This is a genomic window from Streptomyces sp. RLA123, from assembly GCF_056270165.1.
On sequence record NZ_JBWDOR010000003.1, the window covers coordinates 1 to 57671 of the forward strand.

Sequence of the window (57671 nt, forward strand, 5' to 3'; positions counted from 1 at the left end):
CGGGCACCAGCAACAGCGACGGCAGGGTCATTCGAACCTCATAGAGCAGGGTGTGTGTCGTGCACGGCGTGCGGACTCATCATGTAAGCCCGCGTATCGCACCGTCCACATGATAGCTATCACCCGTGATCTATACGGCTCGGCCACAACCGCCCGGCCGTGAGAGAAAGTTCTCCATGGCTCGCGAATGGCGCGGGTGATCCCTCGGCAAGAGTTTCCGCCGGGCGCGTGCCGCCAGCCAGATCCCGGCCAGGCCTGCCCCGGCGGCGACTCCCGGGCATCGACAGCCTCGATGGGTGCGCCTTGGAGGTTGCCGCCTCGCACGCCGAGCTGCACGGTGAGCACGAGGAACTCCACGAGCAGCGTCAGCATTATCGGCCTGGGGAACGTGGCCCGCGCCCTGGCCGCCCGAAGGCAGCCGGTCGGGGTGGCTGCCGCCACGACGCTCATCGCGGCGGCAGCGTCGGGCTACCGGCCCACCCCGGTCGACCCCTACCGCGGCCGCCTGCGCCGGAGCCGGTCCGACGCTCCGGCCGTCCCTGTCACGCACCTCCTGCACGAGGTCGGGGAGTTGGGCTGCACCGGCAGCGGCCCCGTATCCGCCACCGCGCTTGTCAGAGGCAGCGCCCCCGACGGGCTTCCCGAGGCCTTGTCCGGTCTTCACATCACCCCCGGTCCCGGCTGGCTCATACCGCTCTTCCCCCGGGCCGCATGAGCCGGCTGACGGCACCGAGAACGAGGGGCACGATTCCCGGACCGCTCGCGGACGCGGCCGTGGACGGTCAGCTGACCCGAAGACCGACCGCCAGCGTCAGTTCAAGGACCCGGTGTGGCGATGCGAGATCCGGAAACAGCTCCCGCAGCTGCGACATCCGGTACCGGACTGTCTGGGGATGGACGAACAACGCCGCCGCCACCTCGTCCCGCCTGCCCTGGTGCAGCAGCCAGGCCCGCAACGTCTCCTCCAGCCGCCGTGCAGTCGCGACAGGCAAGGTCCGCAACGGTGCGAGGGCTCGGGTACGCAGGTCTGCGAACGCGTCCACGTCAGCGCTCAGCACCAGCTCGGGCAGGTGGTCCTCGGTGTCGCGAATATCAAAGGAGAGGGAGCGCGCGCGGACGGCTCGTGCATACGAGGCGGACGCACGGGTCCATGGCCGGACCGGGCCGACCACGGCGGTGCGGTCGGTCAGCTGCCGCAAGAGATGTGACCGGTCGGCATCGGGGACGAGCAACACACCGGTGGCATCCGGCAGATCGTCGAGGACCAGGGTGCTCGGGTCGAGCGCGCGGTAGGTAGAAGCCGGGCCTGGGCGGCGGGCAGCAGGACCGCGGTCAGCGAAACCGGAGGCTGCCACCCGGCCCGTTGAACAGAGGCCAGCAGCACGTCCGGGCTCGCGCCGGCGAGGAGGTCGCGGGCCAGGTGTTCCAGCTGGCGCTCGTGGGCCCTTCCCCGGGCAGCCAGTTCGTCGGCGTGGCCCGCGGCGCTCGCGGCGGAGAGCTCGTCGATGTAGGCGAAGGTCAGCTCGGCGAACTTGGCGACCTCGGCGGCGGGCAGACCCGCGGGTACGGCACCGGCTGCCAGGCATCGCCAGGCCACGCGGGCGCCGACGCGGTAGGCGCTGAGCAGGGCGTCCATCGAACGGCCGTCGCGCACCTCGCCGCGGCCCAGCTCGTAGGCTGCGTCACCGGCGTCGCCGCCTGTGGCGTTCCCGCTCGCGAGGTCCAGGTAGTGCCCCAGGGCGGTACGGACGGCTCGGCGGATGGTGGCGCCCATGTGGCCCGAAAGGGCGTTGGCGTAGGAAGGGACCTCGTCGATGATCGCCTGGACGACCTCGTCGGCGGTGGTCTTCAGCGCGGCCCGAAGCGCGGTGACCGTCGTCTCATTGAGGGCCAGTTCGCTGGCCCTCCGGATTGCATGGCTCACGTTTTGTTCCCTGCGAACAATTCAGCCGACCAGATTCACGTCCTGCGGTCAGGACTTTACGCCTTGAGGCGCAGCAAGCTGGAGTCATGACGAGTGCAGCCCTCCGCAGCAGGGCGTGGAAACTGCTGGAGACGGTCACGACGCCGCTGCTGCCGTCGGACTACCTCGACCTGGTCAGCCCGCTGCGTGCGGGCGCTGACCTGCGTGGGCGCATCGAGGCCGTGCACCCCGAGACGGGTGACGCCGCGACTATCGTGATCAGGCCGGGACGGGGCTGGCGCGGCCACACAGCCGGTCAGTACGTGCGGATCGGGGTCGACGTCGACGGGGTGCGCCTGTGGCGTGCCTACTCCATCACCTCGCCGACACACCGCCAGGACGGCCGCGTCACGATCACCGTGAAGGCGATCCCGGACGGCAAGGTCAGCAACCACCTGGTCCGCAGGGCGAAACCGGGCACGCTGATCCAGCTCGACCAGCCGACCGGTGACTTCGTGCTGCCGCAGGCCAAGCCCGCCAAGGTGCTCTACCTGACGGCCGGCAGCGGCATCACGCCCGTGATGGGCATGCTGCGCGACATCGAGTTCGACGACGTCGTCATGGTCCACTGCGCGCCACAGCCGCAAGACGTGATCTTCCGCAACGAACTGCACGACCTGGTCGCGGACAAGAAGCTGCGGCTCACCGAGGTCCACACCGACACCGACGGCATGCTCGACATCGCCCGTCTCGACGAACTCGTGCCCGACTGGGCCGAGCGCGAGACCTGGGCTTGCGGGCCCGCGGGCCTGCTCGACGCCGCCGAACAGCACTGGAGCCAGCACGGCGTGCAAGAGCGCCTGCACACCGAACGCTTCCGCCCCAGCATCGTCGTCGCCGCCGACGGCGGCGAGGTCACGTTCAGCGCCACCGGCAAGACCGTCGACGCGGACGGCGCCACGCCGTTGCTGGACGTCGGTGAGGAGGCCGGCGTGCTCATGCCCTCCGGGTGCCGCATGGGCATCTGCTTCGGCTGCATCACGCCGCTCAAGGCGGGCGCCGTCCGCGACCTGCGCACCGGCGAGATCACCGAGGCCGAGCCGGGCGTCCTCATCCAGACCTGCGTGTCCGCCGCGGCGGGCCCCTGCGACATCGAACGGTAGGAGCACCTTGACCACCATCGACCCCACCGCCCACCTGACCGCGGAGCAGATCGAGGAGCTCGGCCGCGAGCTGGACGCGATCCGCGACGAGGTGATCGCCGGCCGCGGCGAGAAAGACGCCGCCTACATCCGCAAGGTCATCTCGGCGCAGCGCAAGCTCGAGCTGGTCAGCAGAGGCGTGCTGCTGTTCTCGATCTTCCCGCCCGCGTGGCTGCTCGGCACCGCCGGTCTGTCCGTGGCGAAGATCATGGACAACATGGAGATCGGCCACAACGTCCTGCACGGCCAGTGGGACTGGATGCGAGACCCGAAGATTCACTCCACCACCTGGGAGTGGGATCACGTCTCGCCGTCCGAGCAGTGGAAGCACTCGCACAACGAGCTGCACCACACGTACACCAACGTGATCGGCAAGGACAACGACCTCGGCTACGGCATCATGCGCGTCGACGAGGACCAGAAGTGGCACCCGTTCCACCTCGGCCAGCCGCTGTGGAACTTCATCAACGCCTGCTTCTTCGAGTACGGCATCGCAGCGTACGACCTGGAGCTCGGCAAGAATCTGCACAAGCGCCGCCGCAGGAACCCGGAGTTCCGCGCGCGGGCCAAGGCCGTGGGCCGCAAGATCCGCAAGCAGGTGCTCAAGGACTACGTGATCCACCCTCTGCTGTCGGGCCCGTCGTTCCTCACCACACTCGCCGCCACGTTCACCGCGAACGTGGTCCGCAACATCTGGTCCCACTCGGTGATCATGTGCGGGCACTTCCCCGAGGGCGTGCAGGTCTTCGAGCGCCGGTCGATCAAGGGCGAGACGCGCGGCCAGTGGTACCTGCGCCAGATGATGGGCTCGGCGAACATCAGCGGCAGCAGGGCCATGCACTTCATGACCGGCAACCTGTCGCACCAGATCGAGCACCACCTGTTCCCGGACCTGCCGAGCAACCGCTACGCCGAGGTCGCGGTGAAGGTGCGCGCACTGTTCGAGAAGTACGAGCTGGAGTACGTCACCGGGCCGCTGCCCAAGCAGGTGTTCTCCGCGTGGCACAAGGTCTTCCGGCTCTCGCTGCCGAACAAGAAGCCCAAGGTCACGACGCCGGACCGCGAGCAGGAGCTCGTCGCGGCCTGAATTCCCGGTATCGGTTCAGATCTTCCGGCCCTACCGGCGGCACCGCCGGGTTCGGTGAGATCCGCTGCGGACGGTGGGCGACCGCGACATCAGACCGTACAACACGGGATCCGGGCAGCCCGGTGTCCGGCTGCGCTGCCTGGACGTGCGCCAGGAGCTCAGCACCCAGCCCCCGGCGAGGAGTTGCAGTACGCTGACCCGCCGTGGTCGGGCCGGTAGTCGGGTGGCGTACGCGCACTCGGTTTGCCGACGGGCGGGCCGGGTGGAAGGCATGGGCTGTGACGTGGACACTGCCGGAACCGATGCTCGCCGCCCCGGTGTCCGACCCCGCGCCGCTGCCGGGGTGGGCGGGTGAGCCGAAATGGGACCGAAACCGGCTCAGCTCGCCGTGTACGCGGGCGGGCGGGTGCTGCTGCGCTCACGGCGCGGCACGGACATGACGACCGCGTTCCCCGAGATCCGGGCGGCGGCCCTGGCGCAGCTGCCGGCGGACAGCGGGATCGACTGCGAGCCGGCCGCCCGGGACGCCGCGGGCCGCCTCGCCTTCGAGCAGCTGCAGAACCGGCTTCAGCGGCGCGGCGCCGGGGCTGCCCGGGCGGCCGGCGAGCGGCCGGCCCACTTCGTCGCGTTCGATCTTTTGCGGCTGTCGGGGACGGAGACCATCGGGTGGCCGTATCGACGGCGCAGGACCGCGCTCGAGTCCATGTCCGCCGCGCGCCGGCTGTCGGCGCCGTGGGTGCTGTGCCCGTCGACCACCGACCCAAAACACCGTGCGCGAGTGGCTGACGTGGACGGCGCCCGGGATGGAGGGCGTGCTGTTCAAGCGGCTGGACAGTGCGTACGAGCCTTCGGTGCGCGGGGGGCGGAAGTACAAGGTGCGCGAGACCACCGAGGCGAACGTCGGCGCGGTCACCGGCTCTCCGGCCGCCCCCGGCAGTCTGCTGCTCGGCAGATACGACAACGACGGCCGCCTCAAGTCACCGGCCGCACCACCACCCTCACCCAGACAATGTGCAGCACCGGTCGCCGGGCTGCTCGCCCCGGCCCGGTGCGGTCCTCCATGGAGGGGCTGGTCGTTCAGCGCCGGATGGGGCAGCCGGGAGACGCTGAACGTCGCGCCGGTGGAACCCGAGTTGGTGGCGGAAGTCGGCGTCGATGTCGCGCGTGACGCCTCCGGCCGGTGGCGCCACCCCGCACGCCTGCACCGTGCCCGCCCCGACCTTTCCCCTGCCGACGTCCCCCACTGGACGTCGCCGCCGCGCTGACGGCGGCCGGGCGCGGCGGCCCGCCGACGCGCAACACCGGTGAGCGCGCCCGACCCCCCCGGCTGCGTCCGCGCCACCCACCCCGCCCTCCCCCATCCTCAACTCCAGCCAGGGCACCGGCGAAGAGGGCGCAACGGGGATGTCAGCGGACCGACCAGCCGTACACCTGTGGTGACCTGGGCGGACTCCACAGCGCTGCGGAGGCCCGCGCACTCAGCGCACCACTTCGCGCAACATCTACCGCAACACCTGGTAGCACTGATGGCCCTGCCCTCGCCTGCCGCACCCCCGGGAACGCCCCGGCACCGTACGGTGCCGGGACGCAGGTTCCGGCCGCTCATGCAGCGGCGAACCGGTGGCCTGGCTGCCTCAGCATCACATGGGGACCGTCGCCACAGGGACGAGTCCCGTTGGCCATGGTGCAGTCGGCGGATCGTCTCCGGCACGAGGGACCCGCGCCAGGTCGTGTGGCAGCCGCGCCCTTGAGACGGCGCGCTGCTGGATCTACGGACAGGACGTGGACGACTGGTACGTGATCTTGGCATACCCCCAGTTCTCGACCTTGACGTACGCCGCCGAGGTACCGCGCCGGTCGTACACCACGTCCCACGTCTTGCCCGGCGCCATCAGATGCAGCTTGTAGCACCAGCCCGCATCGATGCGCACCACATCCCAGTCCTGTCCGTCCGGTGTGTGCGTCGCATAGCCGGACAGCCCGTACGGATCACCCCCGACACAGCCGGTGCTCCACGAGCCGGTCGTCCCCCAGTCGCACGTCCAGCTCTTGAACGCGGTCGCATAGGTGGAGGTGTAGTTCCAGGACTGCGAACACCCCACGATGGTGCAGCCCCCCGCACTCGCCTGCGGAGCCGGTCCCAGCACCAGCAACCCCAGCACGGCCGCCAGCATTGCCACTGCCCGAGCCCACCACTGTCTCCTGCGCATCAAGCCCCCCACTCCAAGAAACGCCAACCGGAACTCCCCGGCCGCAGAAGTATCACCACCGCACAACAACCGCACAAGACACCGGACTCGGCCGGCCCTCCCCGGGACAGGCACCCACCAGGTCACCCGAGACCCGACCGCTCAGCGCGCACCCATCGGAGTAGCGCCGGTCCCCGCTACGCCACGCCGCGCCGCACCTCTGCCCACGGTCGGCTTCAGTGGGCAGGCGCACACCGGTGTCATCGTCGCTGCCGGGTGCACGCCACAGGGCCCCGCCAGGCCGTCACAATCCAGGCGGGGCCCACACACTCTCCGCACCCCGAAACCCGTGCGGGCGGTCAGTGCGGCCAGCGGGCGGTCAGGACGGCATCCCATCACCGCCACGAGCGGCGAAGCCGCCCTGGGCCGCTGACCCGCAGTCCGGGGCGACGTACCGGGCCGCATTCCTCCGCCGATTCCACGATCGGCGGCATCGTCCTGAATCGCCGTGTCGCACCCGGCTGCGACAGCCGCGGCCGGCCTGCCGACCGGTACCAGCGCGGTCTGGGTCGTGTCCCACGACGTGGTGTAGGGGATCAAGCGCTACGCGTTCCGGTACGAGGCCCATGGCGATCTCCGTCGAGGCGGCAGCCCACGAAGCCTGCCGGTGACGCGGGTTGGGCATCCGGCAGGGCGGAGCCTCCGTACCTGACCTGCGGATTCCGGCACCTTGATCCCCTACACCACCTGGCGGGACGCCATCGCGGTCTGACACCGCGGGCACCGGGGTCCGCGCGGGAACGCGGTGTCCTGCGGCGGCTGGACCCCGCGAACATCTCCCTGACCACCGCTGGCCCGTGCACCGCCGTCGGCGGTACTGCTGCTCCAGACCGCATCCGGATGGCCGCCGCCGGGGCGGGGCACATCGAAGGCATCAGGGCCTCGAGGACCTGGAACAAATCCATCTGCAGGTCACGTGTCGGCCGCGCGTCGCGATGCGGCGTGGCGGTGTTCGGCGTTGATGCGCTGGGCTTCTTCGAGCTGGTCTTCGAGGATGACGATGCGGCAGGCGGCCTCGATGGGCATCCCCTGGTCGACGAGCTCGCGGGCGCGGGCAGCGATCCGCAACTGGTAGCGGGAGTAGCGACGATGTCCGCCCTCGGAGCGGAGCGGGGTGATCAAGCGGGCTTCGCCGACCGCACGCAGAAAACCCTGCGTGGTCCCGAGCATCTCGGCAGCCCGACCCATCGTGTAGGCGGGGTAGTCGTCGTCATCGAGACGACCGAACGAGTCGTCAGCTGTCATCTGCACCTCTCTACGAAAACGCGTGGAGGGGCCCTGGTGCCGTACGGCACCAGGACCCCGAAGGAACAGCTACACCATCTGCCGACCCTGCTACTACGCCGGCCTACTGTTACCGCCCACCCGACCGGAAAACTGCCGGGGGCGCGGGGATCGCGGATGCGTGACCGGAGACCACCTCACTAACGATGTCCTGCGGTACCCGGGCTCACAACGCCCGCCCGGGCGATCCTGATGGCGCGTCGCTCCTCCGTTCTTCCCTCTGGGGATCCATCACTCACCTACTGCCGGTACTGCTCTCCTGCGTACCACTGGTGATGCCAACCGCTCAGCGGCCTACCACAGCACCACTGTCCGACAGCCAGCCCCATCGCCCGCCCAGCATCTACTCCGGCTTAGAACCCCACTACCGAACCTCCCGGCACGCGCGCCCGCAGCCGACACCTTCACCGAGGTACCGCACACCGACCTCACTGCTGGGAGTGCCGCAGCCGGTCCATGTCGTCGATGCTGTCCGCGCCCGCGGCCATGCCCGCGATCAGTGTCATCGCCTTCGCCGCCGGGAAGGCCCCCGTGCCGTTGACCGAGGCCGGCAGACTCACCCGCGACTCCAGCAAGCCGGGCAGCCCGCACCGCTCGGCCAGCCGCACCAGCGGAACCAGCCCGCCGTACGCGACCAGATTCGGATCATCGAACCGTGCGGACACCCGTCCGGCGGCATGGGGAGATTGCATCTCGGAAGTGCCCTCGTAATCGTGCGTGCTGGAAGCCTCAAGAACTCCCATCATCGCAGGTCACAGGGCACTTCTTCGATTTCCAGCCCAACCTGGGCGGTCACCGACCGGTGGATCCGGGCTGAACCAGCCATGGTTTGGGACCGCGGCGTGCAGTTGGAGCTGCTTCCAGTCGGCGGCGATCCGGCGGAGCACGGCGGCCGGGTCGTGGCCTCGCGGTAGGCCGCCGCCTTTTGGCCCCATTAGACCCGGCACTCCGTGCTCATGAGATGGGTACCTTCCAACACGCATCTGTGCAGTCCGCCTCGTCGTGCGGGAACCCGATGCTGGACCGGTCCCCCTTATCCAAATCGGTCCAGTCGGTGATCGTGCGGAGTGCCGCGAGGTACCACTCGCCCTTCGGCGTCAGCCACGATCCGCTGATGTCTACCCCGTGCTGGATCAGCTCGGCGTCCGTCAATTGCGACAGGACTAGCTGGTAGGCGCCTTCGGTGCCAATCAGATCGGCAACGTCGGCGCGGCTCCGCTCGTGAAACGGGGCGAGCGCGAGCAGGCTCCGGATCAGGTCGTAGGCCGACTCGGGGTTGCCGCAGCTGCAGATGGCGAGGTCGGCGAACAGTTTGTAGACGTGGTCGATCACACTCTCACGGGTCGTTTTCTCGTCGAACCGCGCCTGCGGAGACTCCCTCAGATCATCCATGGCCCCATCCTCCCCCGAGCTGCTCTCCCACTCACGCCACTTCCTCCACGGTCCAGGAGAGGACGTGGCGGACGGCTGCCGCTGGCGCTCCGCGCGGGGGGGGTGTCTCAGGATTGCCATATCGGGCAATGCGGGACCTTTTTGACCTGGTGAACTGCCGCCATGATCAGGCCGAACCCCGACAGCGGGACACGAACCGCGCAGTTGTGAAGCTTCCCCTTGATGTTGGACACCTGGAGACTGGGACGTGAGGTTCCAGAGGTAGTGGCCAGGTGGGAAGTAAGAGCAACCGCAGCAGGCGGTATACGGAGGAGTTCAAGCGCGACGCGGTCGCGCCGGTCCGGTCCTCCGGGAAGACCGTCACCGAGGTGGCCCGGGAGATCGGGGTCAGCGCCGAGGGACTGCGGAACTGGGTCAAGCAGGACACGATCGACCGCGGGCAAGGGGCACCGGGCGCGCTAACGAGCGCGGAGCGGGAAGAGCTGCGTCGGCTGCGACGGCAGAACCGTGAGCAGGCCGAGACGATCGAGGTGCTGCGAAAAGCGGCGGTCTTCTTCGCGAAAGAGAGCGATCGATGAGCGAGGTGTACGCGTTCATCGAGGCGGAGAAAACCACCCATAACGTTGCTCTGTTGTGCCGGCTGCTGAAAGTGGCCCGGTCCTCCTTCTACGCCTGGTTGGCCGGCGAGCAGGACCGTGCCGCCCGTCGTGCCGCCGACGATGCCCTGGCCCACGAGATCACCGTGTTGCACATCGCCTCCCGGTGTACCTACGGGGTGCCGCGAATCCATGCCGAGTTACGCAGGCTGGACCGGCGGGTCAACCGCAAGCGAGTGGAGCGGATCATGCGTGAGCGCGACATCGCCGGGGTCACCCGGCGCAAGCGCCGGTCGCTGACCCGCCCGGCGAAGAAGGCGGTGCCCGCCGCGGACCTGATCGGCCGCGACTTCACGGCCGACGCCCCGGGCCGGAAACTGGTCGGTGACATCACCTACATCCCCACCGACGAGGGCTGGCTGTATCTGTCGACCTGGCTGGACCTGGCCACCCGCGAGATCGTCGGCTACTCGATGGCCGACCACCACCGCGCCTCCCTGGTCGTCGACGCGCTGACGATGGCCGCGGGACGCGGCCGGCTCCAGCCCGGATGCATCGCGCATTCCGATCGCGGATCGGAGTACACCTCTGACGAACTCCGATGTGAAATTGGCCGGTTGGGACTGCGGTAAAGCATGGGCCGCACCGGCTCGTGCTACGACAATGCCGCCGCCGAGAGCTTCTTCGCACTGCTCAAAGAGGAGATCGGCACCCGCCGCTGGCCCGACCGGGCCACCGCTCGGTCGGAGATCTTCGCCTTCATCGAGACCTTCTACAACCGCAGACGACTACGGAAGCATCCGGCCTGGGGATACCTCACCCCGCTGGAGATCCGACAGCGACACGAGCAAGAACACACCCTCGCAGCGTAAGCAACGAGTGTCCGAGATCACGGGGAAACTTCACTTTCAACGTCCACCAGTGGGGAGATCAACTGTCCGCGAGCGGGGAACTCCTACTGTCCCCTGACACGCGAGCATCTTCAGCTGTTCGACAGCTTCGTCCTTGGTCACCCTGTACCCCCTGTCGCCCACGCCGGACCGGCATCGTGTCACGTCAGTGGCTGTCGACCACAAGCGTTTACAGGGCGCTCGAAACGGCGAGTGGAGCGATCGCATCCGGAGGCGGCAGACCAGCGGATGGCCGTCATCGAACGCGGCCGTTGATGTCAGAAGTGGATGTCAAAGGCCCCGGACCTTGATCGGTCCGGGGCCTTTTCCCTTGTGCCCCAGGCAGGATTCGAACCTGCGACACCCGCTTCAGCCTCGATGTTTCATGATCAGCCGTCGGTGCAAGCCTGCGGCTGATCATGAAACATCGAGGCTAGTTTCTGGAAATTCAAGCTCACCGGGCCTATCTGCGGATGCAGCAAATGAGCGTTGCCGCTGGTCCGCGCTCGCACATCGTGCCGCGCCCACAGGCGACGAAAGTCCTCACTCTTGATCGACAGGTCACCCACCAATTCGGCGAGCTGCGGGTCATCCAGGTCAGGGCTGGCCAATGCCCGCACCGAAGCCACCAGGCTGTGAGCAGTACGCTCCCAGTCCTCGTACAGCTCACGCACCTCCGGATTGAGAAACGTCGTGCGCAGCACATTGGTCCCGCCGCGATAGCAAGGAGAAAGCGCTTCGGCCAAGGGATTCGCAGAAATAACGTTCATGTACCGGTCGTGAACGAAGGAAGGCATATCCAGGTGCAGCCGGACGAGCTGGTCGATGCCCACGGGCACGCGGTCAGGACGTCTACGCGCCCGTTTCCGCCGCGGCGGGGACACCGCCAGAGCACGCAGATACGCCGCTGCTTCGTCATCGAGCATCAGCGCACCGGACAGAGCATCGATGATCTGAGCCGACGGGTTGGCGGTCGCGTCCCTGCTCCAAGCGCAGGTAGTAGTCCGTGCTGACACCGGCGAGCATCGCGAGCTCCTCCCGACACAGGCCCGGCACCCGCCGGCGCCCTCCGGTGGCGATCCCCACGTCCTCCGGCTTGATCAGTTCACGGCGGGCACGCAGAAAGCTGCCGAGGACATTCTCAGAAGTCATACCGGGAAGCTAGGGATGTACGCCCAATGGTTGGCCCTGTTACTACCAGGCTTCGCAGGACCCCGTCCGCGCGCTTCCCGAGAAGCGGTACACGAGGCCGGGCATAGCCCTGCCAGTCCCAGGGTTCGCAGGGTTCTGGCTCCACACCGAGCCCTCACCCAGTATTGCTGTGTCGGCCTGAGCAGCCACGCCCCGGACTGTTCACATCAATGCACTCACCCGGGAATGCCTGACAGGCCGGGCACCCAAAACTCGCAACGGCGCTCACTCGCCGTAAAGAACCCCACGACAGGCAGGGCTTTAGCACCATGACTCGCATCACTACTTCCTTCGGATTTTCTTCCACGGCAGCGGAAGTCGCGGAAGGCATCGACCTGACCGGCCGCCGCGCGGTTGTCACCGGCGCGTCCTCGGGTATCGGCATCGAGACGGCACGCGTCCTGGCCTCCATCGGCGCCGAGGTCACCCTGGCCGTACGCAACACCGACACGGGCGAGAAGATCGCTGCCGAGATCACCGCATCGACCGGCAACAAGAACGTGCACGTCAGCCGCCTCGACGTGTCCGACCGGGAGTCGGTCGCGGCCTTCGTCAGGTCCTGGAGCGGCCCGCTGCACCTGCTGGTCAACAACGCCGGTGTCATGGCCATCCCGGAACTCCAGCGCACGCCCGAGGGCTGGGAGATGCAGTTCGCCACCAACCACCTCGGCCACTTCGCCCTGACCAACGGCCTGCACGACGCGCTGGCCGCCGACGGCGAAGCCCGCGTGGTCGTCGTCAGCTCCCAGGGACACCTCATCTCCCCGGTGGTCTTCGACGACATCAACTACCGCTACCGCGCTTACGACGCCATCGGCGCCTACGGCCAGTCCAAGACCGCGACCGTGCTGTTCGCCGTCGCGGCGAACCAGCGCTGGGCCGCCGACGGCATCACCGCCAACGCCCTGATGCCGGGCGCCATCGCCACCAACCTGCAGAAGCACACCGGAGGCCTGCGGACCCCCGTGGAGTTGCGCAAGACCGTCGAGCAGGGCGCGGCCACCACCCTCCTGGTCGCCACGTCTCCGCAGCTCGCCGGTGTCGGCGGCCGCTACTTCGAGGATTGCAACGAGGCCATCCAGGTGCCCGACGGCAACGGCTGGACCAGCGGCGTCGCCCCCTACGCCCTCGACCCCGACAACGCCGACCGCATCTGGGAGATCTCCCACCGCTTCCTGCGCGAGGCGGGCCGCGCCTGACGCCACCCCGGGCCAACGCGGGCATGACCTCCACCTCGCCGCTGGAAGCCCCCCGCAGGCGGACAACCCCACGAACCTGCCCGCCAGGCGCGAACGAGTAACGCACACACGAAGAACAGGCCGCGGTCCTCAGCCCCACCGGGTGGCTGAGGCCGGCCCCACCCCAGGCTCCACCCGCTCCACAGGAGCGACACCCGGAGCCGCCCCCTCCCGCACGCCCGGTGTCGGACACCACCCCCGTCACCGGCACCGCTGAGCCCGAACACCATCACCCAAGAGAGACCTACGTGACGAACAACCACACGATTCAGAACATCGGATGGATCGGCCTGGGCGACCAGGGCGCGCCCATGGCCCGCGCAATCGCCGACTCCGGCTATCCGCTCCAGGTCTGGGCCCGTCGCAGCAGCTCGCTCGACGCCCTCGACGGCCTGCCCTACACCGTCCACAACACCGTCGCCGAGCTCGGTGCAGCCAGCGACATCGTCGGACTGTGCCTGCGTGAGGACTCCGACATCCGGGAGGTCCTCACCGACGGCGGGCTGCTCGCCAGCATGAAGCCCGGCTCCGTCATCGTCAACCACGGCACCGGCCTGCCCCAGTTCGCCCACGAGATGACCGACATGGCGGCAGCCAAGGGCATCCACGTCCTGGAAGCGCCGGTCAGCGGCGGCAACGCCGGAGCAGTCGCCCGACAGCTGACGACCATGGTCGGCGGCGACGCACAGATCGTCGAACAGTGCCGTCCGGTCTTCGAGACCTTCTCCAAGAAGGTCACCCACATGGGCCCGGGGGGAGCCGGCCAGCTGGGCAAGCTGATGAACAACGCCCTGCTGATGATGAACCAGCGCAACGTCCAGGAGATCCTCGGACTGGCCCAGGACCTCGGCCTGGACATCGCCGCCCTGGTCGATCTCCTGCGCTCCGGCACCGGCTCGAGCTTTGCCCTGCAGGCCCTCGGCGGCGCTGTCACCACCGCCAACGCCGAGCACCTGACGACGCTGCAGCTCATCGACATGGACATCTTCGACGACGCTGTCCGGGCCCTGGGACACAGCGTCCCCGATATCACCGCCCGGGCGGTGGAGGGAGCACGCGGCCTGCCCGGAGCGGCCCGCATCATCGCCGGCGTGCCCAGCCCGGCGCCGGCCGCCTGACCCTGGCCGCGATTTGCACGCGAGGCGGCGCCGCGGCCAGCATGCGCAAGGCGACCGCTGTGAGAACGACGCCACCTGGCACCCTCCGCCACCCGCCTCCCCGGCGCCGCGCCCGGGAGGCGGGCCGGACGACCGCGTCCGTGCGCCCGCACCCACTGCAGATGCAGAACGCGTACCGTTCACCAACGGTCAAGTCCCACTGACAGCCCCCTCCTGTTCCTCCCGTACGCAGACCACGACGTACCGTGGAAGCCATGGGTGGCAAGCAACTGGGCGTCTACCTGCGCGCACGCCGTGAAATCGTCCGGCCCGAAGACGTCGGTCTCCCTCCGGGCGGCCGCCGCCGGGTACCGGGCCTGCGCCGAGAAGAACTCGCACTACTCGCCGGCATCAGTACCGACTACTACCTGCGACTGGAACAGGGACGAGACCAGAACCCCTCACCTCAGGTCCTCGACGCGCTGGCACGTGTCCTGCAGCTCGACGAACCCGCCACCGCGCATCTCCACGCCCTGGCCAGTCCGCCGCGGCGAAACCACAAGCTCACCGAACCGGACCACGTCAGCCCCGGGATTCGACAACTGATCTCGACGTGGTGGTCGCAAACACCCGTGATCGTCCTCAACCGGTACATGGATGTCCTCGCCTCCAACGCACTGGCCACCGCCATGTCCCCGATCTTCCACCCGGGCGTGAACGTCATCCGTGCCGCGTTCCTCGACAAAGACCTGCGCAGCCTCTACCTCAACTGGGACGAGATGAGCATCCGCGCCGTGGCCGGCCTCCGCGCCCTGGTAGGAACAAAGCTCGAAGACGGACGGGTGGTGGAACTTGTCGGCGAACTGACCACCGCCAGCCCGGAGTTCCAGCGCCTGTGGGTCCGCCACGACGTCAGCCCACGCGGCGCAGGCGTAGCGCAGCTCAACCACCCACGCGTCGGCGAGGTGACCCTGCAATACGAGCGGCTCGCCGTCGCAGGCACCCACGGCCAGCTCATCGTCGTCTTCCATGCCGAACCCGGCAGCCCCTCCGCGGAGAGGCTAGCTCAGCTTCAGGCCGAGACGACCAGCTCGAGGCTTCACCCTTGAACTACCGACGGCACCACGGTCGCCGACCTGCTGCTGGATGTCCTCGCTCAGCAGTAACCGGGCCGCGTGTGAGTCTCGAGCCCGGATGGCGAAACATAATCCCCGAAGGGCGATCGCAACCTCCAGATCGGCCGCACCTATCCGTCCATGCCGACGAACGAGGCGGCTTCTCCGCCTGCCCACCCCCATGGCGCAGTCAGCCGAGGCATACAACGAGCAGGCACAGGTGCTTCGGCGGCGCCGCTTGCGTTGAGGTGGGGGTTGCCGGCGCCGGGCTCGGGTGCGAGGTAGCCGCGTCAGCGCTCTCGGTGGTAGCGGGCGCTGGCGTGGCCGTGGCGGCCGTTTGCGTCAGCGTGGCTGTGGTGTCGGTCTGGTGAACCTTCGTCCCGGTGCTCGCCACGGGTGCGGTGTCAGGCGGCGTGGACATCGTCGCAGGATGCGGCACCGCGAGAGTTGTGTTCCGCTGGTGCGGGCCGGTTGCGGCCGCCGGCGCTGTAGGTCTCCGAGGCCGGCCCGTTGGCGTAGACCTGGTAGTTGCCGGACATTTCGCGGTTCCAGGTGCCGTCCGCGGCGACGGCCTGCGTTCCGGTGAGGCCGATCAGGGACAGCGAGACTGTGGCCGCGGCACCCATCAGGGCAAATGCTTTTTTGCTGAGGCGCATGACGAGTCATGCGCCTTTCATGATCTCGTGCGATCTTTCCGAGGAACGAATGCGGCTGCGGGCCGCAGCGTGCGGCGCCGCTCTTGGAGATCGATCGCTGTGTGGGCTGTTCTACGGTGGTGATACAGCCAAGCGGGGGCGTTGCAGCGACGCTGGCTTCTCGTTCTATAGCCAAACATACCCTTGACGTGTCAAGCATCATCCACATGAGTAGCCCGGGACGTAACGGGACGCAGTGCTACGGAGTCCGGAGTGCTTATGGCAGGGCCCCGGGGAGAATCCTGTTCGCCCGTTTTGATCATGGGATGCCGTGCAGGTTGAGGGCTCCGTCGGGGGGGCCTCTATGTTCTTCGGCAAGCCTGAGGTGGCCATGCGACGGTTGTTTCGAGGAGGCGTGGAAAGGTATGACCCCTGCCCCTGCTCGGCAGGCCAAGGCACGCCTGGTGACGTGGGTGCCGTGTGGGCCCGTGATACTTCGAGGGATGGGTCCCGGTCCCACCCTGAGGAGACGAGGGTGGGGCCGGGCGTTTGAACTACCAGGCGCTGGCGCCGCCGTCGACGGCGTAGTTGGCGCCGGTGATGTAGGCGGCGCGGTCGGAGGCGAGGAAGGCGGCGAGTTCGACGATCTCCTCGGGCAGGGCGAAGCGCTTGAGGAGGGTCTTGCTGGTGATCGCGTCCCGCATCGCCTGGTTATCGCCCAGGTCGCGGTCGCTGGCGGGGGTCAGGACGGGGCCGGGACTGATCGCCACCGCGCGGATCCCGTGGGTGGCGCCTTCGAGGGCGAGTTGCCGTGTCATGCCGATGACCCCGGCGTTCGCCGCGGTGTGCCCGACCATCGGGGGGTTGTGGCCTGCGATCATGCCGGCCATGGAAGCGACGTTGATGATGACGCCGCCACCGCGCCGCATCAGGTGGGGCCAGGCGAACTTCGAGACGTAGAAGGGGATGTCGAGTTCGCCGGTGATGGTCGCGCGTCAGTCCTCCACGGTGAAGTCGGGCATGGGGCCGAAGCGCAGGGAGGCGGCGTTGTTGTAGATGACGTCGAGTCCGCCGTAGGCCGCCGCGGCGTCCTCGACCAGGTGCCGCACCTGGTCGGGGTCGGTGAGGTCGACCGGTGCGATGCCGGTCATCTCACCGCCCGCGCGGCGCACGAGCCCGACGGTCTCCTCGTTGGCGTCGGCGCGGATGTCGCCTCCGACGACCCTCGCGCCTTCTCTGGCGAATACCTGCGCCGCGACGCGGCCCATACCTACGCCGGTGCCGGTGATCAGTACGACCTTGCCCTCAAGAAGGGATGCCATGGAACGTTCTCCTGCCGAATGAATTGTGCGAATGGCCCTGCGCCACCGCGCCCGCGGCCGGTCCCCTGGCGCACCGCATGCGTGGCGCGCCCGGGTGGGTTGGTCTCCGGGCCTTGGCGGAGTCGTCCGTCAAGGCGCGGTCGCCGACGCTGGGTTACTTGGTGCTGGGGTGAACGGTGCCGGGAGGCGTCTCGCCGCGGAGCTCGTCCAGGAACACGCCGAAGTTCCCCTCCGACCAGTGCTCCACGGACTGGCCGTGTATCACGCGGTCGATGGAGATCCCGCTGAGCTGGACCTCGCGGCCGGAGGCCGGGATACCGAAGATCGTCCCGGTGTGGCGGCCCGCGAAGCTCCAGCGTGTGACGACCTTGTCGCCCTCGACGATCTGGTCCAGGACGGTCATCTTGAAGCCGGTCAGCCCCGCCTTGATGTTCAGATCGCCCTTGATCCAGTCCTCGCGGTTCTCCGGGCCGTTGAACCCGTGGAGGACCAGGTCCTTGGAGATGTAGCGGTCGAATCCGGCGGCCAGGTCGCCGTTGTAGCTGGCGTAGTAGGCCGAGGTGACCTGCAGCGGCGACAGGTAGTGGTGCTGGGGGGACGAGTGCCCGGACGGGGCGGCGCCCGGTCCCTGGCCCTGCGCCGCGGCCGGTACGGCCACGGCGGCCAGAGTGGCGGCGACGGCGAGGCCGGTCATGGCGCCGATGGCCTTCCTGCGCCGGGGCGCGGAGGTGCCGGCGGCGGATGCGGCCTCAGGGGTCTTACTGAAGAACACGGAGCACTCCTGAAAGACGAAGCAGTCGGTGCCCGATGACACCGATGTACTTGACGTGTCAATCATGCGGCCGTGCTTGACAAGCGTCAAGCTTCGGGGTGTGGGGTCACCGACCCGCGAGGCGAGATCGTGTGGATCTCCCGAGCGCTGCCCGGCCGCACCCACGACCTGACCGCGGCCCGCACCCACCGCATCGTTGCCACCTGCGTCCGCCTCGGCATCCCCGCCCTGGCGGATCTGGCCTACCTCGGCGCCGGCGGCACCTTCGCCACGCAGACCAGACGCCCGCCCCGCAAGGAGCTCACCACCCGGCAAAGATCGCTGAACCGGGCGCACGCCCGGCTCCGTTATCCCGTCGAACGCGGTATGGCCACCCTCAAACGCTGGCGCATTTTCCGTCACGCCCGCTGCAGCCCCAACCGCCTGTCGTCAGCAGCCAAAGCCATCCTCACCCTGGAGAAGCAACGCTGAAAAGGCTCAGTGAACGGAGCGAGCCGGAGTGGCGCACGGAACACCGGCAGGGGAGCCGAAAGAGGCAGCGCGCGGGAAGTACGCACCCGTCCGCATGGACGAAAACGATAGCCTCCGGCGAGGACTGGACACCTTCGCCGAACACGGCTACGCCGCAACTACGGTGAGGGAACTGGCAAAGCGCCTCGACGTCAGCCACAACTTCATCACCGTCCGTTACGGATCGAAGTGGAACTTTTGGCGTACCTCCAAGCCCTGCTCCCGCGCTCACGCGATGAGCACAGCAAGCGCCGGGCCGAGTAGACGTGGTGGCTGAGGCGCGCTGTCGGCCTGGCCGGCGTCGCTCCCGCCGCACTTTGCCAGTACCGAGGCGTCGGCGATCCTCGACCCGCATCTGCCGTGGTCCGGCATGAACCGCCCGCAAGGAACTGCACCGGCGTGAGCTGGATCGCGAGCCCGAGTCGAAGGTGCGCCCGAAGGCGGACCTCGGCGCCGGCCCCGCGTTCTGCAGCTTCTCGGACACCGCGAAGGCGGCGGTGGAAGTGGTGAATGACGGCATCTTTTGCGGGGGGCGGCCATGGGCGTGCTCCGTCAGCGCGAAGTGCTTGGGACTCTAGGCAGAGCCGACCCGACAGGTTGACGCTAGCCGACCGGTCGCCTATTTTGGTAGATCTTACCGCGGGCCTTGAGCAGACACGGTGCGCCGCGATCCGCGGTCGCCCGGAACGGGCCCCACTGCCTGCATCGGCAGCACCCCACACAGCACCACCCCCATACACAGGAGCAGTCATGTCCACGTACCGGGCCTTCGAGGCCACCGGCGTACACAACCTGCGGCTAGTCGAGCGTGACCTGGCCGATCCCGCACCGGGACACGTTCGGTTGCGAGTCGAAGCCTGCGGGGTCTGCCACACCGACGTGCTGGCCGTGGAAGGCCTGCGCCCGGATCCTTCGCAGCCCGTAGTCCCTGGCCACGAGGTCGTCGGCGTCATCGACGCCGTCGGGTCCGGCGTCACCGCCTGGCAGCCCGGCGACCGCGTCGGCATCGGTTTCCTGAACGGTCAGTGCGGGGAATGCGAGCCGTGCCGCCGAGGCGATTTCGTGAACTGCCGCTACCAGCAGCAGACAGGTACCACGATCGACGGCGGCTACGCAGAGGTGACGTACGCCCGCGCCAGCGGGCTAGTGCGAATCCCCGACGGCATCTCGGCGATCGACGCCGCGCCGCTGCTGTGCGCGGGTCTGACCACCTTCACAGCGCTCCAGCAGGGGCCGACGCGGGCCGGCGCCCTGGTCGCCGTACAGGGCATCGGAGGTCTGGGGCACCTGGCCCTTCAGTACGCCCGGAGCCTCGGCTACCGGGTCGCCGCCGTGGCTCGGGGCAAGGAGAAGGAGGCGTCTGCCCGGCAGTTGGGCGCCCACGAGTACATCGACAGCAACAACACTGATCCCGGTGCCGCCCTGAGTGCCCTGGGTGGCGCCTCCCTCATCATCGCCACAGCGTCCAACGGCGCCTCCATGAACGCGCTGGTCCGCGGTCTCGCGCCCAACGGCAAGCTCGTCGTAGTGGGAGCCGCACCCGACCCCCTGACGATCTCGACCCCCGACCTGATCTTCGGTACTCGTTCCGTCGTCGGCAGCCTGACCGGTTCGTCCATCGAGAACGAGGACAACCTTGCCTTCACCCTCGCCCACGACATCCGCCCCAGCGTCGAGGTCATGCCCTTCTCCCAGGCACCCGAGGCCTACGAGCGCATGCTGTCGGGCGCGGCCCGCTTCCGCGTGGTGCTCGACATGACGTCCTGAGGCAGCAGCGGTGCCGGGCAGACTTAGACCTCCCGGCACCGAGGGGACGGACCGACGTCAGGTCCGTCCCTCCGCCCCTCGCGGGACGACGGGAGAAATGACCGGCATCAACATGCGATGCCGGCCGTCCCTCTCCATTCGCACAGCGTGGGGGCCGTCGGCGGCATGGCGGCCGGAACGGGAGCTATTCCTCCGCGCGCGAGACGGTGACGACGGCACCCCCGGGACCGAACGGTGATCATGGGCTCGCAGATCGAGGCGTAGGTGCTCCTACCCTCGACGGCTCCCGGCTGCCGTGGCCGAGGCGAGCCCCCGGCCCAGGTCGCCAGGCGTTCGATGCGAACGATCGCGCGGGCGATCGGGAGGACACCGGGCCGAGACAGGGCTGAGCCCGCGATCACCTGCTGGTCAGCCGCCACGACAAGGGACGCCATCGCCGACAAACTCACCGAGAAACGGAGAGCCGAACTCGACGCCCTCGGCATGCGCTGGTAACCACCACAGCACACGCGAAAGGCCGGGCCGGAACTCCGCACAGGGAGTCCCAGCCCAGCCCCTGCATGGGTCCGTGAGCAGTCTTGTGGCTCCGGAGAGTCGGGACCGCGAGAGGTGCGGAAGATCCCTGGGCCGATCAGGCCGTGGGGAGCTTGGTCGGGCATCGGAAAAATCCCTGATGCATCAGAGCCGCGGTCACAGGTAGCGTCCGCGCGTGACCCGTCGAACCCCGCCACGCCCCTTGAACGTCGAAGAGCTGTTTCCTGAGGTTATCCCTTTCCGCAGGGAGGCTGTACGGCTGCATCCGCGTTCAGGCGAGCCGACATGCCGCGACAGCTCGGTGGGCGGCCCGCTGCTCTGGCCGGCGAGGGAGCCCTGGCCGGAGTGCTCGGAGCATCCGGGGTCGCCGATGGTCGCGGTCATCCAGATCTACCGCTTTGAAGTACCGGATATCGTGCCCTTCCCGGACGGGTGCGATCTGCTCCAGGTCCTGTGGTGCCCGCGACGACATGAGGACCAGTGGGTCGTTCCGACGGTCTGCTGGCGGGCTGCGGAAGCGGTAGGAGAGGTCCGGCAAGCCCCGCCGCTGCCGCCGGAGACCGAATACAGGCAGGTCCCGCGGCCGTGTGTCGTGCATCCGGAGCTGGTAACGGAGTACCCGAGCTGGGACCTGCCGTACGAGCTCTGGGATGCCCTGGAAGTCCGCTTCGAACAGGTGGAGAAGGAAACAGGCTGGGAGTACCAGTACCACCTGTCCACCGCGCCGGGCATCAAGTTGGGCGGCTACCCGGGCTGGTGCCAGGATCCGCAATGGCCGAACTGCCCCGGCTGCAGGACACCGATGGATCATCTGCTGACAGTGGAGAGCACCGAAGAGGCCGATTCCCGGCGGGCGTGGACTCCGCTCGAGGACCGCGACATCCGGCCGGAAGGGCCCGGCCTGGTGCTCGGCGACCTGGGCGGCGTTTACCTCTTCGAGTGCCGCACCTGCCCCGGGCGCCCGTTCACCCATCGCTTCGACGCCTAGAATACGAGAAAGGCCAGCCCCTGCCCATGGCCCCAGACGAGGTCACCGGGCGAGGGAAGTTGACCGAGGAACGGCGGGCTGACCGCGACTCGCTCGGCATGCACTGCTGGCAGCCCGAGCGCGACGGCCGGGTGCGTCAGCGAGGACGCGGGCGCGGCCCTCGCGACGTTGGGTGTCCAAGGGGGCGTGACACCGGCCGCAGCCGGTCGTTGAGCCCCGCAACTGTAGTGCACAGCGAGACCCCCGGAACTTCCCCCTGTGGTTCCGGGGGTCTCGTGCTGCCCGGCCCGTCGCGCGGCCCGCTTGCCGGGCCGCCTCCCGCCCTCCCGGCCAGCGCCCAGCGGGCCCCGGGCCAGGTCCCGCGACGGCCCAAGAGCGGGCGCACCCGCGCAGGGAAGCACCACCTACCCCCTCCCACGGTAGAAGTCCGACCCGCCCGCCCCCGAAATCAGGCCGCTGACCCCTCTCAGAGAATCGAGCCTCCACCCGACCCGGGGCGGTCCAGAGTGAGTGGATGACAAGCGCGCGTCAAGGGGGCCGTGCCGCTCGAGGAAGCAGGAGTTTGTCAGGCATCGGCCAGGAGGGGGTCGTACGGAGTGCTCGTGCGGCGGCCCGTCATGAAGGCGAGGAAGTCGCCCACGAAGGCGCTCCGGCCGTAGCTGCCGTCGGTGATGGTGAGGTCGCGGTGGAAGGCCGTGCGGAAGAGCGTCCGATACTCGTCGGCGTCGATGGCTCCGCTGCCGTCCTTGTCGGTAGCGTCGAAGAGGACCTCCGCGACACGGATGAGCGCGGGTCCGGCGAGGGAAGGGACGGCGGCGGCATACTCGTCGGCGCTGACGCGGCCGTCGCCGTCGGTGTCGATGGCGGCCTGGAGTTCGCGCCACCAGGCGGCGAAGGCGTCGTAGAGCCGGGTCTCCTCGGGCTCGTCCAGGTCGAGGCGGGTGGAGAGTTCGCGGGCCATGGCGGCGAGGTCAGGCCAGTCGAGGTGGCCGTCGCCGGTCTGGTCCAGCACCTGGCGGAAGAACTGCTCCGCCAAGCGTCGGCTCTGCCCGGTGCCCGACGAAGGCGCCGGGTCCGGTGGGGGGCCTAGGTCACCGCTCAGGGGTGTGAGAAGGCGGAGGAGGGCCGATGCCCGCTTCATGCGGGCACGCAGAGCGGTCACGGTCCGGGCGCGGGGGTCGTCGCTCCCAGGTGAGAGGGAGAGGACTTCGATGATGCTTTCGACATTGATCAAGCCCTCGGGCAGGAAGCGGGCAAGTCCGGCGGCGAGGTAGGCGCCCTGCATCAGGGCCGGGGCGCCGGGCATTTCGGGCAGGCCGGCCCGGCGCCGGTACGGCTCGGGGAGCGAGGCGACGGTGATCGCGCCGAGAAGCGGTCCGGCGACAGCCCGGCCGGCCGCCCACAGCGTGGGCACGCCCTTGAGCAGCGCCGGAGCGGGAAGGTGGTCGAAGAGCCGGTAGAGGATGACGCGGGCCGCCTCGGTGTTCTCCAGCTCGTTTTCGACGACCGCGTCGAAGTACCGCCAGAAGTCGTTCAGGTCCTCGGGAAGTTCCCCGGCGTCGCCGTCGAGCGCGGCGAGGAACGCGCGGTACCTCACGTACATCCGCTCCATCGTGTCCTGGTCGAGCGGCTGGCCGCTCAGCCGGCACATGGTGACCGCACTCTCGAAGAGGGTGGCGACCACCCAGGCACGGGTCGCGCGGTCCATCGCGTCGTAGGCGCGCCCGCGGGAGTCGGCGCCGCTCATGCGGGAGTGCAGCCGGTTGAGCCGGGCGGCCTCCCGTTCGCGCACCGCCGGATCGGCGTCGAACATGCGCCGCATACTGAGGAAGGTGTTGCTGAGCCGGCGCCAGGGGTGGGTGGTGAAGGTGGAGTTGTCGACGAGGGCGGCGCCGATCTGCGGGTGAGCGGCCTCCAGCACGGTGGCGCGGATGACGGCCAGCGCCCAGCGTGGGTCGTCGAAGAAGGCGCTGAACCGCGATTCCGGGCCGAACAGGGGGTCCTCGTCGGCCGTTCCCGTGGTTCCGGTCGTCATGACGGATCTCCGATCGTCCGGGCCGGCACGCCGCCGAAGCGGCGGTCGCGGTGCTGGTAGGCGTGCAGGCAGGTGAGGAAGTCGGGGGCCCGGAAGTCCGGCCACAGCACCTCGGGGAAGACCCACTCGGCGTAGGCGACCTGCCAGAGCATGAAGTTGGAGATGCGCTGCTCGCCGGAGGTGCGGATGACCAGATCCACGTCGGGGGTGTCGGGGAACGGCAGGTGGTCAGCGAAGAGCCGCTCGGTCACCTCGTCGGCGGGCGTTTCGCTGCGGATCAGCGACCTCGCGGCCTCGACGATGTCGCGGCGCCCGCCGTGGTCGAAGGCGACGGTCAGCGTCATCCTCCGGTTGTCGGCGGTCAGAGCCGACAGGTCGTCGAAATCCTGAGCCAGTCCACGGGGGATGCGCGGGTCGGCGGCCCCGAGGAAGCGGCAGCGGATGCCGCGGGCGAACAGCAGCGGCGCGTGTTTGCGCACGACCCGCCGGACCAGGTGCATCAGATAGTCGACCTCGCTGCCGGGGCGGTTCCAGTTCTCGGTGGAGAAGGCGTACAGGCTCAGCCACTCGACGCCGGCGGCCCGGGCCGCCTCGATGATGTCGATGACGGTGGTCTCCGCGGCCCGGTGGCCCGCCGTTCGGGGGAGAGAACGCCGTTGTGCCCAGCGGCCATTGCCGTCCATCACGCAAGCTACGTGCCGCGGTACCGCACGCGTCGGCCGGTCGTCCTGCCGTTGCTCGTCGCCGTACTGTCGCCTACCCGGCTGATCCTCCGCCGCCGCGCGTGCGCGCGGGACGCCATGGCCTGTCACACCCGGCCCCCCTGTCTCGCCCGGAGCGGCAAGGTCGGTCCTACCGCGCTCGGTCACGTCCACCCCCGTATCGCCTGTGCCGCGCCCCACCGAAAGTGTTCCTCCCAGGAGTATGCCGACATAAATGGGCCCTAATCGGCCAAACTGGTGACCGTCACCCATAGCTCATATGCCCGATTCCTTCTTTTCGGCATCGGCAGCGTGCTCCAGAGACCGCGTTCGACAACCCGCACCGAGCGTCGGTGTCCATCGCGCCCTCGGTGACCATTCGCTTGACCTCGGTCCACACCTCGTTCCGGGTGCGCGGGTCGAGACCCGTGGTGGGCTCGTCCAGGTACAGCACGGCCGGGTGCCCGATCATCGAGGCGGCGAGGTCCAGCCGGCGGCGCATACCGCCGGAGTAGGTGCGCGCCGGGCGCTTGGCGGCGTCGGTGAGCGAGAACCGCTCCAGGAGCCCGTCGGCCCGAACCCGCGCCTCCTTGCGGGGCAGGTCGAGGAGCCGGCCGATCATGTACAGGTTCTCGAACCCGGAGAGCTTCTCGTCGACCGACGCGTACTGGCCGGTGAGGCCGATCACGCGTCGGGTCTGGCGGGGCTGGCGGACGACGTCGTAGCCGGCGACCACGGCGTGGCCGGCGTCGGGGGCGATGAGGGTGGACAGGCAGCGGACGAGGGTGGTCTTGCCGGCGCCGTTCGGCCCGAGCAGGCCGAGGACGGTGCCCTCGCGCACATCGAGGTCAACGCCGTCCAACGCCCTGGTCTCGCCGTAGTGCTTGACCAGCCCGCGTACGGTGACGGCCGCGTCCGGAGAGGCGTCGGTGGAGTTTTTGTCGATTCGCGTCATGCCGACCAAGCTGTCAGCCGCCACCGACAAACCACCTACAGGCCACCGACAGGACGGCCTGCCACCGCCGACACCTCCCGGACGACCACGGTGAGCGCGCGACAGGAGTAATTGTCAAATGTTGTGGACCTGGGCGAAGCTGTGCCAGCCTCGCCTGCGGCGCTCTCCGGGGGTCCCCAGGTGTCACTCGGAGGGTGTCGAGGAGACCCGGTTGAAGAACCGTCCGGCCATGTCGGCCCCGATGACGGCGCCGTCGGCGTCGCGGGTGAGGAAACCGCGCTGGCCGATCAGGCCGCCACCGGTGACGATGTACTCGTCGCCGCTCCCGGGGAGCAGGCCGAGGCTGGCCGGCGGCAGGTCCGCCGGCAGTTCCCTGTCGGCCGCCGCGCGGATCTCCGGCTTGATCCGGCATTCAACCGTCAACGTGTCGCCGTCAGTGTCGATGATCAGCGTCATGAATTCATTCTCGTAGTGCCCGGTGATCTCCTGGGCGCGCTGGGGGTCGTACGGGAGCGGGTCGGGGTCGCGCTCGACCACGCCAAGGTAGTGCTCGAGCGCCCAGCGGATCACAGCCTGGTTGAACTCCAGGCCGCTGTCGGGCCCGGCATTGGACGCCACCACCACGGCGAAGTCCCGCTCCGGAACCATCAGCAGGTTGGCGAACTGTCCGTTGGTCGATCCGCCGTGCCCGACGGTGCGCACTCCGTCAACGTCGCGCAGGAACCAGCCGAGGCCTATGGCGTCGCCGAGCGTGGATCCGTGCAGCTCCACCGTCGGCTCCTGCATGCGCCTCGCCAGGTCCCCGCCGCCGAGGTGGAACCGGGCCCAGCGCAACTGGTCGGAGACCGAGGAGACCAGGCCGCCGCCCGGGTTGTTGCCGCGCGTGTCCTTCCAAGTCCGGGCGACCTCGAGCGCCCCCTCGCTGAGGTTGTGGCCCACGGCGAACCGGCGGGTGATGGCCTGTCCGGCGGTGAAGACGCTGTCGGTCATGCCGGCCTGTTCCAGGACGAGTGAGGCGACAGCGGCCTCGTAGGTCTCGCCGGTGACGTTCTCGACGACGCGACCGAGCAGGTTGTAGCCGAGCTGGCTGTAGGAGGCGCGGCCGCCGACTGGGCCGATCAGCGCCACCTCGGCCATGTGGGTCACCTCGCGGGCCAGCGCGTCGTCTCCGTCTCCGCTGTCGAAGACCATCCGGGTGTCCAACCCGGCGGTGTGGTTGAGCAGGTTCAGGACGGTGATCTGTGCGGCCGCGCCCGCATCGGGGAGCCGGAGTTCGGGAACGTAGCGGCGCACTGGCGCCTCCAGCTCGACCCGCCCCTGCTCGACCAGGCGCATGATCGCGGTCGCCGTGTAGGTCTTGGTGACCGAGCCCAGCACGAAGAGTGTGTCCCGGTCGACGGGCAGCGGATTGTCGATGCTCGTCACGCCGTGGCAGACGGTCAGCTCCCGTCCGCCCACCCGGACTCCCACCGCCGCACCCGGGATGCCGAGCTCCTTGGCCTTCTCCTCGACGAACACCGCCAGCGCATCGTGTGACATCTCGGTTCCCCCCTCGATCGTGTGGTCTCGCACAGCGCCTTGGGCGTCGCGGCGACTTGCACTGTGTTCAAGTGGAGGCTAACGAACGACTTGTACACTGTGCAAGAAGTTTCTTGAACGGCGTGCAAGTCGAGGGCTATCGTGAATCCATGCCCCGCAACACGCTGACCCGCCAACAGATCCTCACTGCCGCCATCACCCTGCTGGACGCCGAAGGGCTGGAGGGCTTGAGCATGCGGGCACTGGGCCAGCGGCTGGGCTCCGCGGCCACCGCGGTCTACTGGCACGTGGGCAGCAAGGACAACCTCATCGCCCTCGCCGGCGACCAGCTGTGGCACGAAATCGCGCTGCCCGACCCTGACGCGGTCGGCTGGCGCACGGCGGCCACCATCATGGCAAGCGACCTGTACGCAATGCTCACCCGCCACCCTTGGCTGCTGCAGGCCTTCGGCTCCCTCCTCATGTTCGGCCCCGGCAAGGCCCGCCACGACGACCACCTCCTCGCCATCTTCGAAGCTGCGGGATTCGCCGGCCCCGCAGCCGACCAGGCCGCGGGCGCCGTTTTCACCTTCGTCCTCGGCAACGCCCTCGGCCCAGCCGCGACAGCCTCACTCACCCACAAACTGCGGCGCGAAGGCAGCGGTGACGCCGAACAGGCCATCGGTGAAGCCCAGGCCCAGGCTCGCGAGATCGCTGCACAATTCCCTCGGCTGCGCGCCCGCCTCGACACCCACAGCGCCGACTACGGCGCGGCGCCCGACAACACTTTCCACATCGGTCTCCAGGCCATCCTCGACGGGCTGCAGGCGCTGCAACGCGGGCCTACTCGGTGACCATCACGCGATTTTCGAGCAAGGGGCGCTCGACCCACGGGTCAACGGCGAGGCCGAGGCGGAGGCGGTGGCCCTGTGGTCCAGGTGCCGCAGCACAGCGGACTGGGCCATGATCCGATCTGGATCGGTGAGGATCTCATGCGGCTTGGTCCTGACGCTCGACCAGGACGCCGTTCTCGAAACTCGCTCCCGCGCGGACGAGGGCGACGAGCTGGGCCCCGGTGATCGCGCGCCAGCGGGCCTGGGCGCGATCCTCGCGACGGCTTTGGGAAACGTGGCGCCGTAGGTCTTCGGTCCTCGGAGCGCCAAAAATGAGCCCTCCGCCCGACGAACGCGACCGGATCCGCGCCGCGACAGAACGCATTCTCAACGGTGTCCCTGAACGTTCCAACGGGGCCCTCATCATCGTTGCGCTCGCCATCAAGGCTGATGTCCCTCGAAACGCGCTCACCCAGCGCCACCTTGTCCTGAAAAACGAGTTCTACGTACTCTCCGGGCTCGAGGCGCCACACCTGACGTCGAAACCCAGCTACGCAAGAAGATCAGCGAACTGAAGAAGACCGTCGTGTTGCTCGACCGGCTCTCCGGTGCCTGGGCCGAACTTCCCGAGGTCCCCTCCACGTTCTTCGGGCACAGCATGGGGGCCATGGTGGCGTACGAACTCGCCACCCGGCTGGAGCGCACGACCGGCCAGGGCCCGGTCCACCTCTTCGTGAGCGCCGCGCATGCGCCCGGTACGGGCACGGTGCCGACCGACGCGCCGCCGGAGGAACTGGCGCATCACATCGACCGCTACTTCGGCGGTCTCCCCGCGGAGATCCGCGACGACGAAGCCTGGGTACGCCAGTTGACGCTGCTGCTCGCCGCGGACTTCGCGCTGTACCGCTCGTACCGTCCGCGGCCGGGCGCACCGTGGCGGCTCGGCGCGGCCAACGCCGGCTTCGCCGGGGACCAGGACCAGGTGGTGCCCGCCGCGGACATGGCGTCCTGGGCGGACCGGACCACCGCGGGGTTCGAGTTGCGCAACGAGCCGGGGGCCCACCTCTTCATCCGTGAAGGGTGGGCCCCCGTCGTCGACGCCGTCACCGCCGTGCTGCGCCCCCGCCTGCTGGGCTGAGCAGCGCCGAATCCGCCTCGTCCTGCAGGGCGTCCGCCTGGCCCTGCAGGACGTCGAGGTCCTCGGAGATGACGCTGCCGGTGGGGACGTCCGGCAGCCTGTCCTCGATGCGCCGCAGCGGGCGGTAACGCAGCCCGAGGACGCCCCAGCAGGACAGCAGGAGGCCACCCGTGATCATGAGCAGGCCCATGCCGCGGCTCGGTCCGTCGCCCAGCACGGCCCGGAACACGTGGTTCCCGCTGACCAGCGGGCCGAAGACGTGCTCGTTGAGCACCGGGGTCAGCAGGAAGCCGAGCGGCATCATCGCAGTGGCCAGCATCTGGTTGGTCGCCACGACCCGGCCCTGGAGTTCCAGGCCGACCTTGGCCTGGATGATCGCCAGCCAGTGCGCGTTGAGCACGGCGTTCAGTGCCCACCACAGGAACAGGCCGATGCCCATCAGCACGGGCGCCGGCCGCAGGCCGATCAGGGCGGTGGCCAGGCCCATGCCGACCGTGGTGGCGATCATGCCGTCGGCGCGACGGCGGGTGCCTCCCCAGAAGGCCATGGCCAGTCCGCCGACCGCCGCGCCCAGGCCGCCGGCGGCGGTCACCAGTCCGAGGACGGCCGGGGTGCTGAAGGACAGCACCAGCGGGGCGGTGAGCACCGTGGTGGTGGCGGTGATGTAGTTGACCACCACGAAGAAGACCACCATCGCCACCATGGGCTTGCGGCGCACGATGAAGCGCCAGCCACCGGTGATGGCGGAGCCGAAGGTCTCCCGTCGCCTGCGGAAGAGGCGGTCCGGGAAGCGCACGGCCAGCAGGACCGCCGCGCCGCCCGCGAGACCCACGAGGTCCAGGGCGATCACGCCGCTGAGACCGGCCAAGGTGATGAGCGCTCCACCGAGGACGGGTGCGATGAGCGTGCTCAGCGCGGTGCCGAGTTGGGCCACGCCGTTGGCCTGCGCCAGGTAGGGCTTCGGCACGAGCTGGGCGACGGCCGCGAGGTAGGCGGGGCGCTGGAACGCCGCGGTGAGCGAGGTCAGTCCGGCGAAGAGGGCGATCTGCCAGACCTGGAGCGCGCCTGCTGCCGCGACCGTGGTGAGCGCGGCCAGCGCGATGCCGTAGACGGCTGTGCAGGCCAGCATGACCTTGCGCCGCTCGTACCGGTCGGCCACGGCGCCACCGAGGGGAGCGGCGAGCACGGCGGGCAGTAGGGCCAGCATGGTGATCATCGAGTAGTAGCCGACGTTGTGGGTGCGCTGGTAGACCCACACACCGAGGCCGAAGGCGGTCAGGCTCGCGCCCGTCAGCAGGATCGTCTGGCTCAGCGCCAGCAGGCCGAATCTCCGGAGGTCGCGCAGGTCCTGGCCGGCGGGCCGGCGGGGACGGGCCGGGGCGGCGGTCGGCGTACTTCCGGGTGCGGTGCCGGCGGCCTCGCGGTCCGTGAGCCGTCCGGAGATGAGGTCCGCGAGCTCACTCGCCTGGTGCTTGACGAAGTAGTGGCCGGCGTCGGGGATCCGGGCCAGGTCGACCCGGTCCGCGAAGGCGTACCACTCGGCGAACCGCTCCTCGGACAGTTCCGTGGTGCGGTCGCGGTCCCCGATGACACACAGCACGGGCGTGCGCAGGCGCGCCGCTTCGGGGGTGCCGAGCCGGGCGCTGAACCAGTCCACGGCCTGGCGCACGTCGTGCCGCACGCCGCGGATCACGGCCTCCTCGGTCGCCTCCTCCAGTTGGCCGCCGAGGGCGGACAGCACCTCGCGGTAGGCCCGGTCGGAGGTCCAGCGGTCGCTGGGGAACCAGCGGTCCACCAGGGAGGAGAGGCGTCCGGGGAGCCGGGCCGTGGGGAAGGACGCGCCGAGGACGACGCCGGCGAGTTCGGTGCCGCGCGCCTCGAGTTCCAGGGCGAGGCCGACCGCCGTGGCCGTGCCCACGCAGTGCCCGTACACCAGTACCGGGCCCTCGCGTCCGGCGAGTTCGTCCCGGCAGCCGTCGATCAGCTCGGCGAGGGTCGGCATGACCTCGTCCGGACGGGCCGGGTCGTGCCCCGGCGGTTCCAGGGCGAGGACCTCCGCGTCGGGGTGACGCGCCGCCAGCTCGGCGGCGAGCGGGCCGTACGAGGCGGCGGAGCCGCCCGCGTACGGGACGCAGAGCACGGTGAGGCCGACGGTGGTCCCCTGCGCCGGTCCGGCCAGCCGCTGGAGCAGCCGGGTGTCGCGCTCGGCCGGCCCGTCCAGGAACAGCGCCAGGTCGCGCACGGTGGGGCGGGTGAACAGGTCGATGACCCGCAGGTCCGGGTCGATGGCGCGGGCGGCCCGCAGGGCGCGGAAGGAGTCGCCGCCGAGGGCGAAGAAGTCCTCGTCGACGTCCAGGTCGGCGTCGGGGAGTTCCAGCACCTCCTGCCAGACGGCTGCGATGCGCCGCTCGGTGTCCGTGCTCGGTGTGACCCGCTCCGCCGCGGCCTGGGCCGACGGCTGGGGCAGCGCGGCGCGGTCCACCTTCCCGTTGGGGGTCAGCGGGACGGCGGCTATCGACGTCAGCGCGGTGGGCACCATGTGGCTCGGCAGGTCGGCGCGCAGCGCGGTGCGGGCGGCCTTGATGTCCAGCGGCCCGTCGCCGGCGGGGACGAGCCAGGCCGCCAGGTGGCGCTGATTGCCCGACCCGACGGCCAGGACGACGGCCTCGCGCACTCCCGGCAGGGCGCGGCAGGCGGCGGCGACCTCGCCGAGTTCGACCCGGTATCCGCGGACCTTGACCTGGTCGTCGAGGCGGCCGAGAAACTCGATGAGGCCGTCGGCGCGCACGCGCACGCGGTCACCGGTGCGGTAGCAGCGGCTGGTGCCGTCCAGCGGATCCGGGACGAAGGCCCGTTCCGTGGCCTGGGCGTTGGCGAGGTAGCCGCGGGACACGCCGGGGCCCGCGATGAGCAGCTCACCGGGGACGGTGGGCGGCAGCGGCCGACCCGCCGGGTCCACGACGTAGCAGACGGCGTTGGGGAAGGGAGTGCCGAGCGGGGCCACCGGTCCGCCGCGCCGGTGCGGGTCCACCTTCCCGAGGTCGCAGCCCAGGACCGAGACGGTGGTCTCGGTCGGGCCGTAGTGGTTGTGCAGCACCAGGTCGGGGCAGGCGGCGCGGATGCGGTCGGCCAGTTCCCACGGGCAGGGCTCTCCGGCCAGTACCAGGGTGCGGCGCGGCAGGACGGCCGCCAGGTCACCGTGGGCGGCGAGGAGTTCCACGTGGCTGGGCACCATCTTGACCACGTCCACCGGGTGCGTGGTGAAGTACGCGGCGAGCCGTTGCGGGTCGGTCGCGGTCTCTCGGTCGACAAGATGCAGGGTTCCGCCGCTGATCAGCGCGCCGAAGACCGACAGGTAGCCGAGGTCGGCGGCCGCGGTGGACAGCAGGGCGAAGGAGCGGCCGTGGCCGTCGACGCGTTCCAGGCCGCCGTGCGTGTAGTGCACGAGGCTGCGGTGCTCGACGGCGACGCCCTTGGGGGTGCCGGTGGAGCCCGAGGTGAAAATCACGTACGCGAGGTCGGCCGGGGAGGTCCCGGGGTCCGGCCTGGTGTCGGGAAGCGTCGCGTCGGCGGCGGTCTCACCGATCAGGGTGCGTCGGGGGGCGGTGGCGCGTGCGGCGAGAGCGGACTGGACGAGCAGGTGCTCGCTCCCGGCGGCCGCGAGCGTGGCCGCCAGCCGCTGGTCGGGGTAGGAGGGCTCCAGCGGTACGAAGGCCGCTCCCGCCTTGAGGGTTCCGAGGACGGCGACCGCCAGGTCGAGACCGCGTTCGGCCAGGACGGCGACCGGGGCCCCGGGCCGTACTCCGGTCGCCAGCAGCCGGTGGGCCACGCGGTTGGCCCGGCGGTCCAGCTCGGCATAGGTCAGCGAGCCCTCGGCGGCCACCACCGCCACGCTGTCGGGAGTGCGGTCCGCCCAGTCCTCGATCAGGGCGTGCACGGGGCGGTCCAGCGGGAAGCGCCGGACCGGACCGTGGACGACGCCGGCGCCGGGCTCGTCGAGCGCGAGGGCGCCCACGGGGGCGTCGGGGTCGGCCAGCAGCGCGTCGAGCAGGCGCAGGTACCAGTCGGCGAGCCGTTCGGCGCTGTCGCGCTCGAAGCGCTCGGCCCGGTACTCCAGGACGCCGCTGAGGGTGCCGTCGGACTCCCGCTCGAAGAGCTGGAGGGCGAGGTCGGCCTTGACCGAACCGGTCGGCACCTCGCGGAACTCCGTGGTGAGGCCCGCGAAGAGTTCGCTGACGTCGGGCCGGCGGTAGAGGTTGGCCATGGTGTCGAACAGGGGGTTGGCGCCTGCCGCGCGCTCCGGGCGCACCCGTTCCACCACCCGCTCGAACGGCACGTCGCCGTTGCCGATGGCGTCCAGGACGGTGCTCCGCACCCGTTCGAGCAGCGTCCGCCCGGAAGGGTCGCCGGACAGGTCGGTACGCATCACCACGGTGTTGACGAACAAGCCCACCGCCCGGTCGCTGCCGGGGGTGCGACGACCGCCGTCGGGAACGCCGACGGGGATGTCCGTACTCCCCGAGACGCGGGCCAGCAGCGCCTGCCAGGCCGCGAGCAGCACCATGAAGGGTGTGCAGCCGGACGACGAGGCCAGTGCACGCAGCCGCGCGTGGAGTTCGGCGGAGAAAACCAGCGGCACCGCGCCGCCCAGGTCGGAGGGGACCGGACGGTGCGGACGGTCGGCGGGCAGGTCGAGTCCCGCACCGCAGCCGGACAGCCGCTCCTCCCACCAGTCCAGGCGGGCGTCCTCCAGTTCCGCGGGCAGCCGGTCGGCGACGTCCGCGTACTGCGGTGCCGCCTGCGGTACAGGACCGAGTCCGCGGCGGGCGGCGTACAGCGCGGCCAGGTCGGCGATCATCAGGCCGTTGGACCACGCGTCGGTGGCGATGTGATGGACGACCAGCAGCAGCGCATGGTCCTGCTCGCCCACGGTGAAGCAGGCCGCGCGCAGGGGGCACTCCTTCTCCGGCGCGATCGGCCGGCGGACGCGTTCGCCGACCTGGCGGTCCAGTTCCTCGTCGGGGTCGGGGTGGGCGGTGAGGTCGACGTCCTCCACGGGAACGTCGGCCACGGCGCGGGTCCGCAGCACGGGCCTTGGACCGGAGGCGTCCACGACGCCGCGCAGCACCCGGTGCCGCTCGGCGAGGTCGCGCACCGCTCCGAGCAGGGCCTCCCGCTCCAGGGGGCCGCGCAGCCGCAGCAGCACGGGTACCAGATAGGCCGGGCTGTCGGGCTGCAACTGTGCCTGGAACCACAGGCGTTCCTGGGCCGTGCTGAGCGGCGCGGGGGCGCCGTCGTCGCGGGGGGCGCCCTGCCGGGCGGCCGCGGCCCGAGTGGCCAGCAGGGCGCGCAGCCGGTCCTGGTCGGTGCCCGGCGAGTGGACGGGGGACGTCGTCATCGGGCACCGCCTTCCGCGTCGAGGGGCGGCAGGGAGACCCCGAGCCGGTTGGGGATCTCGGCGGCCACGCGTGCGCCCAGCAGGCTGTGCCCGCCGAGCGCCACGAAGCGGGCCTGCGGATCGCCTACCTCAGAGGCCTGCGGGAGGACCTCGTACCAGATCGACGCCACGGCGTCCGGGTCGTCCTCCTCGGCGGAGGCGCCCGTCCGGCCGGAGCGTTCGCGCATCAGGCGCTGCAGCAGCGGCCGTCCGCCGTCCATCCGGCCGGACCGTGACGCGGACCGCTGCGCGTTCAACTGCTCCTCGGCTCGCTGCCGCAGGAGTTTGCGGTCCCGCTTGCCGCTGCTGCTGAGGGGGAGTTCGGCGGCGATGAGGAAGCGGGTCGGCACGTAGGCGGGCGGTACCCGGTCGGCCAGGTACTCGCGGAGCCTGCGGGGCAGCCCGTCCCCGGCCGGCGTCCCGGCGCCGTCGGCGGTGGGACGGACCCAGGCCACCAGTTCCACGTCCTCACCCACCTTGGCCGCCACCACGGTGCCCTCGGCCACCTCGGGGTGACCGTTAAGGTGGTGTTCGACCTCCTGCGGTTCTATGCGCTGGCCGCGGATCTTCACCTGGTCGTCGACGCGGCCCAGGTACTCGAGGCCGCCGTCCACCACGCGCACCCGGTCTCCGGTGCGGTACCAGACGGGTACCGACGCGTTGGCGTCCGCGGGGACGAAGGCCCGCTCCGTCAGGTCCGGCCGGTTGAGGTAGCCCAGGGCCAATGGCATGCCGCCGATGCGCAGTTCGCCTTCCTCCCCGGTGGGGACCGGCTTGCCGTCGCCGCCGAAGATGCCGAGGACACAGTTGTCGACAGGCAGCCCGATGAGGACCCGGTCGACGTCGGCGGCCTCTTGCGGACAGGTCCAGTGCGTGACGTCGATTGCCGCCTCAGTGGGGCCGTACAGGTTGTGCAACCGGGCGGGCAGGCTCGCGGTGAAGTCGCGTGCCACGGCGACGGGCAGGGCCTCGCCGCTGCAGAAGACATGTCGCAGCGAGGTGCAGTCCTGCGCGGCGGGCCCGCGCAGGAACTCGCGGAGCATCGACGGCACGAAGTGGCACACGGTGATCCGGTGGTCCTGGACGGCGCGCGCCACCAGAGCCGGGTCGCGGTGCTCCTCCGGCGGCAGGAAGACGCAGGTGGATCCGGAGATCAGCGGGAGCCACAGCTCCCAGCCGGAGACGTCGAAGGTGACCGGGGTCTTCTGCAGGATCCGGTCCTCCGGCCCGATGCCGTAGGTGTCGCGCATCCACAGCAGCCGGTTGCACAGCGCCAGGCTCGGCAGCACGACGCCCTTGGGCGCGCCCGTGGAGCCGGAGGTGAACAGAACGTACACAGGCTGGTCGTCGGCCACCTGCGGCAGCGGATCCGCCACGAACCCGGGGCCGCCGGATTCCACCGCGACACGTGATGCGTCGACCTCGACCGTGCGCAGTCCGTGCTCGGCCAGGACCGGTCCGGCCTGACCGCCGACGAGCGCCACCCGGCTGCCCGCGGTCTCCAGGACGGCGGCCAGCCGGGCCGGCGGATCGTTCGGGTCGACGGGCAGGTAAGGCAGCCCTGCCTTCAGCACGCCCAGCAGCGCCGCGAGCAGCCCGTTGCTGCGGGGCACGGCCACCACCACCGGCACGCCCTCCGGAGCCCGGTCACGCAGGGTCCGGGCGACGGCGTCCGACCACGCGTCCAGTTGCCCGTACGTCAGAGTGTCCGCCCCCGACCGGACAGCCGGGCGGTCCGGGTGCCGTTCCGCCACCTCCCTGATCAGACCCGGCAAGCCGGCCGGACAGTCCCGCATGACCTTGGGTCCCGTAAGTTCCACGGATCCGGCACCCGACTCGCTTTGCACGTCCTCGCTCCTCTCGCCCTGACAGGGCCGCGAGTCACCCTAGGAACAGCCGGTCGAACGCCATAGAGGTGCTGATGAGACCTTAACAACCGTGCTTTTCAGACCTCTTGTCCGTGTTCACCTGAATGCGCCGGGAAGTGCGACGGGCGTGGCGGCAGCTGTGGTGAGTCAGGAAGACAGCCGTTGCACCGACAGGGGGCAACCGATCCCTGAGGGCCGACTGGGCGATCGGGGCCGTACGCCCCGGCCGCCCTGGGCCGTGCCCCTCGAAAGAAGTGGGAATCGGGTGGGCCACTTCCGGAGGACCGGGGCCCGGGCACCCCGCGGGCCGGTGACGGCGATCCGCCGCGGCCATCATCTGAGGCCGCTCTCATTTTTGATGGCGCCCTGACGACAGGTCCGGGCGGACACCGCTCCCCGGCGTCGGCATGCGGGTGTGGGTTCGTCCGCCGTACCGCGCCTGGCCCGTGACACGGCGGCCCGCGCGGAGGAGGAGCACCATGGCTGAGGCTCTGGGTGGCGAGGTCGCTGTCCGCGTCGTAGGTCGCGGAGAAGGCGCCGGCGACGGAGTCGGTGCGGGAGGTTCCGGACCGCGGGGGTCCTTGGCGGTGTCGTCGGTGTAGGTGGTCGTCGACGGTGCGGAGTCGGTGGTCTTCGTCACGCGCGCGAAGGCGGAACCGCACGGCTCTCCCGTGTCGTTCCGCAACCCTGGTGCCGCGGGCCGCGCTGCTGACGCCATTCTGACGACATCGGTGACGCACGTCACGGGGCATCAGGAATTCGTCAAGCTCGCCCGGCCCGGCGTCAAGGCCTCGCCATTGAAACTCCGCGCCCGCCAGCCACCGGGCTCGTCGAGATCTCCAGCCAACGCGAGCAGTTGCGTATCGCGCGGCATGACGCCTTCGATTCCGTCGTCGCGCTCACACGGGCGCGGGCGGTCTCGTACGACGCCAACGCCGACGAGTCCCGATACCTCCTGGACCACGCCGGCGCCGACGGGCACGAACGGCACTTCCTCGTCACGAGTCAGCAGCTCATGAACCTGCCCGGTGCCACTGTCGGTACCTACGATGCCGACCTCGCGGCTGCCTTCAGCAGGTACCGCGCCGACCATACCGACCTGCCCTTCACCGGTTATTTCGGCGACGAATTCCGCAACATCACCTTCGCCGGCGAGCGGTCCGCAGCAGAACGTGCACTCCTCGCCTACCAGGTACCAGCGTGACGACCGCACCATCCGTGACCTTGCCTCCTCCGGTGACGATGGCGGCCGGGGGCTGAGGTGGATGGCCGGTGCGGAGAGCCGGGTCAGGGGCGGGGCTCTCCGTCCGCGAGGGTGCCGAGTGCCGTCGTGACCTCGTCCACGGTGAGGAACGGCAGAGGCGCGCGAGGATCTTGGCGGTCTGCGGGGCGAAGACGGGTGAGGCGACGATGACGTCCGCGGTGGGTCCGTCGGCGACGATGTCGCCCTCGGCCATCACCACGACGCGGTCGGCGGAGCGGGCCGCGAACTCGACGTCGTGGGTGGAGATGACGACGGCCCGGCCGTCCGCGGCGAGGGCGTCGACGATGCCGATGAGGGCGGTCTTGGCCCGGTAGTCCAGGCCGCGGGTCGGCTGGTCCAGGAGCAGCACGCGGGGTGCGGCGGCCAGTTGGACGGCGAGGACGAGGGCGAGTTTTCTGGCCCTCGGACAGGTCGCGCGGGTGTGTGGCGTCGTCAATGCCGGGTGCCAGGCGGTCGAGGATGGCGCGGGCGCCTTCGCCGGGGCCGGACTCGAGGTCGGCCTGGTCGAGTTCCTGCTTCACACTTTCGAGGTAGAGGAGGTCGGCGGGGGTCTGCGGAACCAGGCCGACGAGCCGGCGTGCGTCGGCGGCGGACATCGCGTGGGGATCGCGTGCCGGTCCGTGCTCCCCCGTCACCTCGACGGTACCGGCCCGGCGTGCTCCGGAGCCCTGAAGGGCCCAGAGCAGGGACGACTTGCCGGAGCCGTTGCGGCCCACGAGGGCCGTGATCTCGCCTTCGTGCAGATCGAGGTCGACCTCGGGGACGGCGAGCATACCGCGGTAGCTGACGGTGATGCCCCTGGCGGTGAGCAGTTTCGGCGGGGCGGCGGCAGGAGCAGGGCGGACGGGGCCCGGGTCGTACCCGGCCAGGCTGGTGCGCAGCGGCGCCGCACGGCGCCGGGCGTCGCACGCGAACAGCGGCAGCGGATCCCAGCCCGCGGCGCGTCCGAGTTCCACGATCGGGGGCGCGATGCCGGCGTCGCGGAGGATGCCGGCGGGTTCGCCGATCACCGCGTGTCCGTCGCCGGGCAGGTGGATGACGCGCACGACGATGTCGAGGGTGCCGGTCCCTGGGACCACGACGGTCTGCTCGTCCAGGGCGGTGAAGATGTCGTCGATCAGCCGGGTGGCCATGCTCGGGGCTTTGGGCCGGACGACCTCGACGAGCCTGCGGCGGCCGGCTTACCAAGCCCCCGGCCTGCACGACGTCTTGGACCGCTGCCGGCAGGAAGGCATGACGCACGTGATCCTGGACGGCACGCTCATCGAGTCCAACCGCCTGGCCGGTGTCCGCGACAACGGGAACGACCTGTGGTTCAGCCAGAAACACAAGGCATTCGGCGGGAACGTGCAGTTCCTGTCCGCCCCGGACGGCACCCCGCTGTGGGTCTCCGACGTCGAGCCCGGCTCCACGCCCGACATCACCGCCGCCCGTGTCCACGCACTGCCCGCCCTGTACAAGGCCGCCGCCGACGGCCTGCCGACACTCGCCGACAAGGGCTACATCGGCGCCGGCATCGGCATACACGTCCCGGTCCGACGCCCCAAGGGCCAGTCCGAACAGGCCCTCCACGCCGACACCCGCACCACCAACACCCTGATCAGAGACCTGCGCGCCCTCGGCGAACGCGCAGCAGCCGAACTCAAAGAACGCTGGCGCGCACTCAAGCACGTCTCCCTCAGCCCCAGCCTGATCGGCGACATCGCCCGCGCCGCACTCGTCCTCAACGGAATCTGGAAATGATCTTCGTTGAGAAAACCTCACTCGGTCGCCGGAACCGCTTGTGGATCGCCTCATCGGCGAGTTCATCGTCTCGGATTCCGGCGATGACAGGATGGAGCCGCCTACGCGTGTTCCAGCTGGCGGCGAATATCGAGTCGGTGATGCCGCAACTCGTGCAGCGTGTGCACTGCGAACCAACGCAGGGATCGCACGGCCATCTCGGGGTAGGGGACGCTCAGAGTGCGTTCCCAGTCCGCGGGTCCGAGCTGGTCGAGTCCGTGGGTGAACAGCAGGGCCGCGTCGTGCAGTTGACGAGCGACATCGGCTGGTTCCTGCTGAATGTATCCGTCGTGTTCGACCCGCTCGTCCCGCCCCATCGGCTCGGTGACCGGCGAGTCGCTGCGTCGCGCGGCAAGTAGCCGTTCTCGCTGGACGAACAGCACATCGCGCATGTGACAGGCGTACTCGAGGGGACTCCAGAGCTGAGGTGCGGCGCGTCGTCGGAGTACGACAGGGTCGGCGCGCAACAGTTCCACGTATTCGGAGACATAGTGGTGGGTCAGCACCGACACTTTATCGGCCAACGCCAGATCGTACTCGTAATCACATTCAGTACAGTGCAGCATGGTATCCATAATATCTAATCTCGCCCCTCGGAGTGAGGGAAAACGATTGTCTCGCTTATCCGCCGTTGAAGCCTGATGACCTCTGGACCCTGGCGCATACAGTCCCGCCCATGACCGAGATCAGGGGAGAACGAGCTGATAATACCCCTGCAGTTCCCGAATCTCAGTGGTTACTTGGACGGAGCATGCGCTGGGGATCGTGAGGTGCTCCTTGAGCAGGCCCAGTATCAGTTTTCCCAAGCGTTCCTTCAGCTCCTCAGGACGGCCTGGCAGGATGTCGACAATTGCGTGAACCATGTGGTGGTGGGGGCTTCCGTCGCCGACAACAGTCTCGTCGAGGGCGAGGAACCGGGTCTTGAATCCCCCCAGCGCGCTACTGATCAGGTCGGAGGCCGCAGCGTGCGTGGCCAAGGCGAACCCTCTCCTATCGAAACCCGCCGCCAGGGCTTCCGGGTACTGGACCGTTATCTGTGGCATGCCGACACCTTCCCGTGATCGAAGAACCCACCAGTAGCGCGGCGGTGTGATCGTGGGTCGAACTCGTCCGAGTCGCTCAGCTCGGACGCAGTGGTCGAGCCTGCCGCGGTCACCGCGCCGCCCACCTCACCCTGCTCCGGCCACGGCCTACTCGCCGACATTCTCGCCCGATTCGGAGCTGCCCGGCTCCCGACCCGATACCCCGGCACCATCGGCATCCGACATCAGCTCAGCGGCGACTCGCACATCCGGGTCCGAACTGGCCGGGCGTTGCCGGCACACCCCCTCGATCTCCACGAGCAGGTCGGGCCGGCACACGTCGACGTTGAAGTAGGCGATCTCGGAGTCAGCGCGGAACACCTGCGCGCAGATGTCGCGAACGGTGGCAAGGTGCTCGGGATCGCGGACGTAGACCTTGACCTGGTCGAGATCCCGCACGGCGTAACCGTGGCCTTCCACGCCGTGCCGGTGCAGATTGTCGCGACCGACGAGTGCGTCGATGTTGCAGAGGGTCTCGAGGGTCTGCCGTGTGACGTCGTCCGCGTGCGCGGTGTCCTCACCCAGGATGCTGGCCGTGCCCGACACGAACACGCTCGCCGTCTGCTGCCCCCGCAGGAACGTCGCGCGGGCGAAGCTCGGAGACTTCGGTCCATACCGTGCCGGGTACCGGTAGGCCGGGGTCTGCCGCGGATTTTCCAGGTGGACGGTCCGGCCCTTTTTCGCGGCAAGGACGCAGAGGTCGATGCCGGGACTGAGCGTGCCGATTCCGGTGGCGGCCGGCAGCTGCGGGAACTGTTCGGCCCAAGCAGCGAATGCTTCAGCCCGGCCGACGCAGAAGTCGCGGTAAATCTCAACGCCTTCCGCGTTCGGGCCGGTGATGTCGCCGATCAGGTTCCACATGCGTACCAGGTGGGTATAGCCGCTTTCCCACACGAACCGCAGGGCGTCATCGTACAATTCGCGTACACGCTCCCGGTACACCGGCTGCGGTCCGAGACGTACGGCGTAGAACAGGTACTCGCCGTCCTCGGAATAGACAGCGTCCCCCGACGTGCCGGAGCGCCCGGGCCGGTCGGTCTGCCAGACCTCCTCGACCGGAGCGCCACTCCCGTTCGCCATGTGGGTGGTCAGGCAGGGGATCCCATCGACCAAGGTGGGCTCGGCCGGTCTGTCGGCGAAGATGATCCGCCCCAGCACACTGCCGCCCGTCGCGTCGGCCACACCGGCAATGCTCGGGACCAGATCGGACCGCAGCCCCCGCACACGGTTCCGAAGTCGTGAGTGATTCAACGTATCTCCAAAGCTTGATTTAATGACGGCGGCGCCCGCCGCGAGGCGCAGCAGGGCGCATCTGAATCGGGTTCCGGTCCGACGAATTCGACCAGCCCAAACCAGTGGAACGGCACTCAGGACGGGTCGCAGCAAGCCCGAGTTGCCTGCGTCCTCGGCCATGCGATGCCGCATCGGTTAACCACCGGACAACTGCCGAGTGTCCTCGGCCGCTGCTGGTCGTTGCCGGAGGATGTGCCGGTGGCCGCGCTCATGGCGCGACTCCCTCCTCGGTCGCCAGCGCGGCGAGTGCCCGTTGCTCGACGACCGTGGCCAGATCGGCCAGCACCGGAAACTCGAACACGGTGCGGACGGAGACGTCGACGCCCAACGCGTCGAAGATCTCCCTGGTCACCCGGATCGCGGTCATCGAGTTGCCCCCGCAGTCGAAGAAGGAGTCGGAAGCGGCCACCCCCTGCACTCCGAGCACCTGTTCCCACGTTGCCGCCAGAAACTCCTCCACCACGGTCGCGGGCTCCACCCGCTTGCGCCCCGCCGGCTCGCGCTGCGCCCCGGGGAGCACATCCGGCTCATGCGATGGCGGAACGGGCACCGCAAGCGCCGAGCAGACGCGGTCGGGATGGGCGCTGCCCTCGGTGAGGACCTGGCAGAATCCATCGAGCAACGCCGAGGCGGTCGCCTGATCGAAGCGCTCCACGTCGTAGCAAAGCTGCACCTCGCTCCCGGCGACCGTGTCGTTGACGAGGAAGGTGGCTTCGTTGGGAGCCGCGCCGGAGTCCCGCTCGCCGAGCACGTGGAGCTCCGCGGCACCTGACCGCAGGCGTACCGGCATCCCGGACGGGCGTACCGACAGGACCACCGGGGTCAGCGGTACTCCCGGTGGCCGCACCACGCCCGCGGCGTCGGCTGCGTCCAACAGTGTCGCGGACGGCAGATCGCGGTGCGTCAGTGAGCGGTTGCGCGCCAGCGCCGCCTCTGCCACCACCGTCCGGAAGCTCTGCTCGGGTTCCCACCGCACCCGGACGGGAAGGGTCGCGATCAACGGACCGACCACGTGATCGAGTTCCACCACATCGCGTCGCGCCGCCGGCACCCCGACGAGAATGTCACGGGTACCGGTCCACCTGGCGAGCAGCACGTCCAACGCCGCCAAGTACACCGCGAAGGGGCTCAGCCCACTGAGCGAACCCAGCTTGCGCACCGCGTCAACCGTCTCCGGTGCGAGTGGACGGCTCAGGCGCTTTCCCCGGCAGCTCAGAGCACCGTTGCGGGCACGGCGGGACACGTCGTACGGTGGCCGCGCGCCGGCCAGTTCCTTCGTCCAGAACTCCCGATCGGCGGTGGCGTTCGCGGCGAACAACGTTTGTTCCCAGCGGGCCACGTCACTCAACTGCACGACTGGTTCCGCCATCGACTGCTCGGCCTCGGCCAGGTGCGTGGCCAGTTCCTGCAGAAGGATGCCGCCGGACCAGCCGTCGAAGGCCATATGGTCCACCCCGATGACCAGGGTGGCCGTGTCCTCCGCGGTCCGGACCAAGGCGGCGCGCAGCAGCGGCACGTCGACGTCGAGCGCGAAAGGCTGCCGGGCTGTCTCGTCGAGGACGGAGTGGATCTCCTCGTCGCTCATTGCCTGCGCGTCGTACTCGGTGAACGGGACCCCGGCCGGCGGGCGTACCTCGCCCGTCACCTCCGTCCCGTTCACCCGCACCACCGTGCGCAGCGCCTCGTGTCGAACGACGAGAGCGTTCAGGGCGGCGGTCAGGGCGGCCGAGTCGACCCGGCCGGTGATGCCGATCGCAAACGCTTCTGCAGTGGCGCCGGGAAAGCCGCTGACCTGGCGAGTCATCCACAGCTGGCGCTGCATGTCGGTCAACGGCACACTCGTGGCGCCGAAATGCCTCACCGGTGGTGGTAGGGCCGTCCCGGCATCAGCCAGCCGGCGCGCCAGGCCCGCCACGGTCGGCTCGGTCAGGAACGCTCCGGGCTGGACCGCGGTGCCCAGTTCCGCACGGACGCGCGCGACCACCCGGGCGGCGGCCAGCGAATGGCCACCCAGAACGTCGAACCGGTCCGACCGGCCCACCCGGGGCAGGCCCAGCACGTCCGCGATGATGGCGGCCACCTGCTCCTCGACCGCGCCGTGCGGCTGCTCACCGTCTCCGCCACCGGTGCCGGTGGCGGGGATGGGAGGCAGTGCTGCCCGGTCCGCCTTGCCGCTCGAGTTCAGGGGCAGGTTCTCCAGCACCATGATGCGAGCGGGGACCATGTAGTCGGGCAGCCTGTCGCGCAGGTGATCGTGAAGCTCGGCCTCGGTGACCGGCGCGGTCCCCGCCGGCGCCTCCACATAGGCGTGCAGCGTGCGGACGCCCTGGGGGTCCGCCGGGGCGGTGGCCACGGCGTTGCGCACGCCCGGGTGCGCGGCCAGCGCGGACTCGACCTCGCCGAACTCCACCCGGAAACCGCGCACCTTGACCTGGTCGTCCAGGCGGCCGAGGTAGTGCAGGACACCATCGACGCGGCGGACGAGGTCGCCGGTGCGGTAGCGCCGCGCACCCAGGGAGGCGGGGTCCTCGACGAATCGCTCGGCAGTCAGCTCCGGCGCGCCGAGATAGCCGCGGGCGACGAGTGGTCCTGCCACCCACAGCTCGCCAGGTGTCCCGTCGTCGACCACCCGCTGATCGGCGTCGCGGACGGTCAGCTCGCTGCCGGCGACGGGCTGTCCGATGGGCGGGTTCCCCTTCTCCGCCCGGCCGATGACGTGTGTGGCGCAGAAGACGGTGCACTCGGTCGGCCCGTACACGTTGACGACGGTCTCCACTCCGGGCTGTGCGTACAGACGATCGACCAGCGAGCGAGTGGCCACCTCGCCGCCGAGGTTCACCCGGCGCACCCCGCTGGGCAGTGGCTGTTCCAGCAGGGCGGCGATCGCGGAAGGCGGCGCGCCGATCATCGTGACCTCGTGGCGGGCCGGTAGCGTCGGCAGGGCAAGGATGTCGTCGGCCAGGACTACGGAACCTCCGGTGCTCAACGGCCCGAAGATCTGGTGGACCGATGCGTCGAAGCTGAGCGATGCAGTGGCCAGTCCCGCTCGCAGATGCGCGGGATCGCTCGTGCGTTCCACCCACCGCAGGAAGGCGACCACTGAGGAGTGCTCGACCGCCACACCCTTGGGTGCGCCGGTGGAGCCGGACGTGAACAGGACGTACGCGAGACCGTCCGCTGGGACAGGGGCGCCGCCGCTGTCGTTCAGGTCCTCGACGATGACGGGCTGGGCACCAGTCGCCGCGCAGGTGGGGGCCAGCTCGCGGGTGGTCAGCACGTACCGGATCGCCGCCAGCTGGACCATTTCCTTCAGGCGGGACAACGGCATTAGCGGGTCGAGCGGGACGTAACCGCACCCTGCCCGCCACACCGCGAGAATCCCCGCGACCATCCGCTCATCGCGGGGGAGACAGACACCGATCAGGTTCGCCGCGGGCTCGGCCAGGCCCTGCGCGAATCGGGCGGCCATGGCCGTCAGCTCCTGATAGCTGGTCCGGCGTTCGCCCGCGATGACCGCTGTGGCGGTGGGAACACGTTCGGCCTGAGCGGCCACAAGATCATAGACAGTCGTCATTGCGTTCTCTTCGAGAATCGGGGAGGGATGGTCCAGTTCACCGGCCGAACCGGTGGCGTCGGAGGCCGACCTGACGCGGTTTCTTTTCGGCGTGGACCGTCCCGGCACCAAGTTCAGCAGTACCTGTGCGCGACGGGGTAGCCCGGCTTCGGCATTCATACGAAGACCTAACGGGCGCCAAGTTCCGGCAACCGGATCACGCACCGGTCAGGATCACCAGCGCAGGCAAGCAAGGGATCTGGGACTACTTGACCAGGCCCGTGGGTCGGACCCCACCCCGCTCGCGATGACCCAGCAGGTCCGGACTTACGAGAGTGTCCAATAGGCGGCGGATCCGATGATCAAGGAGATGCCTGATGAGCGAGACCATCACCGAGCACGAGGCCGTGGAGGAGCCGTTCATCGAGTCGGCTGCGGAGGCGGTGTCGGACGATCAGTTGGTCGCGATGCTCGTCGACCGGACCCGTTCCGAAGGGCTGCAGCTGACCGGTGAGGGCGGGCTGTTGCAGCAGTTGACCAGGCGGGTGCTGGAGTCGGCCCTGGAGGGCGGGATCACCGATCACGTCGGCTGTGACAAGCACGATGTGACGGGCAGGAACAGCGCCTTGTCGGCGCGCACATGGTCAGGACGGACACGCTGCCGGCCGGGTCCGACCCGGCCCGGTACGAGGTAGGCACCTTCTTCAGGACGGGCTCGATCTGCGGCCAGTCGCCGCGTTGCCCAGCGGTGATCATGATCGGCATGGGTTTTCGGTCCTGTTCGACGGCCGGGAGAGGCTTGGCGGTGTCATCCGCCACGCGAGCGTCCCAGCCCGTGATGGACAGGTTCGCTGAAGAATCCTCCCGGCGGTTCCTTCCGCAGTCACTCGGTTTCCGGGCCTGGGCCGCATGTTGATCGGCATGGCACACCGTCGAGTCGAGGCTCAGGTCCCACACGATCGTGCCCTTCGCGTCGGCCTGTGACCTGCGACTGACGAATACCTACAAATCGGCCCATCCGGTCCGATTGGCCGAGACGCGTGACGGCCTGCACATTCCGTTCCGAACGCGACAGACGAGTTAGCATGTCATTAAAGGCTCTTGTGTTGTGCTTCGCACCCTCTATAGGTTTCGCGCTGAAATCAGCTACAAGCAAGTGGAGCACATGTGCGGCCCCAACTGAACCCTGCCATAGCCGAGGTAGCAGGTCGACGGACGTCCCTTTCCTTCCCTGCCGGAGTGCCCGGGCTGATCAGGGAAGTGTCCAGGATGAGGCCGACGGCCGTCGCCGTCGAGTGCGGCACCGAGCGGCTCACGTATGCACAACTTGAGGCGTGGTCCGACGAACTGGGCCGTACTCTCCGCGCCGAGGCGCCGTCAGGACTGGCGGTGGCGGTCGCCGTTCCGCGGGGTGTTCAGCTGCCCGTCGTCCTGCTCGGCGCACATTCGCCTGGCTGCACCAGTTCAAACAACTCCGCATCCGCTACGAGCGACGCGCCGACCTCCACCAAGGTCTCCCCCAACTTGCCTGCAGCATCATCTGTCTCCGACGGCTTCGGGCGGCATTCTGAAATGATTAGTTAAGGTCAAGTACATGTCTATGGTGAACGAAACCGCACATCACGGCACCACGGTGCTGCGGGCGTCACGGCTGTTCGACGGCGAAACGGTCATGCCGTGGGACGACCCCGTCGTGATCCTCGAAGGAACGACAATAGTCGGAATCGGCCGTACGGCGGATCTGCGGCTTGGAGAGACCGTCGTGGACTTTCCGGGCGCCACCCTCATTCCCGGTCTGATCGATCCCCACGTGCACCTCGCCTTCGACGCGAGCCCCGACCCGGTGAAGTCACTCGCCGATCGCGACGACGATGCTGTCGTGGCCGCGATGCGCGTCGCGGCCACGACAGCATTGCGCGCTGGCATCACGACCGTGCGTGACCTCGGCGACCGAAACTTCCTGTCACTGGCCCTGCGAGGCGCGACGGACCTGCCGACCATCGTGGCGGCCGGGCCGCCGCTGACCACCGTGGCCGGGCACTGTCATTTCCTCGGCGGTGAGGTCGGGCCCAGCCCCGCCGAACTCCGGGTCGCGGTGCGTACCCATGTGGAACGTGGTGTCGACATCGTCAAGATCATGGCCAGCGGCGGCACGATGACGTCGGCCAGCTTCCCGGAGCAATCACAGTTCGCCCGGGAAGCCCTGCGTGCTGCTGTCATGGAGGCGCACCGGCACGGGATCCCCGTGACCGCGCACGCGCACGGTTACGACGCTGCACTCGACGCGATCGAGGCCGGGGTGGATGGTGTGGAACACGCCGGTTTCTGGTCGGCCGAAGGAGTCGTCGCGCCGGGGCGTGAACTCGTCGAGCGGATCGTCTCCCAGCGCGTCGCGCTCGGCGCCACCGCCGGAGCGCTACCCGGAACCGGCTCGGTGGTGCCCGCGGCCGTATCCCGGAGAATGCCTGAAATCATAGCCAACTTCGCGGCCCTGCACGCGGCGGGAGCGGTGATCGTCGCGGGCACGGACGCGGGGATCGGCCCGTACAAACCGCACGATGTGCTCCCGTACGCGCAGGATCGGCTGGCCGCATACGGAATGGGCCGGATGGCCATCCTGCGGAGTATGACGTCGGTCGCCGCCGGTGTCTGCGGTCTCGGCCACCGCAAGGGCAAGCTGAAGCCGGGGTACGACGCCGATGTCGTTGTCGTACGGGGCGATCCGATCGGCGATCCCTCCGCCCTGCACCGGATTGCGGCAGTCTATTCCCGCGGCACCCGAGTCGATCCGCAACGCCGGCACCAGGGCCCTGCCTCACACTGAGCGCAGATGCGAACCTTCATGGTCCACACCCACACGTGTCATTCCGCGCCTACCCGGTCGATGTTCAGTGTGCGCGATATTGATGAGTACGAACTGATCAGGGCTTGATCAAGTTCCATAGGTGTCCGGGTTGTTGGTGATGCCCAGGATGGGGAGTGCTCGTTCGGGTTCGTCGCGGATCGCCCGGGTGGTCTTGGCGATGTTGTCGGCTCCGAGGGTTTTCAGCACACCGATGGCGAGGTTGCGGAAGGTCGCCATGGCCCGGGGTGCGGTCCCGGTGTGAACGGTGGAGGCGTCCTCGGCGAAGGTGACGTCCCTGATGTGGTGCGAGGAATTCTCCACTCCCCAGTGCCCACGGATCGCGGCGGCCAGATCGGCCGGGCCGGTCCGGTGGGCGTCGAGGCTCGTAACGGCGTAGACGGTCTCGCGGGTCTCACGCCGGCCGGTCTGCTTGCGCCGGCGGTGGACACGGATGGCCAGGCGGGCGTGGGGGAAGGAGATCCCGCCGAGTGGGTCCGCGATGGCGCAGGTCTTGATCGAGCGGGACTCCCGCCTGCCGTGCCCGGTCCCGGAGGCGGTGTGCTGGACGGGAATGTCTCGCCCTGACAGGGCCGCGAGTCACCCTAGGAACACCCGCTCGAAAGCCACAGAGGTGCTGATGGGTCCTTAACAACCGCGCCATTGCGGCCTCTTGTCCTCGTTCATCCGAATGCTCCGGGAAGTTCGACGGGTGCGGCGGCACCTGCGACGGGCCGGGGAATCAGCCGCTGCACCGGCAGCTCGGCAAGAACCGCGGACGGCCGGCCGGTCTTTCGAGGCCGTGCGCCCCGCCGCCGTTGGCCGAGGTACCCACAACACGTCGGAACCGGGTGGGCCGATCCAGAGGACCAAGGATCCCCGCACCTCCTGGGCCGGTGACGACGATCCGCAGGAGCCGCGCCGGGTACCGCCCTCATTTTTTGATGACGCCCTGACGACAGGTCCGGACGGACGCCGCCTCCCGGCACTGGCACGAAGGTGTGGGTATCGTCCGGCGTATCGCACCCGGTCCGCAGCGCAGCGACCCGCGTGGAGGAGGAGCACCATGGCCGATGACCGGCACGCGACGACGCCGGACGGCGCATCCACGGCGGGCTCGCCCGCCGGCCGCGGCCGGGGAGCGCACGACGCGGTGCGTCTCGCGGTGGTGGTCGCCGCCCTCGGCGTGGTCTTCGGCGACATCGGGACCAGCCCGATCTACACCCTCCAGACCGTGTTCAACCCGAGCGATCCGCATCCCGTCCCGGTCTCCACGGAGAATGTGTACGGGGTGGTGTCGCTGGTGTTCTGGTCGGTGGTGGTCATCGTCCTCATCACCTACGTGCTGCTGGCGATGCGCGCCGACAACGACGGCGAGGGCGGCATCATGGCCCTGATCACCCTGCTGCGGCGGTGGAGCGCGCAGAAGGGCACACGGGTCACCGCCACGCTGGCCGCCCTGGGCATCTTCGGCGCGTCGCTCTTCTTCGGCGACAGCATGATCACCCCCGCCATCTCGGTGCTGTCGGCCGTCGAGGGGCTCAAGGTCGTCGAGCCGTCGCTGGAGAGCATCGTCGTACCGGTGACCGCGGTCATCCTCGTGGTGCTGTTCCTGGTGCAGCGCAGGGGCACCGCCGTGGTGGGCCGGGTGTTCGGGCCGGTGATGGTCGCATGGTTCGCGGCCATCGGCGCCTGCGGAGTGGCAGGCATCGCCGACCATCCGCAGATCCTCAGGGCGCTGTCACCGACCTATGCCCTGGGTTTCCTCTTCGGCCACTTCGGAACGGCCTTCTTCGCCCTGGCCGCGGTCGTGCTCGCGGTCACCGGGGCAGAGGCGCTATACGCCGACATGGGGCACTTCGGCCGCCGGGCGATCACCCGCGGATGGCTGTTCCTTGTCTTCCCCGCCTGCGTGCTGAGCTACTTCGGCCAGGGCGCGCTCATCCTCGCGGATCCGGCCAACATCAGCAGCCCGTTCTTCCTTCTCGTACCGGACTGGGGACGGCTGCCCATGGTGCTGCTGGCAACGGCGGCGACGGTGATCGCCTCACAGGCGGTGATCACCGGCGCGTACTCGGTCGCCTCGCAGGCGGCCCAGCTCGGCTACCTGCCGAGGCTGCGGATCGCGCACACCTCCGAGTCCACCATCGGCCAGGTCTACGTCCCCTGGATCAACTGGCTGCTCATGGTGTCGGTCCTCACCCTGGTCTTCGCGTTCCGCAGTTCCACGGCGCTGGCGTTCGCCTTCGGCATGGCCGTCACGGGCACCATCACCATCACGACCCTGCTGTTCTTCTACGTCGCCCGCGCGAAGTGGGGCACGCCCGTGTGGCTGCTCGCGGCCGGCGCGGCGGTGCTGCTCTTCGTCGACCTGCTCTTCGTGGCGGCCAACCTGACCAAGCTTGTGCACGGCGCGTGGCTGCCGCTGCTGATCGGGCTCACCGCGTTCACCGTCATGACCACGTGGCAGCACGGCCGTGAGATCGTCACCGCGGAGCGGGCACGACGGGAAGGCTCGCTGCGCGAGTTCGTCGACCGGCTCCGCAGCGGCCAGGTGCGCACGCTGCGGGTACCCGGCACGGCCGTCTTCCTCAACCGGGGCAAGGAGACGGCACCCCTGGCCCTGCGGGCCAACGTCGAGCACAACCACGTGCGGCACGAGCACGTCGTCATCCTGGCCTTGAAGACCGAGCCGGTGCCCCGCATCCCGGCCGACCGGCGGATCGCCGTCGACGACCTGGGCTACGCCGACGACGGAATCGTCCACGTCACCGCCCGCTTCGGCTACATGGAGACCCCGGACGTTCCCGGCGCGATCGCGATGCTCGACCCGGCGGTGACCGAGGGGCGGCTGGACCTCGAGCAGGCGTCCTACTTCCTGTCGAAGATCGAGCTCCGGCGCGGGAAGGCCGCCACGATGGCACCGTGGCGCAAGCGCCTGTTCATCACCACCTCGTACATCACCGCCGACGCCGCCGAGTACTTCGGTCTCCCCCGGGACCGGACGGTGATCATGGGTTCGCAGATCGAGCTGTAGGTGCTCCTGCCCTCGACGGGTCCCGGCTGCCGTGGCCGAGGCGGGCCCCCCGGCCCAGGTCGCCAGGCGTTCGATGCGAACGATCGCGCAGGCGCTCGGGAGGACACCGGGCCGAGACAGGGCTGAGCCCGCGATCACCTGCTGGTCAGCCGGAAACGAAGGCGGCAGATGACGGCATCGGTGTCACGCCGCACCGCGTGTGCGACGACGGCGCCCCGCTGGTTCTGCAGCAGGCGTTGCCAGATGTGCCGGACACCTCCATGTGTTCGGGATGCCAAGCCTGAAGACGGAACCTGATGGCTCTCCGGCGTCTTGCCGAAAACCTGGCGGGGCAGGCCGGGTTACCGACGACATCACCAGCGCCCGTCACGGGGCATCAGGAACTCGTCAAACTCCCCCGGCCTGGCGTCAAGGCCCCGACAGTGAAGCCGCGCGTCCACCGGCACCGCGCGAACGTGATGGCTCGCGGGGCAGAGTGGCGCGAGGCCGCTGTGGGGGCGCGACGGGGAGGCACAGCGCGATGACGGACACCGTCGCCATTGCCGCACATCGAGGGACCGATCCTTTGGATCCGGGAAACCGGTCCGGGGTCCCGTCGGATCCGAACGGCGCCAGTGCGTCGTACCCCTTGCCGTCACCCACTCCCCCGAGACGGTTCTCACGTCACCTTATGGTGGCCCTGCGCCGTGACCGCCCCGGTACAGTTCCCTCCCGACTTCGGCTGCTGCGCGGCGCGATATTCGCGGCTGCGGCCGGACTGGCGGGCGTCCTCATCACAGGCGGCATCACGCTGAGCGCATCGTGGTCGGACATACGCGACCGCTCCGCGCCCCAGGTGACCAGTGCCACGGGCCTGTACTTCACCCTCAACGACATGGACGCTCAGCTCGCCAACCGGCTGATGCCGGGGGGCCAGCAGGCGGAGGCTTCCACGCTCTACGACCAGCGGCGTGCCGAGGCCGCCGGCCACCTCCGTGAACTCGCGGAAGCGACCGCGGACGACCCAGTCGCCGAACGCGATGTCGCCGAGGCCATCACCGACCTCGGCACATATGAGGAACTGGCCGCCCGCGCCCTGCTCCTCAGCGAACAGGGCCGGCGCCCGACGGCAGTGGCCACGTACAACTCCGCGTCAGACCTCATGCGCACGCACCTGCTCCCGGAGGCAGATCGTCTGGTCACCGTCAACGACGCCGCCTTCGAGCACACCTACCAGGACAGCTCGGGCGCCCAGTCCGTGATCCGGACGACCTTCCTCCTTACGGGAGTGTTCCTGCTCGCCCTTCTGGCCGTCTTGCAGGTGTACCTGCTCTCGCGTTTCCGTCGTATGGTCAACCCCGGTGCGGCCACGGCCACCGCACTCATGCTCGTCGTACTGGTCACCGGGTTCGTCCAGATCTCCGGTCAACGGGAGCAATTGCGCATCGCGCGGCATGACGCCTTCGATTCCGTCGTCGCCCTCAGTCGGGCGAGGGCGGTCTCGTACGACGCCAACGCCGACGAGTCCCGATACCTCCTGGACCGCGCCGGCGCCGCCGGGCACGAAAGACACTTCCTCGCAAAGAGTCAGCAGCTCATGAACCTGCCCGGCGCCACCATCAGCACCTACGACGCCGACCTCACGACCGCCCTCGGCAGGTACCGAAGCGACACCACCGATCTGCCCTTCACCGGCTATTTCGGAGACGAATTCCGGAACATCACCTTCGCCGGCGAGCGGTCCGCAGCCGAGCGAGTGCTCGCCGCGTACCAGGTGTACCAGCGCGACGACCGCACCATCCGCGCTCTGGCCTCCGCCGGGAAGCTCTCCGAGGCGGTTTCCTTCTGCACCAGCCATGCCCCGGGAAACTCCAACTACGCCTTCGACCGGTACGACAAGGCACTCGGCAAGCTGATCGCCATCAACGCTGCGGCGTACGAAGACGCCTCCACCAAGGGCGCGGACCGGGCGCTGACGACATACCTGGGCCTCGCCGGTGCCGCACTCGCGGCCGCGGGACTCGCGGCCCTGGGACTGCGCCCCCGACTCGCCGAGTTCCGCTGAACGGCCGGAAGACGTCGTGGGACCGCCTCCCTCCGGCTCCCGCACCGACCGATGTGCTGAGCGCGGGACCGCCACTGGCTGCAGGGGCGGTCCCGCGAGCGGCCGCCGTCAGTGCTCCGCGTCCGCCGTCCTCGGCGCCGGCAGGGCCGGGGGACGGCGGCGCAGCAGGGTGGGGTTGACGGCGGACGGTGGCCTGCGCAGCCGGGTCGTTTGCTCGTAGTCGTACGCGTAGCCGAGCAGCAGCGGCTCGCTCCAAGCCCGCCCGAGGAAGGTGATGTTGAACGGCCTGCGGTTGGCCGCCAGGTAGCCCGCGGGGACGGTGACCGAGGGGTAGCCGGCCTTGGCGCCGATGGACGAGCTGCCGCTGTTCACGAACAGCAGGGCGGTGACGTCGTGTTCGGCCATGAGGGCGTCGATGCGGTCCTTGCTCTCCTCCACATCCCGGACGCGGGCGGCCTTGTACTCGACGGTGTCCGCGCTGTCCGGCCCGAGGTCCCTGGCCTGGGCGGCCAGGGCGAGCGTCTGCCCGAACTTCAGGGCCAGGTCCGCGTGGGCCTCGTTGCGGGCGATCACGTCGGCGAGGGTGCGCACCGGTGCCCCCTCGGGCAGTCGCGCGAGGTAGGCGTTGAGGTCGCGCTTGAACTCGTGGCTCAGCACCGGGGAGGCGACGTCGTACCGGCGGCGCGCCTCGATGCCGATGTCGACGAGTTCGGCGCCGCGTCGCGCCAGTGCGTCCAGGGCCGCGTCCCACAGGGCCCGTTCGTCCGTGCCGTCCTCGGGCGTCTGTTCCGCGACGACGCCGATGCGCGCGCCGCGCAGGGCGTCGGGTGACAGGTCGGCGGTGAAGTCGTGTCCTTCGAGCGGGTTGCCGGCGGTGGCCGGGTCCTCGGGATCGGTGCCGGTCACGACGGTGAGCAGGGCAGCGGCGTCCGCGACGGTGCGGGTCATCGGGCCCGCGGTGTCCTGGCTTGAGGCGATGGGCACGATGCCGGTGCGGCTGACCAGGCCCAGGGTGGGCTTCACCCCGACCCCCGACGTGGCCGACGCCGGGCTGAGGATGGAGCCGTCGGTCTCGGTGCCGATGGTGACGGCGGCCAGTCCGGCCGCGGCGGCGACCCCCGAACCGGCGCTGGAGCCGCTCGGCGTCTCGCTCAGGTCGTACGGGTTGAGCACCTGGCCGGCCAGCGAGCTGTAGCCGCTGGGCATGCCTACGGTGAGGTAGTTGGCGAATTCGGTGAGGTTCGCCTTCCCCAGGATCACCGCCCCCGCCTCCCGCAGCCGGGTCACCAGTGGCGCGTCCTGCGCTGGATGGGAACCGGCGAGCACCACCGAACAGGCGGTGGTCGGCATGCCGAGGACGTCGATGTTGTCCTTCACGAGTACCGGTATGCCCAGCAGCGGCCCGCCGGGGTCGCCGCCGGCCCTGCGCGCGTCGGCCGCCGCGGCCTCCTGCAGGGCGGCGGGGTTGACGCAGCGCACCGCGTTCAGGGCCGGTCCTCCGACGTCCAGGTCCTCGATGCGCCGCAGGTAGGCGCGGGTGAGGGAGACGCTCGTGATGCGGCCCGAAGCCATCAGGGCCGACAGCTCCGCGACCGCCGCGACCTCCAGGTCGGCGGGGAACGGTTCGTGCGGCGCCGCCACGGCGGTGTCGGTCCGGCTGCCTGTCGATGCCGGTTCGGGGCCGGTGTTGACGTCGATGTCGCCCTCCAGGGTGAGCGGTGCGCTGACGCGCCCGGTGTCCGTACGCCCCGGCGACCGTCTCGTGGGGCGACACCATGATGCTCACAGGAAGCGGCGGATGAGCGCGGTCGCCACCTCCTGGGCCCGCTCCAGTGCCGGCCGGCCGCGCCAGCGGGTGCCGTCGACGGGGTCGCTGCGCAGCAGGTCCTCGTCGAAGTGGGCGTCGAGGACCGGCGTGAAGGACTCGTCGAGCACCGCCAGCATGACCTCCTCGTCGTGGTCGAGGGAGCGGCGGTTGAAGTCGAGATCCTGCAGCCGGGGCCGTACACCGACAAGCGCGTCTGCCGGCTGGCCGGGCAGCGGTACTACCAGCGGCTCCTGGACTGCGGTGTGCGGATCTGGCACTACCTGCCGACGATGATGCACGCCAAGGTCATCACACCTCCACACCGCGCGCCGCCGCGTGGCAGAGCAGGCCGACGAAGTACGGGTCGGGCGCGAAGTACGCGGTCGCGAGCCGGGTGCGCTGCTCCGCCGAGGCGATCACCACGAGGAGCAGGGTGCGCATGTCCTGCCAGCCGATGCTCGCCGAGCCGCGTACGACCTGGACGATCGGGCCTCCGCTCTGCTCGTGCTCGTGCTCGCCGAAGCGGTCGCGGTCGTCGAAGAGCCCGTTGCGCCGGCACTCGGCCCAGTTCTGGGCGAAGGCCGCGGCCAGCCCGTCCACCGCGGGGCCGGTGACCCTGACGTGGGTGTCCTGCCATTCCCCGGGGTGCCGGGCGTCGCCGCACCACTCCTCGGCGATGCCGACGCCGCCGGTGAAGGCCACCTCGGCGTCGATCACCAGGACCTTGCAGTGGCAGCGGTGGTTCTGCTTCAGGTGATGGTCCAGCTACCCTGCCACAGCGACACACCCGCCTCGTCCAACCCCGCCCGCGCCCACTCCACGGCGCTCCCTATCCCGGCACGCTCACGGCCGCGACCAGCCTGCTGGGAGGCGAGCACCAGGCCGGTGTAGGTGTGCAGGGTCCGCAGCCGGGTGTAGTCGATGCCGGCGGCCCACAGGTACAGGCAGTCGCGGTAGTGGAAGCACAGGAAGCCGCCGACGTGGTCGCCGTCGTGTTCGGCGGCCAGCAGCACCGCGCCAGGGATGCCGGCGACGGCTGTGAAAATGTCCGCGCCGTACAGGGAGCCACCGTTCTTGACGGCGGCGGCCTCCGCGAGGTCGGTGAACCGCGGCAGCAAAGGCAACATGTCCCGGCCGTGCAGGCGGCCGAACCTCAGGCCCTGCTCGAGGCCGCGCCGTCGCTGGCGGCGCATCTCCCTCGCGTGCTTGGCCGACGGCACCGTGTCCAGGAACCCGTCGAGGGAGCCGTGGACGGGCGCGACGTGGGCCAGGTCGAAGAACAGCTCGGCGTCCGGGCGGGCGGCGGCGGTCCACCGGTGGGCGAGATCGGTGGTCAAGCCGGGCACGACCAGCGCCTGCGCGCCCCACTCGCGGACCAGGCCCACCCCCGCGCTCACCGCGTACCGGATGGTGCCCGCGCCGGCCGACCCCGCGCCGCCGTACTCCCCGTAGGACGTTCCGGCGAACACCACGGGACCGGTGAAGACCGCTCCGATTCCGGCGTCGCTCGACGGCGGCCCAGTACGGCGAGCCCTTGGCCAGCGCGCCCAGCAGCCACGCCAGGGCGGGCAGCGCCTTCAGCGCGGTGAACCCGCCGCGCAGGCCACGGCCCGGATCGGCAGCAGCCGGATCCGGTCGGTGCCGAGCGCGGCGAGGTTGATGCCGTAGAGGGTGCCGGGGGCGATGGACGTGGGCGGCCACGCTGGTGCGTCTCCGCCTATCTCCGGCAAGAAATCGGAGGTGGGCGGGGCGACACCCGCGTAGGGCGAGCTGACCGCAATGCGCTGGACATCGGTGATTCAGCGCACGCTGCTCCTTGCCGACCGGATGCTGGGCCGCGAAAGCCCGCTGGTGGCCATCGCCGTCTCTGCGTGACCACCTCCCTCTGAGTCGGCAAGAGAGCAGGCCCGGCGCCGGGGTGAGGGGCCGTGGGGTGTCAGCGTGCGAACTTTTCGATGGCTGCCGGGGTGACGGGGGTGAAGAAGTTGACGAGGTTGCCGTCGGGGTCTCGGAACAGCAGGGACCGGTTGCCCCAGGGCATCGTGGTGGGCTCGGTGACGAAGTCGGTGACGAAGCCGGTCAGGTTCTGGTGGACGCGGTCCACGTCGTCGACGAGGAATTCGGTGATGACGCTGTGATTCTCCGCCGGGCGGGCCGAGCCCGGGGCGAACAGCGGGACGGTGCGGGTGCCGGCGATGGCGAGGGTGGCGCCCGCGGTCGTGAGTTCGGCGAAGTCCTCGGTGGCCCATGTCGCCCGCACCCCGGTGGCTTGCTCGTAGAACGCGACGAGGCGGGCGACGTCGCTGGTGATGATGCGGATCGAGACGAAGTTCATGGGAATCTCCTTGCCTGTGCTTGTGGTGTTGCATGTCGCAGGCTAGGAGAAATAGAGGACGGAACCGGTCCGGTATTCGCGTTAGGCTGTGAATGTGTCTCGGCCCACCGTCCGCGTGCTGACCCTGCTGGAGCTGCTGCAGTCGGGCGGCACCCGTACTGTGGCCGAACTCGCCGACCGGCTCGGCGTTGAAGGGCGCACGGTGCGGCGGTACGTGGACCAGTTGATCGACCTGGACGTGCCGGTGGAATCGGTCCGAGGCCGCTACGGGGGGTATCGGCTCGCCCCCGGGTATCGGCTGCCTCCGCTGATGCTCAGCGACGACGAGGCGCTGGCCGTGCTGCTCGGCCTGGCCGCCGGCCGCCGGGCAGGGCT

Annotated in this window: 43 protein-coding genes and 11 pseudogenes (1 of these 54 running past the window's edge); 27 read left to right on the plus strand and 27 right to left on the minus strand. The window is 69.6% G+C overall.

Features of this window, described 5'->3' with window-relative positions:
- Nucleotides 1-337: 337 nt before the first annotated feature.
- On the plus strand, nt 338-715 hold the full coding sequence (locus RV983_RS00230) for a hypothetical protein (RefSeq protein ID WP_475983721.1): 378 nt from the start codon (nt 338-340) through the stop codon (nt 713-715).
- A gap of 67 nt (nt 716-782) precedes the next feature.
- Here the strand turns inward: RV983_RS00230 and RV983_RS00235 are convergent.
- A pseudogene (locus RV983_RS00235) lies at nt 783-1924 on the minus strand (PucR family transcriptional regulator).
- Between the two features lie 86 nt (nt 1925-2010).
- Between RV983_RS00235 and RV983_RS00240 the strand changes: the two are divergent.
- The 4 genes and pseudogenes from RV983_RS00240 to RV983_RS00255 all read left to right on the plus strand — a co-directional run bounded on the left by RV983_RS00240 (nt 2011) and on the right by RV983_RS00255 (nt 5457).
- On the plus strand, nt 2011-3066 hold the full coding sequence (locus RV983_RS00240) for a ferredoxin reductase (protein ID WP_475983722.1): 1056 nt from the start codon (nt 2011-2013) through the stop codon (nt 3064-3066).
- 7 nt (nt 3067-3073) lie between these two features.
- Nucleotides 3074-4192: a fatty acid desaturase family protein gene (locus tag RV983_RS00245; protein WP_475983723.1), complete on the plus strand. Its 1119-nt coding sequence runs from the start codon at nt 3074-3076 to the stop codon at nt 4190-4192.
- 436 nt (nt 4193-4628) lie between these two features.
- Nucleotides 4629-4841: pseudogene (locus RV983_RS00250) on the plus strand (ATP-dependent DNA ligase); the annotation flags it as partial.
- Nucleotides 4842-4962: 121 nt separating this feature from the next.
- A complete protein-coding gene (locus tag RV983_RS00255) occupies nt 4963-5457 on the plus strand; it encodes a hypothetical protein (protein ID WP_475990574.1) in 495 nt (164 codons plus the stop codon).
- Nucleotides 5458-5961: 504 nt separating this feature from the next.
- On the opposite strand, the gene RV983_RS00260 is transcribed toward RV983_RS00255, so the two are convergent.
- The 4 genes from RV983_RS00260 to RV983_RS00275 form a co-directional block, all read right to left on the minus strand.
- Nucleotides 5962-6372, minus strand: a complete 411-nt coding sequence (locus tag RV983_RS00260; protein WP_475983724.1) for a hypothetical protein — start codon at nt 6370-6372, stop codon at nt 5962-5964.
- A 981-nt stretch (nt 6373-7353) separates the two neighbouring features.
- Nucleotides 7354-7686, minus strand: coding sequence for a helix-turn-helix domain-containing protein (locus RV983_RS00265; protein ID WP_475983725.1), 333 nt, complete (start codon nt 7684-7686; stop codon nt 7354-7356).
- A gap of 467 nt (nt 7687-8153) precedes the next feature.
- Nucleotides 8154-8417, minus strand: a complete 264-nt coding sequence (locus tag RV983_RS00270) for a hypothetical protein (protein WP_475983726.1) — start codon at nt 8415-8417, stop codon at nt 8154-8156.
- Nucleotides 8418-8679: 262 nt separating this feature from the next.
- Entirely contained in the window at nt 8680-9117 is a 438-nt protein-coding gene (locus RV983_RS00275) for a hypothetical protein (protein WP_475983727.1), read from the minus strand.
- Nucleotides 9118-9389: 272 nt separating this feature from the next.
- Here RV983_RS00275 and RV983_RS00280 point away from each other — a divergent pair, with 272 nt between their 5' ends.
- The 3 genes from RV983_RS00280 to RV983_RS00290 are packed head-to-tail and all read left to right on the plus strand — an operon-like array spanning nt 9390 to nt 10585.
- A complete protein-coding gene (locus tag RV983_RS00280; RefSeq protein ID WP_475983728.1) occupies nt 9390-9695 on the plus strand; it encodes a transposase in 306 nt (101 codons plus the stop codon).
- A gap of 5 nt (nt 9696-9700) precedes the next feature.
- Complete coding sequence (locus tag RV983_RS00285) at nt 9701-10345, plus strand: IS3 family transposase (RefSeq protein WP_475983729.1); 645 nt, start codon at nt 9701-9703, stop codon at nt 10343-10345.
- 3 nt (nt 10346-10348) lie between these two features.
- Nucleotides 10349-10585, plus strand: coding sequence for an integrase core domain-containing protein (locus RV983_RS00290; protein WP_475983730.1), 237 nt, complete (start codon nt 10349-10351; stop codon nt 10583-10585).
- A gap of 407 nt (nt 10586-10992) precedes the next feature.
- Here RV983_RS00290 and RV983_RS00295 read toward each other — a convergent pair whose 3' ends face one another.
- Nucleotides 10993-11529 (minus strand): MmyB family transcriptional regulator, encoded by a 537-nt coding sequence (locus tag RV983_RS00295; protein ID WP_475983731.1) that lies wholly within the window; start codon nt 11527-11529, stop codon nt 10993-10995.
- Between the two features lie 534 nt (nt 11530-12063).
- Between RV983_RS00295 and RV983_RS00300 the strand changes: the two genes are divergently transcribed.
- The 3 genes from RV983_RS00300 to RV983_RS00310 all read left to right on the plus strand — a co-directional run bounded on the left by RV983_RS00300 (nt 12064) and on the right by RV983_RS00310 (nt 15238).
- The gene (locus RV983_RS00300) at nt 12064-12993 is read left to right on the plus strand and encodes an SDR family NAD(P)-dependent oxidoreductase (protein ID WP_475983732.1); all 930 of its coding nucleotides are present in this window, start codon (nt 12064-12066) and stop codon (nt 12991-12993) included.
- Nucleotides 12994-13280: 287 nt separating this feature from the next.
- Nucleotides 13281-14150: an NAD(P)-dependent oxidoreductase gene (locus RV983_RS00305; protein ID WP_475983733.1), complete on the plus strand. Its 870-nt coding sequence runs from the start codon at nt 13281-13283 to the stop codon at nt 14148-14150.
- A gap of 254 nt (nt 14151-14404) precedes the next feature.
- Nucleotides 14405-15238 carry a helix-turn-helix transcriptional regulator gene (locus RV983_RS00310; RefSeq protein ID WP_475983734.1) on the plus strand — a complete coding sequence of 278 codons (834 nt, stop codon included), beginning with the start codon at nt 14405-14407 and terminating at the stop codon, nt 15236-15238.
- Between the two features lie 410 nt (nt 15239-15648).
- Here RV983_RS00310 and RV983_RS00315 read toward each other — a convergent pair whose 3' ends face one another.
- The 3 genes and pseudogenes from RV983_RS00315 to RV983_RS00325 form a co-directional block, all read right to left on the minus strand.
- The gene (locus RV983_RS00315) at nt 15649-15900 is read right to left on the minus strand and encodes a hypothetical protein (protein WP_475983735.1); all 252 of its coding nucleotides are present in this window, start codon (nt 15898-15900) and stop codon (nt 15649-15651) included.
- 533 nt (nt 15901-16433) lie between these two features.
- Nucleotides 16434-17201: pseudogene (locus RV983_RS00320) on the minus strand (SDR family NAD(P)-dependent oxidoreductase).
- A gap of 154 nt (nt 17202-17355) precedes the next feature.
- Nucleotides 17356-17973: an ester cyclase gene (locus tag RV983_RS00325; protein ID WP_475983736.1), complete on the minus strand. Its 618-nt coding sequence runs from the start codon at nt 17971-17973 to the stop codon at nt 17356-17358.
- Nucleotides 17974-18078: 105 nt separating this feature from the next.
- On the opposite strand from RV983_RS00325, the pseudogene RV983_RS00330 reads away from it, so the two are divergent.
- From RV983_RS00330 to RV983_RS00345, 4 genes and pseudogenes are all read left to right on the plus strand, one after another.
- Nucleotides 18079-18444: pseudogene (locus tag RV983_RS00330) on the plus strand (transposase family protein); the annotation flags it as partial.
- A gap of 94 nt (nt 18445-18538) precedes the next feature.
- Nucleotides 18539-18760 carry a helix-turn-helix domain-containing protein gene (locus RV983_RS00335; RefSeq protein WP_475983737.1) on the plus strand — a complete coding sequence of 74 codons (222 nt, stop codon included), beginning with the start codon at nt 18539-18541 and terminating at the stop codon, nt 18758-18760.
- A 473-nt stretch (nt 18761-19233) separates the two neighbouring features.
- A complete protein-coding gene (locus RV983_RS00340; RefSeq protein WP_475983738.1) occupies nt 19234-20250 on the plus strand; it encodes an alcohol dehydrogenase in 1017 nt (338 codons plus the stop codon).
- Between the two features lie 709 nt (nt 20251-20959).
- A complete protein-coding gene (locus tag RV983_RS00345; protein WP_475983739.1) occupies nt 20960-21772 on the plus strand; it encodes a DUF1963 domain-containing protein in 813 nt (270 codons plus the stop codon).
- A 565-nt stretch (nt 21773-22337) separates the two neighbouring features.
- Here the strand turns inward: RV983_RS00345 and RV983_RS00350 are convergent.
- The 4 genes and pseudogenes from RV983_RS00350 to RV983_RS00365 form a co-directional block, all read right to left on the minus strand.
- Entirely contained in the window at nt 22338-23807 is a 1470-nt protein-coding gene (locus tag RV983_RS00350; protein ID WP_475983740.1) for an oxygenase MpaB family protein, read from the minus strand.
- On the minus strand, nt 23804-24676 hold the full coding sequence (uppS, locus tag RV983_RS00355; RefSeq protein ID WP_475983741.1) for a polyprenyl diphosphate synthase: 873 nt from the start codon (nt 24674-24676) through the stop codon (nt 23804-23806). The genes RV983_RS00350 and uppS overlap by 4 nt, the downstream gene beginning before the upstream one ends.
- A gap of 196 nt (nt 24677-24872) precedes the next feature.
- Nucleotides 24873-25463 (minus strand): annotated as a pseudogene (locus tag RV983_RS00360) (ATP-binding cassette domain-containing protein); the annotation flags it as partial.
- A 183-nt stretch (nt 25464-25646) separates the two neighbouring features.
- Nucleotides 25647-27002, minus strand: coding sequence for a serine hydrolase domain-containing protein (locus RV983_RS00365; protein WP_475983742.1), 1356 nt, complete (start codon nt 27000-27002; stop codon nt 25647-25649).
- A 149-nt stretch (nt 27003-27151) separates the two neighbouring features.
- On the opposite strand from RV983_RS00365, the gene RV983_RS00370 reads away from it, so the two are divergent.
- From RV983_RS00370 to RV983_RS00380, 3 genes are all read left to right on the plus strand, one after another.
- Entirely contained in the window at nt 27152-27835 is a 684-nt protein-coding gene (locus RV983_RS00370) for a TetR/AcrR family transcriptional regulator (protein ID WP_475983743.1), read from the plus strand.
- Nucleotides 27836-28146: 311 nt separating this feature from the next.
- Nucleotides 28147-28389, plus strand: a complete 243-nt coding sequence (locus RV983_RS00375; RefSeq protein ID WP_475990575.1) for a hypothetical protein — start codon at nt 28147-28149, stop codon at nt 28387-28389.
- 11 nt (nt 28390-28400) lie between these two features.
- Nucleotides 28401-28952 (plus strand): thioesterase II family protein, encoded by a 552-nt coding sequence (locus tag RV983_RS00380; protein WP_475983744.1) that lies wholly within the window; start codon nt 28401-28403, stop codon nt 28950-28952.
- Here RV983_RS00380 and RV983_RS00385 read toward each other — a convergent pair.
- Nucleotides 28918-34350, minus strand: coding sequence for a non-ribosomal peptide synthetase/MFS transporter (locus tag RV983_RS00385; protein WP_475983745.1), 5433 nt, complete (start codon nt 34348-34350; stop codon nt 28918-28920). The genes RV983_RS00380 and RV983_RS00385 overlap by 35 nt on opposite strands.
- Nucleotides 34347-36143, minus strand: a complete 1797-nt coding sequence (locus tag RV983_RS00390) for a non-ribosomal peptide synthetase (protein WP_475983746.1) — start codon at nt 36141-36143, stop codon at nt 34347-34349. Before RV983_RS00390 ends, RV983_RS00385 begins: the two co-directional genes overlap by 4 nt.
- A gap of 970 nt (nt 36144-37113) precedes the next feature.
- Here RV983_RS00390 and RV983_RS00395 point away from each other — a divergent pair.
- Nucleotides 37114-37461, plus strand: a complete 348-nt coding sequence (locus RV983_RS00395) for a hypothetical protein (RefSeq protein WP_475983747.1) — start codon at nt 37114-37116, stop codon at nt 37459-37461.
- A gap of 83 nt (nt 37462-37544) precedes the next feature.
- Here RV983_RS00395 and RV983_RS00400 read toward each other — a convergent pair.
- Together RV983_RS00400 and RV983_RS00405 are read right to left on the minus strand one after the other, a co-directional pair.
- Nucleotides 37545-38564 (minus strand): annotated as a pseudogene (locus RV983_RS00400) (ATP-binding cassette domain-containing protein); the annotation flags it as partial.
- A pseudogene (locus tag RV983_RS00405) lies at nt 38565-38702 on the minus strand (IS110-like element IS110 family transposase); the annotation flags it as partial.
- 52 nt (nt 38703-38754) lie between these two features.
- Between RV983_RS00405 and RV983_RS00410 the strand changes: the two are divergent.
- Nucleotides 38755-39264 (plus strand): transposase family protein, encoded by a 510-nt coding sequence (locus tag RV983_RS00410; RefSeq protein WP_475983748.1) that lies wholly within the window; start codon nt 38755-38757, stop codon nt 39262-39264.
- Nucleotides 39265-39365: 101 nt separating this feature from the next.
- Here RV983_RS00410 and RV983_RS00415 read toward each other — a convergent pair whose 3' ends face one another.
- The 4 genes from RV983_RS00415 to RV983_RS00430 form a co-directional block, all read right to left on the minus strand.
- Entirely contained in the window at nt 39366-39878 is a 513-nt protein-coding gene (locus RV983_RS00415) for a DinB family protein (RefSeq protein WP_401978213.1), read from the minus strand.
- 111 nt (nt 39879-39989) lie between these two features.
- Complete coding sequence (locus tag RV983_RS00420) at nt 39990-40346, minus strand: 5-carboxymethyl-2-hydroxymuconate Delta-isomerase (RefSeq protein ID WP_475983749.1); 357 nt, start codon at nt 40344-40346, stop codon at nt 39990-39992.
- Between the two features lie 147 nt (nt 40347-40493).
- Nucleotides 40494-41567 carry an FkbO/Hyg5 family chorismatase gene (locus RV983_RS00425; protein ID WP_475983750.1) on the minus strand — a complete coding sequence of 358 codons (1074 nt, stop codon included), beginning with the start codon at nt 41565-41567 and terminating at the stop codon, nt 40494-40496.
- 319 nt (nt 41568-41886) lie between these two features.
- On the minus strand, nt 41887-45456 hold the full coding sequence (locus RV983_RS00430; protein ID WP_475983751.1) for an amino acid adenylation domain-containing protein: 3570 nt from the start codon (nt 45454-45456) through the stop codon (nt 41887-41889).
- Between the two features lie 152 nt (nt 45457-45608).
- Between RV983_RS00430 and RV983_RS00435 the strand changes: the two are divergent.
- The 4 genes and pseudogenes from RV983_RS00435 to RV983_RS00450 form a co-directional block, all read left to right on the plus strand.
- Nucleotides 45609-45887, plus strand: a pseudogene (locus RV983_RS00435) (IS256 family transposase); the annotation flags it as partial.
- A 613-nt stretch (nt 45888-46500) separates the two neighbouring features.
- Nucleotides 46501-46650: pseudogene (locus RV983_RS00440) on the plus strand (hypothetical protein); the annotation flags it as partial.
- A gap of 20 nt (nt 46651-46670) precedes the next feature.
- Nucleotides 46671-46802, plus strand: a pseudogene (locus tag RV983_RS00445) (IS5/IS1182 family transposase); the annotation flags it as partial.
- Nucleotides 46803-46825: 23 nt separating this feature from the next.
- The gene (locus RV983_RS00450) at nt 46826-48055 is read left to right on the plus strand and encodes a metal-dependent hydrolase family protein (protein WP_475983752.1); all 1230 of its coding nucleotides are present in this window, start codon (nt 46826-46828) and stop codon (nt 48053-48055) included.
- A 108-nt stretch (nt 48056-48163) separates the two neighbouring features.
- Here RV983_RS00450 and RV983_RS00455 read toward each other — a convergent pair whose 3' ends face one another.
- Nucleotides 48164-48664: an ISAs1 family transposase gene (locus RV983_RS00455; RefSeq protein WP_475990178.1), complete on the minus strand. Its 501-nt coding sequence runs from the start codon at nt 48662-48664 to the stop codon at nt 48164-48166.
- Nucleotides 48665-49139: 475 nt separating this feature from the next.
- Here RV983_RS00455 and RV983_RS00460 point away from each other — a divergent pair, with 475 nt between their 5' ends.
- Nucleotides 49140-51110, plus strand: a complete 1971-nt coding sequence (locus RV983_RS00460) for a potassium transporter Kup (RefSeq protein ID WP_475983753.1) — start codon at nt 49140-49142, stop codon at nt 51108-51110.
- A 670-nt stretch (nt 51111-51780) separates the two neighbouring features.
- The gene (locus RV983_RS00465; protein WP_475983754.1) at nt 51781-53154 is read left to right on the plus strand and encodes a hypothetical protein; all 1374 of its coding nucleotides are present in this window, start codon (nt 51781-51783) and stop codon (nt 53152-53154) included.
- Between the two features lie 108 nt (nt 53155-53262).
- Here RV983_RS00465 and RV983_RS00470 read toward each other — a convergent pair whose 3' ends face one another.
- From RV983_RS00470 to RV983_RS00490, 5 genes and pseudogenes are all read right to left on the minus strand, one after another.
- Nucleotides 53263-54795 carry an amidase family protein gene (locus RV983_RS00470; protein ID WP_475983755.1) on the minus strand — a complete coding sequence of 511 codons (1533 nt, stop codon included), beginning with the start codon at nt 54793-54795 and terminating at the stop codon, nt 53263-53265.
- A gap of 141 nt (nt 54796-54936) precedes the next feature.
- Nucleotides 54937-55711 (minus strand): annotated as a pseudogene (locus tag RV983_RS00475) (phospholipase D-like domain-containing protein); the annotation flags it as partial.
- Nucleotides 55711-56433: a GNAT family N-acetyltransferase gene (locus tag RV983_RS00480; RefSeq protein ID WP_475983756.1), complete on the minus strand. Its 723-nt coding sequence runs from the start codon at nt 56431-56433 to the stop codon at nt 55711-55713. The pseudogene RV983_RS00475 and the gene RV983_RS00480, both read right to left, overlap by 1 nt.
- 105 nt (nt 56434-56538) lie before the next feature.
- On the minus strand, nt 56539-56691 hold the full coding sequence (locus tag RV983_RS00485; protein ID WP_475983757.1) for a hypothetical protein: 153 nt from the start codon (nt 56689-56691) through the stop codon (nt 56539-56541).
- 206 nt (nt 56692-56897) lie between these two features.
- Nucleotides 56898-57296: a VOC family protein gene (locus tag RV983_RS00490; RefSeq protein ID WP_475983758.1), complete on the minus strand. Its 399-nt coding sequence runs from the start codon at nt 57294-57296 to the stop codon at nt 56898-56900.
- A 94-nt stretch (nt 57297-57390) separates the two neighbouring features.
- On the opposite strand from RV983_RS00490, the gene RV983_RS00495 reads away from it, so the two are divergent.
- Nucleotides 57391-57671 carry the 5' portion of a helix-turn-helix transcriptional regulator gene (locus RV983_RS00495; protein ID WP_475983759.1) on the plus strand. Its footprint extends 709 nt past the window's final position, so 281 of the gene's 990 nt are visible here — the first part of the coding sequence; its start codon is at nt 57391-57393; its stop codon lies beyond the right edge, outside the window.

Bases quoted from the DNA above. Each gene is read 5' to 3' on its own strand.
- RV983_RS00365 (WP_475983742.1), bottom strand. From the start codon at position 27,002: ATGTCACACGATGCGCTGGCGGTGTTCGTCGAGGAGAAGGCCAAGGAG.
- RV983_RS00450 (WP_475983752.1), top strand. From the start codon at position 46,826: ATGTCTATGGTGAACGAAACCGCACATCACGGCACCACGGTGCTGCGG.
- RV983_RS00375 (WP_475990575.1), top strand. From the start codon at position 28,147: ATGAGCCCTCCGCCCGACGAACGCGACCGGATCCGCGCCGCGACAGAA.
- RV983_RS00415 (WP_401978213.1), bottom strand. From the start codon at position 39,878: ATGGATACCATGCTGCACTGTACTGAATGTGATTACGAGTACGATCTG.
- RV983_RS00335 (WP_475983737.1), top strand. From the start codon at position 18,539: ATGGACGAAAACGATAGCCTCCGGCGAGGACTGGACACCTTCGCCGAA.
- RV983_RS00275 (WP_475983727.1), bottom strand. From the start codon at position 9,117: ATGGATGATCTGAGGGAGTCTCCGCAGGCGCGGTTCGACGAGAAAACG.
- RV983_RS00420 (WP_475983749.1), bottom strand. From the start codon at position 40,346: ATGCCACAGATAACGGTCCAGTACCCGGAAGCCCTGGCGGCGGGTTTC.
- RV983_RS00340 (WP_475983738.1), top strand. From the start codon at position 19,234: ATGTCCACGTACCGGGCCTTCGAGGCCACCGGCGTACACAACCTGCGG.
- RV983_RS00295 (WP_475983731.1), bottom strand. From the start codon at position 11,529: ATGCTCGATGACGAAGCAGCGGCGTATCTGCGTGCTCTGGCGGTGTCC.
- RV983_RS00310 (WP_475983734.1), top strand. From the start codon at position 14,405: ATGGGTGGCAAGCAACTGGGCGTCTACCTGCGCGCACGCCGTGAAATC.
- RV983_RS00300 (WP_475983732.1), top strand. From the start codon at position 12,064: ATGACTCGCATCACTACTTCCTTCGGATTTTCTTCCACGGCAGCGGAA.
- RV983_RS00290 (WP_475983730.1), top strand. From the start codon at position 10,349: ATGGGCCGCACCGGCTCGTGCTACGACAATGCCGCCGCCGAGAGCTTC.
- RV983_RS00315 (WP_475983735.1), bottom strand. From the start codon at position 15,900: ATGCGCCTCAGCAAAAAAGCATTTGCCCTGATGGGTGCCGCGGCCACA.
- RV983_RS00240 (WP_475983722.1), top strand. From the start codon at position 2,011: ATGACGAGTGCAGCCCTCCGCAGCAGGGCGTGGAAACTGCTGGAGACG.
- RV983_RS00265 (WP_475983725.1), bottom strand. From the start codon at position 7,686: ATGACAGCTGACGACTCGTTCGGTCGTCTCGATGACGACGACTACCCC.
- RV983_RS00370 (WP_475983743.1), top strand. From the start codon at position 27,152: ATGCCCCGCAACACGCTGACCCGCCAACAGATCCTCACTGCCGCCATC.
- RV983_RS00270 (WP_475983726.1), bottom strand. From the start codon at position 8,417: ATGCAATCTCCCCATGCCGCCGGACGGGTGTCCGCACGGTTCGATGAT.
- RV983_RS00350 (WP_475983740.1), bottom strand. From the start codon at position 23,807: ATGACGACCGGAACCACGGGAACGGCCGACGAGGACCCCCTGTTCGGC.
- RV983_RS00490 (WP_475983758.1), bottom strand. From the start codon at position 57,296: ATGAACTTCGTCTCGATCCGCATCATCACCAGCGACGTCGCCCGCCTC.
- RV983_RS00460 (WP_475983753.1), top strand. From the start codon at position 49,140: ATGGCCGATGACCGGCACGCGACGACGCCGGACGGCGCATCCACGGCG.
- RV983_RS00465 (WP_475983754.1), top strand. From the start codon at position 51,781: ATGGTGGCCCTGCGCCGTGACCGCCCCGGTACAGTTCCCTCCCGACTT.
- RV983_RS00410 (WP_475983748.1), top strand. From the start codon at position 38,755: ATGACGCACGTGATCCTGGACGGCACGCTCATCGAGTCCAACCGCCTG.
- RV983_RS00385 (WP_475983745.1), bottom strand. From the start codon at position 34,350: ATGACGACGTCCCCCGTCCACTCGCCGGGCACCGACCAGGACCGGCTG.